At 34.5% G+C, this 43,317-nt stretch carries 40 protein-coding genes and 1 other annotated feature; of the genes, 1 reads left to right on the forward strand and 39 read right to left on the reverse strand.

Annotation, left to right across the window (positions count from 1 at the left end; translation table 11 throughout):
* Positions 1-2: 2 nt before the first annotated feature.
* The 39 genes from tuf (C7954_RS07350) to C7954_RS07545 form a co-directional block, all read right to left on the reverse strand.
* The gene (gene tuf, locus C7954_RS07350) at positions 3-1,196 is read right to left on the reverse strand and encodes an elongation factor Tu (RefSeq protein ID WP_073159855.1); all 1,194 of its coding nucleotides are present in this window, start codon (positions 1,194-1,196) and stop codon (positions 3-5) included.
* A gap of 25 nt (positions 1,197-1,221) precedes the next feature.
* A complete protein-coding gene (gene fusA, locus C7954_RS07355) occupies positions 1,222-3,288 on the reverse strand; it encodes an elongation factor G (protein ID WP_073160642.1) in 2,067 nt (688 codons plus the stop codon).
* Positions 3,289-3,336: 48 nt separating this feature from the next.
* The gene (rpsG, locus tag C7954_RS07360) at positions 3,337-3,804 is read right to left on the reverse strand and encodes a 30S ribosomal protein S7 (RefSeq protein WP_073160644.1); all 468 of its coding nucleotides are present in this window, start codon (positions 3,802-3,804) and stop codon (positions 3,337-3,339) included.
* Positions 3,805-3,818: 14 nt separating this feature from the next.
* Entirely contained in the window at positions 3,819-4,190 is a 372-nt protein-coding gene (gene rpsL / locus C7954_RS07365) for a 30S ribosomal protein S12 (RefSeq protein WP_073160646.1), read from the reverse strand.
* 20 nt (positions 4,191-4,210) lie between these two features.
* Positions 4,211-4,453, reverse strand: coding sequence for a ribosomal L7Ae/L30e/S12e/Gadd45 family protein (locus C7954_RS07370; RefSeq protein ID WP_073160648.1), 243 nt, complete (start codon positions 4,451-4,453; stop codon positions 4,211-4,213).
* A gap of 221 nt (positions 4,454-4,674) precedes the next feature.
* Positions 4,675-8,127 (reverse strand): DNA-directed RNA polymerase subunit beta', encoded by a 3,453-nt coding sequence (rpoC, locus tag C7954_RS07375; RefSeq protein WP_420841477.1) that lies wholly within the window; start codon positions 8,125-8,127, stop codon positions 4,675-4,677.
* Between the two features lie 53 nt (positions 8,128-8,180).
* Positions 8,181-11,435: a DNA-directed RNA polymerase subunit beta gene (rpoB, locus tag C7954_RS07380; protein ID WP_073160652.1), complete on the reverse strand. Its 3,255-nt coding sequence runs from the start codon at positions 11,433-11,435 to the stop codon at positions 8,181-8,183.
* A gap of 353 nt (positions 11,436-11,788) precedes the next feature.
* The gene (gene rplL / locus C7954_RS07385) at positions 11,789-12,157 is read right to left on the reverse strand and encodes a 50S ribosomal protein L7/L12 (RefSeq protein ID WP_073160654.1); all 369 of its coding nucleotides are present in this window, start codon (positions 12,155-12,157) and stop codon (positions 11,789-11,791) included.
* A gap of 23 nt (positions 12,158-12,180) precedes the next feature.
* Positions 12,181-12,696, reverse strand: coding sequence for a 50S ribosomal protein L10 (rplJ, locus tag C7954_RS07390; protein ID WP_073160665.1), 516 nt, complete (start codon positions 12,694-12,696; stop codon positions 12,181-12,183).
* Positions 12,697-12,744: 48 nt separating this feature from the next.
* Positions 12,745-12,876: a sequence feature (ribosomal protein L10 leader region), on the reverse strand.
* A gap of 42 nt (positions 12,877-12,918) precedes the next feature.
* A complete protein-coding gene (gene rplA / locus C7954_RS07395) occupies positions 12,919-13,623 on the reverse strand; it encodes a 50S ribosomal protein L1 (RefSeq protein ID WP_073160656.1) in 705 nt (234 codons plus the stop codon).
* A 104-nt stretch (positions 13,624-13,727) separates the two neighbouring features.
* Complete coding sequence (rplK, locus tag C7954_RS07400) at positions 13,728-14,150, reverse strand: 50S ribosomal protein L11 (RefSeq protein WP_073160658.1); 423 nt, start codon at positions 14,148-14,150, stop codon at positions 13,728-13,730.
* A gap of 47 nt (positions 14,151-14,197) precedes the next feature.
* A complete protein-coding gene (gene nusG, locus C7954_RS07405; protein WP_073160660.1) occupies positions 14,198-14,767 on the reverse strand; it encodes a transcription termination/antitermination protein NusG in 570 nt (189 codons plus the stop codon).
* Positions 14,768-14,803: 36 nt separating this feature from the next.
* Positions 14,804-15,007, reverse strand: a complete 204-nt coding sequence (gene secE / locus C7954_RS07410; protein WP_073160663.1) for a preprotein translocase subunit SecE — start codon at positions 15,005-15,007, stop codon at positions 14,804-14,806.
* 35 nt (positions 15,008-15,042) lie between these two features.
* Positions 15,043-15,192: a 50S ribosomal protein L33 gene (rpmG, locus tag C7954_RS07415; protein ID WP_014553844.1), complete on the reverse strand. Its 150-nt coding sequence runs from the start codon at positions 15,190-15,192 to the stop codon at positions 15,043-15,045.
* Positions 15,193-15,424: 232 nt separating this feature from the next.
* Positions 15,425-16,618 (reverse strand): elongation factor Tu, encoded by a 1,194-nt coding sequence (tuf, locus tag C7954_RS07420; protein ID WP_073159855.1) that lies wholly within the window; start codon positions 16,616-16,618, stop codon positions 15,425-15,427.
* A 151-nt stretch (positions 16,619-16,769) separates the two neighbouring features.
* Positions 16,770-17,429, reverse strand: a complete 660-nt coding sequence (gene sigH / locus C7954_RS07425; RefSeq protein WP_073159858.1) for an RNA polymerase sporulation sigma factor SigH — start codon at positions 17,427-17,429, stop codon at positions 16,770-16,772.
* 69 nt (positions 17,430-17,498) lie between these two features.
* The gene (gene rlmB / locus C7954_RS07430) at positions 17,499-18,227 is read right to left on the reverse strand and encodes a 23S rRNA (guanosine(2251)-2'-O)-methyltransferase RlmB (RefSeq protein WP_089655125.1); all 729 of its coding nucleotides are present in this window, start codon (positions 18,225-18,227) and stop codon (positions 17,499-17,501) included.
* Between the two features lie 253 nt (positions 18,228-18,480).
* Positions 18,481-19,938 (reverse strand): cysteine--tRNA ligase, encoded by a 1,458-nt coding sequence (gene cysS, locus C7954_RS07440; RefSeq protein WP_073159862.1) that lies wholly within the window; start codon positions 19,936-19,938, stop codon positions 18,481-18,483.
* Positions 19,939-20,049: 111 nt separating this feature from the next.
* Positions 20,050-21,525: a glutamate--tRNA ligase gene (gltX, locus tag C7954_RS07445; protein WP_073159864.1), complete on the reverse strand. Its 1,476-nt coding sequence runs from the start codon at positions 21,523-21,525 to the stop codon at positions 20,050-20,052.
* Between the two features lie 34 nt (positions 21,526-21,559).
* Complete coding sequence (locus C7954_RS07450; protein ID WP_089717557.1) at positions 21,560-22,351, reverse strand: HutP family protein; 792 nt, start codon at positions 22,349-22,351, stop codon at positions 21,560-21,562.
* Positions 22,348-22,872 (reverse strand): 2-C-methyl-D-erythritol 2,4-cyclodiphosphate synthase, encoded by a 525-nt coding sequence (gene ispF, locus C7954_RS07455; protein WP_073159868.1) that lies wholly within the window; start codon positions 22,870-22,872, stop codon positions 22,348-22,350. Before ispF ends, C7954_RS07450 begins: the two co-directional genes overlap by 4 nt.
* Complete coding sequence (gene ispD / locus C7954_RS07460) at positions 22,872-23,558, reverse strand: 2-C-methyl-D-erythritol 4-phosphate cytidylyltransferase (RefSeq protein ID WP_089719366.1); 687 nt, start codon at positions 23,556-23,558, stop codon at positions 22,872-22,874. The genes ispF and ispD overlap by 1 nt, the downstream gene beginning before the upstream one ends.
* Before the next feature lie 12 nt (positions 23,559-23,570).
* Positions 23,571-24,653, reverse strand: a complete 1,083-nt coding sequence (locus C7954_RS07465; protein WP_073159872.1) for a PIN/TRAM domain-containing protein — start codon at positions 24,651-24,653, stop codon at positions 23,571-23,573.
* Positions 24,654-24,685: 32 nt separating this feature from the next.
* Positions 24,686-25,186 carry a CarD family transcriptional regulator gene (locus tag C7954_RS07470; protein ID WP_073159874.1) on the reverse strand — a complete coding sequence of 167 codons (501 nt, stop codon included), beginning with the start codon at positions 25,184-25,186 and terminating at the stop codon, positions 24,686-24,688.
* Between the two features lie 117 nt (positions 25,187-25,303).
* Positions 25,304-26,383 carry a DNA integrity scanning diadenylate cyclase DisA gene (gene disA, locus C7954_RS07475; RefSeq protein ID WP_073159876.1) on the reverse strand — a complete coding sequence of 360 codons (1,080 nt, stop codon included), beginning with the start codon at positions 26,381-26,383 and terminating at the stop codon, positions 25,304-25,306.
* 30 nt (positions 26,384-26,413) lie between these two features.
* On the reverse strand, positions 26,414-27,784 hold the full coding sequence (gene radA, locus C7954_RS07480; protein ID WP_134059295.1) for a DNA repair protein RadA: 1,371 nt from the start codon (positions 27,782-27,784) through the stop codon (positions 26,414-26,416).
* A gap of 98 nt (positions 27,785-27,882) precedes the next feature.
* Positions 27,883-30,303 carry an ATP-dependent Clp protease ATP-binding subunit gene (locus C7954_RS07485; RefSeq protein WP_073159880.1) on the reverse strand — a complete coding sequence of 807 codons (2,421 nt, stop codon included), beginning with the start codon at positions 30,301-30,303 and terminating at the stop codon, positions 27,883-27,885.
* Between the two features lie 5 nt (positions 30,304-30,308).
* The gene (locus C7954_RS07490; protein ID WP_234971172.1) at positions 30,309-31,352 is read right to left on the reverse strand and encodes a protein arginine kinase; all 1,044 of its coding nucleotides are present in this window, start codon (positions 31,350-31,352) and stop codon (positions 30,309-30,311) included.
* Entirely contained in the window at positions 31,339-31,872 is a 534-nt protein-coding gene (locus C7954_RS07495) for a UvrB/UvrC motif-containing protein (RefSeq protein WP_089717563.1), read from the reverse strand. Before C7954_RS07495 ends, C7954_RS07490 begins: the two co-directional genes overlap by 14 nt.
* Before the next feature lie 2 nt (positions 31,873-31,874).
* Positions 31,875-32,342: a CtsR family transcriptional regulator gene (locus tag C7954_RS07500; protein ID WP_089717565.1), complete on the reverse strand. Its 468-nt coding sequence runs from the start codon at positions 32,340-32,342 to the stop codon at positions 31,875-31,877.
* Between the two features lie 342 nt (positions 32,343-32,684).
* Positions 32,685-33,128 (reverse strand): NUDIX domain-containing protein, encoded by a 444-nt coding sequence (locus C7954_RS07505; protein ID WP_089655123.1) that lies wholly within the window; start codon positions 33,126-33,128, stop codon positions 32,685-32,687.
* Between the two features lie 37 nt (positions 33,129-33,165).
* Positions 33,166-34,014: a lipoyl synthase gene (gene lipA, locus C7954_RS07510; protein WP_073159889.1), complete on the reverse strand. Its 849-nt coding sequence runs from the start codon at positions 34,012-34,014 to the stop codon at positions 33,166-33,168.
* Positions 34,004-34,663: a lipoyl(octanoyl) transferase LipB gene (gene lipB, locus C7954_RS07515; RefSeq protein WP_073159891.1), complete on the reverse strand. Its 660-nt coding sequence runs from the start codon at positions 34,661-34,663 to the stop codon at positions 34,004-34,006. The genes lipA and lipB overlap by 11 nt, the downstream gene beginning before the upstream one ends.
* Positions 34,664-34,736: 73 nt before the next feature.
* A complete protein-coding gene (gene lpdA, locus C7954_RS07520; RefSeq protein WP_134059298.1) occupies positions 34,737-36,140 on the reverse strand; it encodes a dihydrolipoyl dehydrogenase in 1,404 nt (467 codons plus the stop codon).
* A 149-nt stretch (positions 36,141-36,289) separates the two neighbouring features.
* Positions 36,290-37,444, reverse strand: coding sequence for a dihydrolipoamide acetyltransferase family protein (locus C7954_RS07525; RefSeq protein ID WP_089717571.1), 1,155 nt, complete (start codon positions 37,442-37,444; stop codon positions 36,290-36,292).
* Positions 37,444-38,154, reverse strand: a complete 711-nt coding sequence (locus C7954_RS07530; RefSeq protein WP_089717573.1) for a class I SAM-dependent methyltransferase — start codon at positions 38,152-38,154, stop codon at positions 37,444-37,446. The genes C7954_RS07525 and C7954_RS07530 overlap by 1 nt, the downstream gene beginning before the upstream one ends.
* Complete coding sequence (locus C7954_RS07535) at positions 38,155-39,171, reverse strand: ATP-NAD kinase family protein (protein ID WP_166667695.1); 1,017 nt, start codon at positions 39,169-39,171, stop codon at positions 38,155-38,157. It abuts the gene before it with no gap.
* A 1-nt stretch (position 39,172) separates the two neighbouring features.
* A complete protein-coding gene (locus tag C7954_RS07540; protein ID WP_089717577.1) occupies positions 39,173-40,147 on the reverse strand; it encodes an alpha-ketoacid dehydrogenase subunit beta in 975 nt (324 codons plus the stop codon).
* A complete protein-coding gene (locus C7954_RS07545; protein ID WP_089717579.1) occupies positions 40,147-41,133 on the reverse strand; it encodes a thiamine pyrophosphate-dependent dehydrogenase E1 component subunit alpha in 987 nt (328 codons plus the stop codon). The genes C7954_RS07540 and C7954_RS07545 overlap by 1 nt, the downstream gene beginning before the upstream one ends.
* 468 nt (positions 41,134-41,601) lie before the next feature.
* Here C7954_RS07545 and C7954_RS07550 point away from each other — a divergent pair, with 468 nt between their 5' ends.
* The gene (locus C7954_RS07550; protein WP_134059301.1) at positions 41,602-43,251 is read left to right on the forward strand and encodes a sigma-54-dependent Fis family transcriptional regulator; all 1,650 of its coding nucleotides are present in this window, start codon (positions 41,602-41,604) and stop codon (positions 43,249-43,251) included.
* The last annotated feature ends 66 nt before the right edge of the window (positions 43,252-43,317 follow it).

The following is a 43,317-nucleotide window of genomic DNA, read 5'->3' on the forward strand; positions in this document are numbered from 1 at the left end:
GCCTACTCAATAATTTCAGTTACAACTCCGGCTCCTACTGTGTGACCACCTTCGCGGATTGCAAAACGCAGTCCTTCTTCCATAGCTATTGGAGTAATTAGTTCTCCTGTCATCTCAATGTTATCTCCAGGCATTACCATATCTACTCCTTCTGGTAAACTAATGTCTCCAGTTACGTCTGTTGTACGGAAATAAAACTGGGGTCTGTATCCATCAAAGAATGGTGTGTGTCTTCCACCCTCATCTTTACTTAGTACATATACTTCTGCGTTAAACTTTGTGTGTGGTGTAATACTTCCCGGCTTTGCCAGTACCTGACCTCTTTCGATGTCTTCTCTCTTTACACCTCTTAATAAGGCTCCAATGTTATCTCCTGCTTGCGCTTCATCTAACATCTTACGGAACATCTCTACTCCTGTTACTACTGTTGTTGTTGTATCTTTGATTCCTACTATTTCTACCTCATCTGATGGATGCAGCACTCCTCTATCAATTCTTCCTGTGGCTACTGTTCCACGTCCTGTGATTGAGAATACATCCTCTACAGGCATTAAGAATGGTTTGTCTGTGTCTCTTTCTGGCTCTGGAATATAGCTGTCTACTGCATCCATAAGCTCTATAATCTTCTTACCCCATTCTCCTTCTGGATCTCCGTTTTCAGCTGCCTTTAAAGCAGATCCTACTATTACAGGAATATCGTCTCCTGGAAAATCATATTCGTTTAAGAGTTCTCTTACTTCCATCTCTACAAGCTCGATTAACTCTTCATCGTCTACCATATCTGCTTTGTTTAAGAATACTACGATTGATGGTACACCAACCTGACGAGCTAAAAGGATATGCTCTCTTGTCTGGGGCATTGGTCCATCTGCTGCAGATACTACTAAAATCGCTCCATCCATCTGTGCTGCCCCTGTAATCATGTTCTTTACATAGTCAGCGTGTCCTGGGCAGTCTACGTGAGCATAGTGTCTTGCTTCTGTTTCGTACTCTACGTGAGATGTCGCAATTGTGATTCCTCTTTCTTTTTCTTCTGGAGCATTATCAATTGAATCAAATGCTCTTACTTCTGCTCCACCATAATTTGCTAACACATTTGTGATTGCTGCTGTTAGTGTTGTTTTTCCATGGTCAACATGTCCTATTGTTCCTATGTTAACATGTGGTTTTGTTCTTTCAAATTTTGCTTTTGCCATTTTTTATTCCTCCTTAAAATTTTATCTATTCTCCAATAATTTCTTTAGCAATACTTTTTGGTGCCTGTTCATAGTGTGAGAACTGCATTGTGTATGTTGCTCTACCCTGTGTTTTAGAACGAAGATCAGTAGAGTAACCAAACATCTCAGAAAGAGGTACATGGGCGCTAACTACCTGAGCATTACCTCTAGGTTCCATACCTTCAACTTTTCCGCGGCGTCCATTAAGGTCACCCATTACATCTCCCATATATTCTTCGGGAGTTACAACTTCAACACTCATCACAGGTTCTAAGATTGCAGGTGCAGCTTTTTTAGCTCCTTCTCTGAAACCCATTGAACCAGCTATTTTAAATGCCATTTCAGATGAGTCAACATCATGGTAACTACCATCATTAAGTGTTACCTTAACATCAACAACTGGATAACCAGCAATAATTCCGTTTTCCATAGCTTCTCTGATTCCATCTTCTACAGAAGGAATGTATTCACGCGGGATTGATCCACCAGTAATTTTATCTTCAAATTCAAAACCTTCGCCTGCATCCTGTGGCTCAATGTCCATTACAACATGTCCATACTGTCCACGACCACCAGACTGTCGGATAAATTTACCTTCAACACCAGTAACTTTCTTAGTTATTGTTTCTCTATATGCTACCTTAGGTTTACCAATATTAGCATCAACTTTGAATTCTCTTAAGAGGCGGTCAACAATAACTTCCAGGTGTAATTCTCCCATACCTTCAATAATTGTTTGTCCTGTTTCTTCATCAGTATGAACTCTAAAAGTCGGATCCTCTTCAGCTAATCTTTGTAGAGCTTCACCAAGTTTATCTTGGTCAGCTTTACTCTTAGGCTCAATTGCAACACCAATAACTGGCTCAGGGAATTCCATTGCTTCTAAAATAATTGGGTTTTCCTGATCACAGATTGTATCACCTGTACTGGTATTTTTAAGACCAACTAAAGCACCAAGATCACCAGCAAAGATTTCATCTCTTTCTTCACGACGGTTAGCGTGCATCTGTAAGATACGGCCAACTCTTTCGCGAATATCTGCTGTTGCATTATAGACATAAGAACCTGCTGCCAAAGTTCCAGAATAAGATCTAAAGAAAGCTAACTTCCCAACATAAGGATCAGACATAATTTTAAATGCCAGACCGGCGAAAGGAGCGTCATCATCTGCTTCTCTAACTTCAGTTTCTTCTGTTTCTGGATTAAAACCTTCAATTGGTGGTACATCAATTGGAGAAGGTAAATAATCCAAAACTGCATCCAGTAACATCTGCACACCTTTATTTTTAAAGGCAGATCCACATAATACTGGAATTACATTCACATTAAGTACTGCTTGACGAAGTAAATCTTTAATATCATCAGTACTTACTTCACCTTCTAAATATTTCATCATAAATTCGTCATCTTCTTCAGCCAGAACTTCCATTAAAATTTCTCTGTACTCTTCTGCCTGATCTTTCATATCTTCTGGTATTTCAATTCTATCAAAATCAACACCAAGTTCATCTTCATAAACAATAGCATCCATTTCTACCAAATCAACAACACCATCAAAGCTATCTTCACTTCCAATCGGAAGCTGAATCGGAACTGCATTAGCTCCAAGTCTATCTTTCATCATATCTACAGCTCTGAAAAAATCGGCTCCTGTTCTATCCATTTTGTTAACAAATGCAATTCTAGGAACTCCATATTTATCAGCCTGTCTCCATACAGTTTCAGATTGTGGTTCAACACCACCAACAGAACAGAATAAAGCAATTGCCCCGTCTAAAACTCTTAGGGATCTTTCTACCTCAACTGTAAAGTCCACGTGTCCGGGCGTATCTATAATGTTAATTCGATTTTCACGCCACTGACAGGTAGTAGCAGCAGAAGTGATTGTAATTCCTCTTTCCTGTTCCTGCTCCATCCAATCCATAACAGATGCCCCATCATGAGTTTCACCCATTTTATGAACTCGACCTGTATAGTATAAAATTCTTTCTGTTGTAGTCGTCTTACCTGCATCAATATGTGCCATAATACCAATGTTACGTGTTTTTTCTAGTGGAAATTGTCGGGCCACTATTCTCCCCCCTTATATAAAAATTATATACATCATCACGCAACTAAATTACCATCTATAATGTGCAAAAGCTCTATTGGCTTCAGCCATACGATGGACTTCTTCTTTCTTTCTAACTGCGCCGCCAGTATTGTTATATGCGTCCGTAATTTCTCCAGCAATTCTTTCTCTCATTGTTCTTTCATTACGAGCTCTAGCTGCTGTTACTAACCAGCGTAAGGCTAAAGTTCTTTTTCTATCTTCATCTACTTCTACCGGTACCTGATAGTTTGAACCACCAACACGTCTTGATTTAACTTCAAGAGCTGGTTTTATGTTCTCAATTGCTTCACTTACAACTGTTAAAGCATCTTCCCCAGTTTTTTCGGAGATGATATCAAGAGCACTGTAAAATGCTTTTTCAGCCAGTCCTTTTTTGCCGTCTAACATTAATTTATTAATAATTCTGCTGACAACAACATTATCATATACCGGATCTGGTACTACATCTCTTTTTTCTGCTCTATTTTTGCGCACTAAAATTCCTCCTTTTACTTAGGTTTTTTTACACCATATTTGGAACGTCCCTGTTTTCTGTCCTCTACACCAGCTGTATCGAGTGCTCCTCTAACAATATGATATCTAACACCTGGTAAATCCTTAACTCTTCCACCTCTTACTAACACAACAGAGTGTTCCTGTAAATTATGTCCAATTCCTGGAATATAGGCTGTTACCTCTTTTCCATTAGTTAAACGTACACGAGCTACTTTTCTTAAAGCTGAGTTAGGCTTTTTAGGAGTAGCAGTATATACTCTAGTACAGACACCCCTTTTCTGTGGAGAACCCTCCAAAGCAGGAGCGGAAGTCTTCTTTTTAGTCTTTTCTCGTCCTTTACGAACCAACTGACTAATTGTCGGCATGCAATCCCACCTCCTTCCAGTTATTTCAATAGAACTGCAGAAGCTGCAGAAACATCTATTCCACAAATTCTGCCCAATTCATTTTTGCTTTCTACAATCTCAAAAGGAATATTATTATCATTAACAGCCTTGAGTATTTCTTTTTTTAAAGGCTGATCAATATCTTTAGCTAAAAATATCTTTTTTACTTGATTGTTTGCTATAGCTTTTAAAGTCTGCTTGCTGCCTACAAGTAGTTCAGCACTGCATTTATTGCTTAGCATATTAACTTTACCTCCAAATCAAACTTTGCTGAGCACACTTAAGTATTTTAACAGTTTTAGACTATCATGTCAAGAGAAATTTAAAAAGAGTTTTCCCGACTTGTGTTTTAAAGACTGAACATAATTTAGAAATAACTTTAAGTCCGAAATTATGTCAATCAACAGTGGGAAAACTCTTTAGATTTATATTATATTTATAATGCTATTTAACTAAAAATCGATTATTCAACTTCAGTTAAATCTTCAGTTAAGTCACCAAATTTAGTTCCATCTTCTTTTACAACATCAATATCTCTATAATATTTCATTCCGGTACCTGCAGGAATCAATTGACCAATAATTACATTTTCTTTTAAACCTAATAATGGATCAATTTTTCCATCTAGTGATGCTTCAGTCAGTACTCTAGTAGTTTCCTGGAATGAAGCTGCAGACAAGAATGAATCTGTAGCAAGCGAAGCTTTAGTTATTCCAAGGAGTTCAGGTTTAGCAACAGCTGTTTCGTTATTATTATCAGCTGCTTCTTTATTTGCCTGACGATAATCATATCTATTAACCAAACTTCCTGGGAGTAAATCAGTATCTCCAGGTTTAATGATTTTTAACTTCTTCATCATCTGGCGAACAATTACCTCAATATGCTTATCATTTATTTCAACACCCTGTGAACGGTAAACATTTTGCACTTCTTCTAAAAGATAATTTTGTACAGCTTTTTCTCCCTTAACTTTCAGCAATACGTTTGGATCAAGTGGACCTTCTGTCAGTTTATCACCTGATTTAACATAATCATTATCTTTGACTATCATTTTAGACCCATAAGGAATCTTGTATGTTTTCTTTTTACCGTCTTCATTTTCAACTACAACTCGTTTGGAGTTTTTCTTTTCGACAATTGTTACATAACCTTCTCTTTCAGTCATAATTGCCTGCCCTTTAGGAGTTCTTCCTTCAAAAAGCTCTTCAACTCTAGGAAGACCCTGGGTGATATCATCTCCTGCAACACCACCGGTGTGGAAGGTACGCATTGTCAGCTGGGTACCAGGCTCACCAATAGACTGTGCTGCAACGATACCAATTGATTCTCCAATATCTACCAGCTTTCCTGTTGCCAGGTTGCGTCCATAACATTTACGGCAAACTCCATGTTGTGCTTCACAGGTTAAGTTAGATCTAATTTTAACTTTATCTATACCAGCTGTTTCAATTTTGCTCATTTTTTTTCTGTCAATTAGAGTGTTATTTTCAACAATAACTTCTCCGCTTTCAGGATCAAGAATTTCTTCAGCTGTAAATCTACCAATACATCTTTCAGATAAAGGTTCTACAGCATTTTTACCCTTAGGACCAATAGCTTCAACTTCAATTCCCCTGTCAGTACCACAGTCGTTTTCTCGTACAATAACATCCTGTGATACATCAACCAAACGTCTGGTCAAATAACCAGAGTCGGCAGTTCTCAGAGCAGTATCAGCCAGACCTTTACGAGCACCATGAGTAGATAAGAAATATTCTAATACGTCTAAACCTTCACGGAAACTGGAACGGATTGGAACATCAATAATTCTACCTGATGGGTCTGCCATTAAACCACGCATACCAGCAAGCTGTGAAATCTGAGATGTATTACCACGAGCACCGGAGATAGCCATAATATAAATATTATTGCTTTCATCAAGGTTTTCTAATAGTGCATCAGTTACATCATCTTTTGCCTGATTCCAAATATCTACCACCTTATGATATCTTTCATCTTCAGTTATAGCACCACGGCGGTAATGGTTTTCGATCTGATGAACTTCATCTTCGGCTTTCGAAACAATAGCAGGTTTAGAAGGTGGAATTTCCGCATCACTTACAGCTATGGAAATACCAGATCTTGTAGCAAAGTCATATCCCATCTCTTTGATTTTATCAAGAGTAGCAGCTGTTTTATCATTACCAACTTCTTCATATAAATCAGTAATTAAATCTCCTAAATCACTCTTGCCAAATCTCTTGTTAATAAACTCCAGCTCTTCCGGTAGAGACTCATTAAAGATAACTCGACCAATTGAAGTTTCAATTATTTCTCCATCTAACCTTACTTTAACAGGTGCCTGCAGATGTACTCGATCTGTATCATAGGCTTTAATTGCTTCATCAGCATTAGCAAATATTTTACCAGCACCTTTGCGATCTTCTTTAATAGTAGTTAAATAGAAGATTCCTAAAACCATATCCTGTGTTGGTACAGTAATTGGACCACCATCTGATGGGTTTAAAATATTTGTAGTTGCCAACATTAATAAACGAGATTCAGCCTGTGCTTCTACAGATAAAGGTAAATGTACAGCCATCTGGTCCCCATCAAAGTCAGCGTTATAGGCTGGGCATACTAACGGATGTAATTTAATAGCTTTACCCTCTACCAGCACTGGCTCAAAAGCCTGAATACCAAGCCTATGCAGTGTCGGTGCACGGTTTAGAAGTACTGGATGATCTTTAATAGCTTCTTCTAAAATACCCCAAACTGCCTCATCTACATCTTCAACCATTCTTTTTGCATTTTTAATGTTGTGAGCATGTCCGTCTTCAACCAGACCTCTCATCACAAATGGTTTAAACAACTCTAAAGCCATTTTCTTAGGTAGGCCGCATTGATGCATCTTAAGATCTGGACCAACAACAATAACTGAACGACCTGAGTAATCAACACGCTTACCAAGTAAGTTTTGGCGGAAACGACCCTGTTTACCTTTAAGCATATCACTTAAGGATTTCAGTGGTCTATTACCCGCACCAGTAACCGGCCTACCACGACGTCCATTGTCAATTAATGCATCTACAGATTCCTGCAGCATCCGTTTTTCATTGCGAATAATGATTTCTGGGGCTCCAAGATCAAGCAGTCTTTTTAATCTATTATTACGGTTAATAACTCTTCTATATAAATCATTTAAATCAGAAGTAGCAAAGCGTCCACCATCAAGCTGAACCATTGGTCTTAAATCAGGTGGAATAACTGGAATTGCATTCATAACTAGATTAGCAGGGTTTAAACCTGAATCTAAAAGTCCATCCATAACTTCCAGACGGCGAACAGCTCTTTTGCGGCGCTGCCCACTCGCTTCCTTAACTTCTTTCTTTAGCTCTTCGACCTCATCTTTTACATTAATTCTTCCCAGTAGTTCCTGAACAGCCTCTGCTCCCATGGCAGCTTTAAAGGTATTGCCATACTTGTTTTTGGCTTCCCTGTATTCACTTTCTGCAAGCAGCTGCTTTTCACTTAATGGAGTGTCCCCAGGATCAGTTACTAAATAATGTACAAAATAGATAACTTTTTCTAATGCTCTTGGTGACATGTCCATTATCAAACCCAGTCGACTGGGGATACCTTTGAAATACCAAATGTGTGTGCATGGTGCAGCCAATTCTATGTGCCCCATTCTTTCTCTTCTGACTTTGGATCTAGTTACCTCTACTCCACAGCGGTCACACACAACACCTTTATAACGGACCCGCTTATACTTTCCACAGTGACATTCATAATCCTTGGTCGGACCGAAAATTTTCTCACAGAATAAACCATCTTTTTCAGGTTTTAAAGTTCTGTAGTTAATTGTTTCCGGTTTTTTAACCTCTCCCCGGGACCATTCACGTATCTGCTCTGCAGAAGCAACTCCGATCCTCATTGAATCGAAATTATTCACATTTAACAAGGGTCTCTCCCCTTTCTATATTGTAATTATTCGTCTTTATCATCATTATCACGACTTAATTTTAAGTCTGTATCTAAACCAAGTTTTTGTGCTGTTTCCATCATTTCATCCTCATTCTCAGCAACCTGCAGTTCCTCTTCATCTGAAGTAAAGATTCGAGCATCAAGTCCAAGACTCTGCATCTCTTTGATTAATACTTTAAATGATTCTGGAATGCCGGGATCAGGAACATTTTCTCCCTTAACAATTGCTTCATAAGCTTTAACTCTTCCCACAACATCATCAGATTTAATTGTCAACATCTCCTGTAGGGTGTAAGCAGCACCATATGCTTCAAGTGCCCAAACTTCCATCTCACCAAAACGCTGACCACCAAACTGAGCTTTACCTCCCAGCGGCTGTTGTGTAACAAGAGAATAAGGTCCTGTTGAACGAGCATGTAATTTATCATCAACTAAGTGATGGAGCTTTAGAATATACATAACTCCAACCGTTACTCTTTCTTCAAATCTTTTACCGGTTCTACCATCATATAAAACAGTTTTACCATCTCTCGCTAAACCTGCTTCTTCAAGAATATTTTCCACTTCTTCCTCAGTAGCACCGTTGAAGACTGGGGTTTCAGTATAAATTCCCAGAGCTCTAGCAGCCATACCAAGATGAGTTTCCAGTACCTGTCCAATGTTCATCCGAGAAGGTACACCAAGTGGATTAAGTACAACTTCTACTGGCTCACCATTTGGTAAGAAAGGCATATCTTCTTCAGGTAAAATTCTTGAAATAACACCTTTATTACCGTGACGACCAGCAAGTTTATCTCCTACAGATATTTTTCTCTTAGTTGCAACATAAACTCTTACCAGACGATTAACCCCTGGTTTTAAGTCATCTCCCTGTTCACGAGAAAAAACTTTAACATCTACAACTATACCCTCTTCTCCATGAGGTACTTTTAAAGAAGTGTCTCTAACTTCTCGAGCTTTTTCACCAAAAATAGCTCTTAATAATCTTTCTTCTGCTGATAATTCAGTTTCTCCCTTAGGAGTTACTTTACCGACTAAGATATCTCCTTCTGAAACTTCTGCTCCAACCCGAATAATCCCTCGTTCATCCAGATTTTTGAGTGAACTTTCTCCAACATTAGGTATATCCCGAGTTATTTCTTCAGGACCAAGCTTTGTATCTCTAGCCTCTGCTTCGTGCTCTTCTATATGAATTGTAGTAAATGCATCTTCTTTAACCAGATTCTCACTAATTAAAATAGCATCCTCATAGTTATACCCTTCCCAGGGCATAAATGCAATTAATGAATTTCTTCCAAGTGCCATTTCTCCCTTTTCGGTTGAAGGGCCGTCAGCAATTATATCTCCTGCTTTAATTTGATCACCTTTGGCTACAATTGGCTTTTGATTCATACAGCTGCCCTGATTAGATCTTTTATATTTCATTAATTGATAACTATCAATTAAACCTTCATCATTTTTAACCATTATTTTGTTAGAAGTTACGCTAACAACTTCTCCATCTTTTTCTGCTACAATAACTGCACCTGAATCTTTAGCAGCTTTGTATTCCATACCTGTTGCAACCATTGGAGCATCAGTTATCATCAGTGGAACTGCCTGACGCTGCATATTAGCACCCATTAAAGCCCGGTTTGCATCATCATTTTCTAAGAAAGGTATCATTGCTGCAGAGACACCAACCATTTGCTTGGTAGAAACATCCATGTAATCTAAATCTTCCGGATGCACCTCTAAAATGTCTCCTCTTTTACGAGCGATAACAAATTCTTTAGTAAAGTTTCCATCTTCATCAATTTCTGCATTTGCCTGTGCAATTATATGTTTATCTTCTTCATCAGCAGTTAGATAGTCAATTTCATCAGTAACTCTAGAATCAACTACTCTACGATAAGGAGTCATTAAAAACCCAAATTCATTAGTCTTAGCATAAGTTCCCATTGTACCAATCAGACCAATGTTAGGCCCCTCTGGTGTTTCAATAGGACAGATCCGACCATAGTGAGAATGGTGAACATCACGTACATCAAAACCAGCTCTTTCTCTACTCAGACCACCTGGTCCAAGAGCAGATAATCTTCTTTTATGGGTTAGCTCTGACATCGGATTAGTCTGATCCATAAACTGAGAAAGCTGTGAACTACCAAAAAATTCTTGGATAGAAGCTACAACAGGTCTAGTGTTAATTAAAGCCTGAGGAGTAACTACATCTACATCTTGAATAGTCATTCTTTCTCTCACAACTCTTTCCATTCTGGAAAGTCCAATTCTAAACTGATTCTGAAGTAACTCACCGACGGTTTTTAAACGGCGGTTACCCAAGTGATCAATATCATCAATATATGCTTCCGGATCATTATAAATTAGTTTTATCATATATTTTACAGTTGCTGCAATATCATCTATATGCAGATATTTACGATCTTTATCTACATCTACTTCTAATTTTTTATTTAATTTATAGCGCCCAACAGCTGCCATATCATATCTTTTATGATCAAAAAATAACGAGTCTAAAAGATTGGTAGCGCTTTCTACTGTAGGTGGCTCTCCCGGACGAAGGCGCTTATATAATTCAATTAAAGCTTCTTCTTTAGATTCAGTACTGTCTCTCTCTAAAGTATCATGCAGTACTTCTGAATCACCAAATTCATCTGTAATTTCTGCATCTGTACCAAAACCAAGTGCACGCAACAAAACAGTTGATGGAAGTTTTCTTGTTCTATCAACTCTTACAGAAATTATTCGTTTTTTATCATATTCAAATTCTATCCAAGCTCCGCGATTAGGTATAATACTACCTGTTATCAAACGGCGCCCGTCTTTTGTTCTTTCATCACTAAAATAAACACCAGATGATCTAACCAGCTGATTAACCACTACTCTTTCAGCACCATTAATAATAAATGTTGCTTTATCAGTCATAAGTGGAAAATCACCCATAAATACTTCCTGTTCCTTGACTTCACCAGTTTCTTTGTTGATCAGTCGAACCTTAACCTGCAAAGAAGCTGAATAAGTATCATCTCTATCCCGACACTCTTCTACTGTATATTCGGGATCCTCTAAATAATAATCTACAAATTCGAGTACCAGATTTTCAGAAAAATCTTCAATTGGTGAGATTTCATCAAAAACCTCGCGCAACCCTTCTTCTAAAAACCACTGATAAGAGTTTAATTGTGTATAAATCAGATCTGGCAAGTCCATCGCGTCATCAATTTTACTAAAAGTATATCTTTCCCTTGCCGTTGACATCATTGCACCCCCAGGAAATTCTAATAATTAGCTGAAACTATCCCATAATAATCATTTACTTATTTACCTTATAGACATCTAATAATGATAGCACAGGAAAAATCTCTTGTCAAGAGATTTTAAGATGAAATTCTCCCATTTGCAATCTTTTTTCATTAGTCATTAACTTCATAATTGATATAATCCTTTATATGTATAAATAATAAATTTTTAAATAAAAATTTATATAAATAATGAAGATGATGTATAAATGTATATAAAAGAAAGAATCTCATAATACAGTATGAAAAAATAGCCCCACTGTATAAAAATTACACAGTAGGACTATTATCATAATTGCTAATAAAACTGGATTACTTAAGCTCTACAGTTGCTCCAGCTTCTTCTAACTTTTCTTTCATTTCTTCTGCGTCTTCTTTGCTTAATCCTTCTTTTACATTACCAGGAGCTTCATCAACAACAGCCTTAGCTTCTTTTAGACCTAAACCTGTTAGTTCACGAACTGCTTTAATAACTTTAATTTTCTTGCCGCCAACCTCAGCTAAGAAAACATCAAATTCAGATTTTTCTTCTTCAGCCGCTCCACCAGCTGCTGCTGCTCCAGCTACTGCTACAGGTGCTGCTGCACTTACACCAAACTTATCCTCTAACTCTTCCACCAACTCGGATAATTCTAAAACACTCATTTCTTCAATTGCACTAATAATTTCTTCTTTATTCATTATAATAATCCTCCTTAATTTTTTTAAGCTTTCTCTTCTTTAATTTGATTTAATACTTGTACTAAGCCGCGGATATTACCCTGCAGTACGTTAACCAATCCAGTAAGGGGTGCTTTCATACTTGCAAAAGCCTTTGCCAGCAGTTCTTCTCTGGATGGAATTTCTGCTAGAGATTCCACTTTTTCTTTACTTATAATTTCACCATTTAAAAAACCAGCTTTAATTTCTAAAACTTCATGCTCTTTAGCATACTCAACTAAAATTTTCGCAGGAGATACAGCATCTTCTTCACCAAAAGCGATAGCTGTTGGACCTGAGAAAAATTCTGTCATTTCTTCCATTTCAACATCGTTAGCCGCAATAGTAGCCAGAGTATTTTTTACAACTTTAAATTCTACCCCTGCTTCTCGCAGTTTACTTCTTAATTCGGTTATTTCGGCAACATTCAAACCCAGATAATCTGTAATTACAAGTGATTTCGCAGTGCCAAATTTATCAGTAAGTTCTTTAACAACTGCTTCTTTTTCTGGTCTTGCCACATTTTCACCCCCCTTAAAATATGAGCTTAACATTTCATCTTTATAACTTTATAAATTGAAAAAACCTCCTGTAGACAGCCAGGAGGTATAAATGCAAAAATAATATTTGCAGAAAGTTGCCCTCGGCAGGAAATTTAAGCATCATGCCCCTGCTGTCTTCGGAAAGGTTATTTTCTTGTCTCAATAAATATAACATAAAAATCTTAACAGGTCAAACTTTTTTTATCTACCAATGAAAGACATTGTAGCTGCTGAATCAACTTTCACTCCAGGACCCATTGTTGGTGAGATAGCTAAAGATCTAAAAAATTTACCCTTAGCTGCTGCAGGACGTTCTTTTGCAAGAGTATCCATGATTTTGTGATAGTTATTCAAAAGTTCTTCTTCTGTAAAAGAAGACTTACCAATTGGTAAGTGAACAATACCTGTTTTATCAACGCGATATTCTAATTTACCGGCTTTAAATTCGGCAACTGCTTTTTCTAATTCAAAAGTAACAGTACCCGCTTTAGGATTAGGCATTAATCCCTTTGGCCCTAAAACTCTACCTAAGCGGCCAACTACACTCATCATATCAGGTGTAGCAATAGCTAAATCAAAATCTAACCAGCCACCTTCAATTTTTTCTGCAAGTTCTTCGCCACCTACAAAATCTGCTCCAGCTTCTTCAGCCTCTTTGGCTTTTTCACCTTTTGCAAATACAATTAAAGTTATTTCTTGACCTGTACCTTCCGGTAATACAACAGTTCCTCTAATATTCTGATCAGCATGTTTAGGATCTACTCCCAATCTTGCTGACAATTCAATTGTTTCATCAAAGTTTGCAGTTGCAAGTTCTTTAACTAATCCAAAAGCTTCTTTGGGCTCATATAATTTTTCGCGATCAAATTTTTCTAATGTTTCTGCATAACGTTTACTTTTTGCCATTATTATTCCTCCTTTGTGGTATTAGCGGAATTTTCCTCCCACTGAATTACGTCGTCTATAATTACAAATTGATTTTAATTTTTATTTAGAGTTAAATATTAAATTCACTCTACCAAAATGCCCATACTTCTTGCAGTACCTTCAATCATGCTCATTGCAGCTTCTAAACTACCTGCATTTAAATCCTGCATTTTAGTTTCTGCAATCTTTTGTACAGCATCTTTGCTTACTGTAGCAACCTTATTAACATTTGGTTCTCCAGAAGCAGTGTCAATTCCTGCAGCCTGCTTTAATAACACAGCAGCTGGTGGAGTTTTAGTAATAAAATCAAAAGAACGATCCTGATATACTGTGATTTCTACAGGAATTAAAGTTCCCTGATTTTCTTTAGTTTTTGCGTTAAAAGATTTACAGAATTCCATAATATTAACACCATGCTGTCCAAGTGCTGGACCTACAGGTGGTGCAGGGTTAGCCTGTCCACCAGGAATCTGTAATTTAATAACTGTCATAACCTGTTTAGCCATTTAAAACACCCCTTTCTTCAAAATAGTTATCTATTTAAAAATCTTTACTAATGTTTATCAAATTGATCAAATTCCAATTCAACTGGAGTTTCTCTTCCAAACATAGAGACAAGAATTTTAGCTTTGCCCTGTTCTGGATGAATTTCTTTAATAACCCCATCAAAATCTTCAAATGGTCCATCTTTTACGGTAACTTGATCTCCGACTTCAAAATCAACAGAAACTTTTTTAGCTTTTTCCCCCATACTGCTTAAAATAGCATCAACTTCTGCTTTTTCTACAGGAAGTGGTTTAGTCCCACCGCTAACAAAGCCAATTACACCCGGTGTGTTTTTGACAACATACCAAGATTTATCATTCATATCCATCTGTAGTAAGATATATCCAGGAAAAATTCTTTTTTTAACTACTTCATCTTTTCCTTTTTTCTTCTCTATTTTTTCTTCAGTTGGAACTAAAATTCTAAAAATACTATCTTCCATACCTGTACTGGCTATTCTTTTCTCAAGATTTGCCTTAACTTTTCTTTCATGTCCCGAATATGTGTGAACAACATACCAGGGTATATCTTCTCTCACATTTTCTAGTTCTTCATTAAACTTGCTTTTTTCACTCATATTAAAGGATCCTCTAGAGAATCCTCACCTCCTCAATTACGAAATTAATGGAGTAATTATATTAGCCAGCGTTAGATCTATTAAACCAATAAATGTTATCAAAGCAATTACAGTTACAATTACAACTAATGTATTTGAAGTAATTTCTTCTTTATTTGGCCAGTTAACTTTTTTTAATTCAGATTTTACTGATTTAAAAAATTTAGCTATTTTGCCAAAAAACCCTAGTTTTTTTGCCATCTTAAATCACTTCCTCAGCTAAAGTATTAATGGTTCTACTTTGTTTCACGATGGAGGGTATGCTCCTTGCAAAACTTACAATATTTTTTCAATTCTAGTCTATCACGAGTATTCTTTTTATTTTTTTTGGTAGAATAATTGCGGTTTTTGCACTCTGTACACTCTAATGTAATGATTTCTCTCACCGTAAATCCACCTCCTCAATCAAACAGCTACTGCTTGAAAATCTTATATTTGTAAATTTTATTAATATCTTTTTAAATTCAGAAATATTTTTCTGATTCTTAACCTTAATTAATTTACCATACTTAAAGACTAATGTCAATATTTTTTAGAAAAAAAGCATGTGCAGCTTGGATCTGCACATGCCTATGGAATTAAATTTAAGTTTTAATAACTTATAATATTAAGCAGCATCTACTCAATAATTTCAGTTACAACTCCGGCTCCTACTGTGTGACCACCTTCGCGGATTGCAAAACGCAGTCCTTCTTCCATAGCTATTGGAGTAATTAGTTCTCCTGTCATCTCAATGTTATCTCCAGGCATTACCATATCTACTCCTTCTGGTAAACTAATGTCTCCAGTTACGTCTGTTGTACGGAAATAAAACTGGGGTCTGTATCCATCAAAGAATGGTGTGTGTCTTCCACCCTCATCTTTACTTAGTACATATACTTCTGCGTTAAACTTTGTGTGTGGTGTAATACTTCCCGGCTTTGCCAGTACCTGACCTCTTTCGATGTCTTCTCTCTTTACACCTCTTAATAAGGCTCCAATGTTATCTCCTGCTTGCGCTTCATCTAACATCTTACGGAACATCTCTACTCCTGTTACTACTGTTGTTGTTGTATCTTTGATTCCTACTATTTCTACCTCATCTGATGGATGCAGCACTCCTCTATCAATTCTTCCTGTGGCTACTGTTCCACGTCCTGTGATTGAGAATACATCCTCTACAGGCATTAAGAATGGTTTGTCTGTGTCTCTTTCTGGCTCTGGAATATAGCTGTCTACTGCATCCATAAGCTCTATAATCTTCTTACCCCATTCTCCTTCTGGATCTCCGTTTTCAGCTGCCTTTAAAGCAGATCCTACTATTACAGGAATATCGTCTCCTGGAAAATCATATTCGTTTAAGAGTTCTCTTACTTCCATCTCTACAAGCTCGATTAACTCTTCATCGTCTACCATATCTGCTTTGTTTAAGAATACTACGATTGATGGTACACCAACCTGACGAGCTAAAAGGATATGCTCTCTTGTCTGGGGCATTGGTCCATCTGCTGCAGATACTACTAAAATCGCTCCATCCATCTGTGCTGCCCCTGTAATCATGTTCTTTACATAGTCAGCGTGTCCTGGGCAGTCTACGTGAGCATAGTGTCTTGCTTCTGTTTCGTACTCTACGTGAGATGTCGCAATTGTGATTCCTCTTTCTTTTTCTTCTGGAGCATTATCAATTGAATCAAATGCTCTTACTTCTGCTCCACCATAATTTGCTAACACATTTGTGATTGCTGCTGTTAGTGTTGTTTTTCCATGGTCAACATGTCCTATTGTTCCTATGTTAACATGTGGTTTTGTTCTTTCAAATTTTGCTTTTGCCATTTTCTTTTCTTCCCCCTTAAAAATTTAACTTATTTTATGTAGCCATCAGGATAAAATATCCACAAAAAAGGCCTGGCGGCTGCAGGCCGAAATACTGCCCGTAGTGACAGTTATATTTATTTAAATCAAAAGCATTTAGAAAAATTTAAATTTATATATTATGTTTTTCCAAAAACACTTCTAATTTTCTTTTTACTCTTTGTAATGCATTATCAACAGATTTAACATGTTTATTCAATGCTTCAGCAATCTTTTGATAAGATTTACCATCTAAATATTCCTGCAGCACATCAAATTCTAAATCACTCAACATAGAAGAAATTTCAGATTCAATTAAATCATATGTTTCGTTGCTGATAAATAACGCTTCTGGATTTGATAATTTTCCACCTTTCAAAATATCTAAAAGTGTTCGATCAGATTCTTCATCATAGATCGGCTTATTTAAAGAAATATATGTATTTAAAGGCTGGTGTTTCTGGCGGGTAGCTGCTTTAATTGCAGTAATGATTTGTCGAGTAATACATAATTCAGCAAAAGCCCTAAAAGAAGCCAATCTCTCAATCTTATAATCCCGTACTGCTTTATAAAGACCAATCATACCTTCCTGAACAATATCTTCGCGATCAGCTCCGACTAAAAAATAGGAGCGTGATTTAGCAAGCACAAAGTTTTTATAACGTTTAATCAGAGTTTCTTGAGCTTCCATATCACCCTGATGTACTAGTTCAACTAGTTCATCATCGGACATCTGTTTATACTCTTCAAAACTGATGTCACCAAAATCAAGTTCACGAGCATTCATCTTCAACCAGAATCCCCTCCCTTATCCATTACATTACTATTATACTTGCTAAAAAAACTTTCGTCAAGAATTATCTTATCCGCGCTGACGGAAAATTTCGTAAATAATAACTGCTGCAGCTACAGAAGCATTTAAGGATCCTAACTCACCCTTCATTGGAATTTTAATAAGGAAGTCGCAATTTTCTCTAACTAGTCTTCTAAGACCGCTGCCTTCACTACCTATTACAAGCCCAAGTGATCCACTTAAGTCAGCTTCAAAATGGGTTTTTTCTGCTGCTGCATCAGCCCCGGCAATCCAAAAATTAGCTTCTTTTAAATCTTTGACTGCATAATTAATATTAGAAACTTTAACTAAGGGAATATGTTCAGCAGCACCAGCTGCAGTTTTTAAAACAACGGGAGTAATACCAACTGCTCTTCTGTCCTGATAAATAACAGCATCAGCACCAGCTGCATAAGCAGTTCTAATTATTGCTCCAAAATTATGTGGATCTTTAATTTCATCTAAAATAATAACTAAAGAATCCTCATTTTTATTATTTTTAATTTCTATAATATCAGCTAAACTATATTCCTTTAGAGGATCAGCTTCTGCTATAACACCTTGATGTGCATGAGATTTAGCACTTTCATCTAGTTTTTGGGAGGAAATTCTACTAACCGGAACATTTTTCTCAGCAGCCAATTCTAAAATATTATCGATAACATCCGCTGAAATTTTTTCCTGAATAAAAATTCGATGTATTCTTCTAGTACCTCTCAAAGCTTCATAAACTGGATTTCTTCCTTCAATCTTTGGCATTTAATTATCATTCCTTTTTTTATTGAATCAATTTCGTCCACAGGACATTTCCCCTTCTGGACAGCGGCCTTTTGCTTCACAGAAAGCTCCAGTTTTTTAGAATGAAACTGAATCTTTTTTTACATAACGCTGTGAGCGCTAACTGTAGAAACACCAACCCAATGACGTACAAGTTGATAATTGGCAGCACGGCTGCATATTATATGAAAATAAAAATATGTATGTTCTAAAGTTGTATAATTTTGCTTTAAGCCTAACTTCCACCCTTGTTTTCCTCTATGTTATTGATCTCCCACTCGGTACCATGTGGAGTATCAATTACATCTATGCCTATTTCCTGTAGTCGATCTCTAATTAAGTCTGCTTCTTCCCAATTCTTATTTTCTCTAGCTTTTTCTCGAAGATCTAACAATAAACTAATTAACGGATCAGCCAGAGTATTTTTAACTTCAGAAGCTGCTTCTAATTCAAATTTCAAGCCTAAAATTTCTGCTAATTCCAAGAAAATTTCTTCTGTTTCTTCCAGAATAGCAAAATTCTTTTCGTTTAAAGTAAAATCTTTTTGATTAATATAGCTGTTAATCACGCCGACTAAATCATGCAAAACACCTATTGCTTCAGCTGTATTAAAGTCGTCACTTAAAGCATCAACAAAACTGTTTTTCTTTAAAATTACCTCTTCAAAAAATTCATTGTTTTCTTCAGCTGCAGCAGCTATATCAAAATTTAATACTTTATCTAACTGATGCCTGGTGTTTTTAATTCTTTCAAGTGAAATTTTAGCTTCTTCTAGTTTTTCATAAGAAAAATCGATAGGACTTCTATAGTGTCTGCTTAATAAGAAATATCTAACTTCCTGTCCAGAAAATTCTTTCAGCACCTCACGACTTGTAAAAAAATTGCCCTGAGATTTTGACATTTTTTCACCACTCAAGTTTACAGTACCATTATGCAGCCAGTAATTAACAAACTTTTTACCGCTATATGCTTCTGACTGAGCTATTTCATTTTCATGATGAGGGAAAATTAAATCTACTCCTCCTCCATGAATATCAAAAGTTGCACCGAGACGTTTCATTGACATGGCAGAACATTCTATATGCCACCCAGGCCACCCTTCGCCCCAAGGGCTATCCCAACCTTCTCCAGCTTCAACCTTTTTCCAAAGACCAAAATCTAAGGGATTTCTTTTCTCCTCGTTAACAGCTATTCTTGCACCAGCCTGCATTTCATCCAGACTACGGCCTGAAAGTTTTCCGTAATCTTCAAAACTTTCTACACTGAAATAAACATTTCCATTAACTTCATAAGCATAATCTTTTTCAATCAAAGTTGTAACCATTTCAATGATTTCATCAACATTCTCACTTACTCGAAGATACTTATCCGCTGGTTTAATGTTAAATTCTCTAATATCTTCTAAAAATGCATTTGCATATTTGTCAGCTAATTCCTCTGGAGTTAGTTCCTCTTCGACCGCTCTTTTCACAATCTTTTCGTTGATATCTGTAAAATTAGAAATATAATCAACTTCATAGCCTAAGTATTCAAGGAAACGTCTAATCACATCATAATTAATCGCACTTCTGATGTGCCCGATGTGAGAATAGTTTTGAACTGTTAACCCACAAACATACATCTTCACCTTTCCTGCTTCTATTGTTTCAAATTTTTCTTTTTCCCCTGTTAAAGTATTATATACTTTTAGCATCTTTTCACTCCTTTCTTGAATAGGTAATTTATTTCAAATTAAAAAAATAATTGATTTATATTTTCAAAAAGAGCCTTCTCCCTCAGAGAAGACTCTTGCATTTTATCTGTTTTAATAATTAGCGGCCAGTTCTAGAGCTGAATCCAACCTTTTGGCAATTTCTTCTGCCCCAAAAATCGAAATTACACTTGTCATTTCTGGACCAGAACCTTTCCCTGTTATTGCTAATCTAGTTGGATGATAAATTGTTCGACCACCTACATCAAGTTCATTTTTTAATTCTTTAAAAATTTGTCCAACTGCTTCTGCAGTAAGTTCATCTTGGGCAAAAATTTTCTCTTTTAGAGTTTCAAATACTAATTTGACATCTGCACCTTTAAATTCCTCAGCCGCTGCAGCTGGGTCATCAAATTTAATTTCTGTTAAGAACAGTTCTGCTTCGCCTGGAATCTGAGATAGATAATCAACACCTGTTCTAGCTTCATCAATTACTTTAGTTAACCATTCTTTATTATTTTTTACATAGTCATCATCGACTAAACCAGAATCCAATAAAAATGGCATCGATAGTTCTACTATTCTATTTAGTTCTGCAGCTCTAATATATTTCCCATTCATCCAATTTAGTTTTTCACGGTCAAAAACGGCTCCACTTTTATTAACATCTTCTATAGCAAAACGATCTATGATTTCTGACTGAGATAATATTTCTTCTTCATCTCCGGTTGACCAACCTAAAAGAGCCATGAAATTAAATAATGCTTCTGGCAAATAACCCTGTTCTCTAAATTCACCAATATAAACAGAATCCTTACCTCGCTTTTTAAGTTTTGCTTTATTTTCATCTAAAATCAATGGGAGATGCGCAAATTTCGGTAAATCAAAGCCTAAAGCTTCATAAATCAAAATTTGCTTTGGTGTGTTCGATAAATGATCTTCTCCTCTAATTACGTGTGAGATTTTCATTAATGCATCATCAATTACAACCGCAAAATTATAAGTTGGCATTCCATCAGATTTAAAGATTATAAAATCATCTAGTACAGAAGAGCTAAAGCTGACATTGCCTCTAATTAAATCTTCAACAATAATTTCTTTTTCTGCTTTCGGCAGTCTAAAACGAAGGACTGGCTCTCTTCCTTCCGCCTCATAAGCTGCTCTTTCTTCTTCACTTAAATTACGGCAGGAACCATCATAACGAGGCATTTCATCATTATCAATAGCCTTTTTTCTCATTTCATCAAGTTCTTCTTTGGTACAATAACATTTATATGCATGACCTAATTCTAATAATTTATCCGCATATTCTTGATAAAGATCAATTCTTTCAGTCTGACGGTAAGGTCCATAATCTCCACCAATACCTACACCTTCATCAGCATCAAGACCCAACCACTCCATTTCTTGAATGATAATATTTTCAAACTCTTTAGTTGATCTTGCTTGATCTGTATCTTCAATTCTTAATACTAACTCCCCATCTTTTTGCTTTGCAACCAACCAGTTAAATAAGGCTGTCCGCATATTCCCTATATGAATTTTTCCAGTTGGACTTGGGGGGAAACGTAATCTTATATTATTACTCATAACCTTATAATTCCTCCTAATGATATTAAATTTCTTATATTACACTAGTACCCACAGTTAATTGTTCTGGTCCATCTACCAAAGCATGTCCAAATTTACCAAATATAGCTACAGAAATATGTCCATCACCCCGAACAACTGCTATCTTAAAGCCTCCACCTAGACCCGGATTTACTAAATCCAGCTGACTATAAGCATCTTTAACTGCATTCGATACAGCCATTTTTTCACGAGAATTTTCATTGATAACACCTCTGGCAATAGCAGCAACTGTGGTGCTCTCACGTAATTTAATTGGAAGCTTTTCAGCACTTGCACCAGTTTGAGTAATTGCACCACGATAGCCATAACCTTCAATTTTTTTTAACCAATACTCTTCATAATCTCTACTTCTTGTCATGGAAAGATAGATAGCTGAACTTTCTGGTGTTATAGTCTTTTTTTCCATTTCCATTTCTTCTTCTTCATCTTTTAAATAACCATAAACTATGTCTTCTGAAGTAACTACTCCAACCAAATCATCTTTATAATTATAAACAGGCAGACCTCCAATATGATTTTCAGATAATTTCTTTGCAGCCTGCTGCACAGTGCTATTTTCATTGATAATTATTAAATCAGCTGACATAAATTCACTTACCGGAGCTTCTAGATTTCTTTCTGAAATAATATCTCCATCTGTCAGCATTCCGATTAATTTCTCGTTCTCTACAATTAACAACCTTCCAATTTTATTGATTGAAAGCATTTTTTCAGCTTCAAAAATTGTTGCATTAGGACCAATAGTTATTGGATCAGGTGTCATAATATCTTTTACTAGCATCATCGAATACTCCCTTCCATTTTCAATGTCTCAAAAAACTGCCATAACCTACTCTCCAAAACACTCACAACAGCATAAGCTGCCATCCCTTCTCCACGGCCAGTAAAACCCATTTTTTCATTTGTTGTTGCTTTAAAATTAATACTATTTTTTTCAATTTTTAAATTATCTGCAATTGAATTAACAATTTGATTACGATAAGGTTTTAATTTTGGCTTTTCAGCCACAATTACTAAATCACAGTTATTAATAATATACTTTTTTTCCTTTACTTCTTTTCTAACTTCATCTAACAATTTCAAACTGCTGATGTCCTTATATTGAGGTTCATCATCAGGAAAATGAGTCCCGATATCACCACTTCCTATAGCTCCTAGAAGAGCATCAATTAATGCGTGTAGTAAAACATCTGCATCTGAATGACCTTTTAGACCTAAATCAGATTCAATTTCTACCCCACCTAAAAAAAGTGGTCTACTTTTCGTAAAACGATGACTATCATAAGCAAAACCTACTTTAAACATTATATTCTCTCCTTCAAAATCATTTCTGCTGGTTTTAGATCTTCAGGAGTAGTTATTTTAAAATTATTATAGTCACCACTAACAATATAAACCCTTTCTCCTAATTTTTCAACTAACGAAGCATCATCTAAAGCTTTATCTTTTTTATACACTTGATGTGCCCTTTTAATCAAATCTAATTTAAATGCTTGTGGAGTCTGAATAGCTCTTAAAGAATCACGATCAAGAGTTTCTTTTGAAAAAGAATCTTTAACTATTTTTATTGTGTCCTTAACTCTAACTCCACAGCTTGCTGCATCATGCTCTCTAGCGGCTTGATAACAACTTTCAATTAGGTCATTACTCACCAGCGGTCTAGCACCATCATGTATTATAACATACTTAACTTCTTCACTAAAGTTTTTTAAACCATTATAAACTGATTCTTGACGGCTATTGCCTCCAGCAATTAGATTAAATCTATTTTCAGAACAGGAAAATAATGGTTTTAGTTTATCTTCAAAATATTTGAATTCACTAGGAGATAAAACAATATTAATTTCAAAATCATTTCTCCAATCTAAAAAACTTTTAATAGTATAATACAAAATTGGTTTCCCAAGCAAATTCAAAAATTGTTTATTTATATTTTTCTCCATTCTACTACCCCTGCCTGCAGCAGGTATTAAAACACCTATTTCAGACATTAAAATCATCCTTTAATTACTTTTAGGTCTAGCAAATATCATTCGCCCAGCAGCAGTCTGCAAGATACTTGTTACAAGGACAGAAATATCATCTCCTAAATATTTAATTCCTTCCTCGATAACAATCATAGTCCCATCATCAAGGTAAGCAACACCCTGCCCATTTTCCTTACCCTCTTTAATTACTTTAACATCCATTTCTTCACCTGGAAGTACAACCGGTTTAACAGCATTGGCAAGTTCATTAATATTTAAAACATTAACACCCTGCAGTTCAGCAACTTTATTCAAATTGTAATCATTAGTTAAAACTTTAGCTGAACTCAACTGGGCCAGCTTTACAAGTTTACTATCAACTTCTGAAATTTCCTCAAAATCATGATCAATTATTTCTACCTGTATTTCAGAATCATTTTGCATTTGTCTTAAAATATCGAGGCCTCGACGACCGCGATTTCTTTTTAAATCATCCGCTGAATCTGCAATATGCTGTAATTCTTCTAAAACAAATTCAGGAATAATAAAATTACCTTCTATAAATCCGGTTTTGCAGATATCAAAAATACGCCCGTCGATAATAACACTGGTATCTAAAATCTTATCACTACCAGTTTTATCTTGAGGACATTCCTCTGTATTTTTTTTTCTAGAAAATAAAAAAGACTCTATATCCTTTGCTTTGTGAACAGCAAGAGCAAATCCCATATAAATAAAAGTGATATTAACAAAAATTTGTAGGGGCATTCCAATTCGAGGTATTTTAGGAATAGAAAATATGAAATTTATAATAGCACCAGTTATTAAACCAATTATCAGACCAGTTATTGCTATCACGATTTTTTTCCAACTAAGTTCTTTAAACTTTAATTCAAACCCCATAATAAATTCCAAAAGTTTATTTAAAGCATAAAAAATAAGGAAATAACCTAATAATGCTCCTAATAATATAGCATAAAACTGGGTAGTCAAAAAGAATTTCCCAACATTTTGCCAGCTAAATGAATAATCACTTGCTAAGCCAAAAATATCAATTATATTATAGGCGATAACACCGCCAAAAACTCCAAAAATTAAACGCATTATTTTCTTCAGCATTATTCTCACCCCCTTCCAAAGAACATCTTAAATTAGGATTCGCGATCCTCTTCATCAAGTGTAAACAAGTCATCCATTTTTTTTGAAATGCTTTCTTCATCCATATCTTTTGCCAGTACCAACTCACTAATTAAAATTTGTCTGGCATTACTCAACATCTTTTTTTCACCTGTTGAAAGACCCTTTTCTCTATCTCTAATACTTAAATTTCTTACAACCTCTGCTACTTCAAAAATATCCCCAGTTTTTAGTTTTTCCTGATTAGCTCTAAAACGGCGATTCCAATTTTGTGACATTTTACTTTTTTCGCCATTTAATAATTCAAAAACTTCATCTGCTTTTTCTTCAGAAATAACATCACGAATTCCAATTTTATCAATTTTATCAACAGGAATCATAACTTTCATTTCCCCAATGGGAAGTTTCATAATATAGTATTCTTTTTTTTCATCTAAAATAGTCTTAGTCTCAATACCAACAATGGTTCCTGCACCATGATTAGGATAAACGACTTTATCACCAATTTTATACATCTTATCCACTCCTCTTTTATGAAAGCAATAAAAATCCACCTTATAATTATACCATTTTAAAAAGCTGCAGTCAATTTGCAGACTTTTCAGATTAAGCTTATCTTATAACGAAGTGTATTAAATATGTCTATCAAGTAAAACCTGATCTCGAAGACGCCTCAATCCATCCTTAATAGCCTGAGCTCTTACTTCTCCAATACCATCAACATCATCCAATTCATCAACTGAAGCTCTTATAATGGCCTGAAGATTTTCAAAATGTTCAACTAAATTTTCAATAACAGGCATCGGAAGTCTTGGTATTTTCCGCATAATTCGATAACCACGTGGTGAAACTGTTTCATCTAAAGCATTTAGACTACCGCTATAACCAAGAGCCTTGCTGATAGTATTTAAAGTTAATATCTCATCAGAAGACCAGTCAGTTAAATCCTCTAATACTTTTTCAGGATCAGAAATATCTTCTTCTAGTTCATCTGAAATATAATCTTCAATAAGTAAAATTCCTTCTTCTTTAACATTATTCACAAGTTCTTCCAACTGCATTTTAATCAATCTACCTTCAGACCCTAATTCCGAAATATATTTTTCTATTTCTCGTTGGATTTTTAAAACCATTTCAGTCCTTTGAATCACAGTAACAACATCTGATAATGTTACTAAATCTTCAAACTCTAAAGCACTTAAATTTGTAAGAGCTTGATCAAAAACTGATCTATATTTTTCAAGTGTTTGAATTGCTTGATTAGCTTTAACTAAAACCACTCTTATGTCTTCTAAAATATGTTTAGACTCACCCTTATAAATAGTAATGATAGACCTTCGTTGAGAAATAGCAATTACTAGTTCTCCGGTTTGTCGGGCCACTCTTTCTGCAGTTTTATGTCTTGTTCCAGTTTCAGTAGATTCAACTGTAGGATCAGGAATTAATTGGGCGTTTGCAAATAAAATATTTTCAGCATCCTGATCTAAAACAATTGCTCCATCCATTTTTGCAAGTTCATATAACCGTGCAGGTGAAAGAGAAGTTTCAATTTGAAAACCATCATTAACTAAATCCAAAACTTCTTCTTTATCGCTAACAACAATTAAACCTCCGGTTTGGGCTCTTAAAATATTTTCAAGTCCGTCTCTAAATACTGTGCCCGGAGCTAAAACTTTTAGAATATCCATAAGTTTTTCATCAATTTCTTCCACTGCTTCACCTCTTTCCTCATAATTTACTAATTAGTTTAAAATGATTTTTACAAATTCAGCTATATTCTTAACTGCATCAATCTTTATCTCTGGATCAAAGGCAATATTTTTAGCATTTGAAGCTGGTATAACAATTTTTTTAAATGATAATTTTTTCAATTCATTAATCCGCTTATCTATTTGACCAACTGCTCTGACTTCTCCACCCAGCCCAACTTCACCAATTACCGCTAAGTCATTATCTAATGAAATATCCTTATAGCTTGAGATAACTGCTGCTATAATAGCTAAATCAAGTCCAGGTTCCTCTACACTAATTCCACCGGTAATGTTTAAATTAACATCAAACTCTTTAAAATTTGCTCCTAAACGCTTTTCTAAAACAGCTAAAAGAAGTGAGAGTCTCTTATAATCAACACCCTTAGCCAGCCTCTGTGGTGAAGGAAAGGCAGCATCTGTTACCAATGATTGCACTTCTACTAAAAGAACACGACTTCCTTCTAAAGCTGGAGTTATTACTGAACCTGACACGTCGCCTGATCTTTCATTAATAAAAAAACTAGACGGATTTGCTACTTCTTCTATACCTTTTTCTTTCATTTCAAAAACACCAATTTCATTAGTTGAACCAAAACGGTTTTTCTTAGCCCGCAGCATTCTATACATATGGTAATTATCGCCTTCAAACTGCAGTACTGTATCGACTAAATGTTCCAAAACTCTTGGGCCAGCTAGCTCTCCCTCTTTGGTTACATGGCCAATTAAAACAACTGGTATTCCTGTTGTTTTAGCCAGTTTCACCAAGCGATTAGTTACTTCCTTGATTTGAGTTAAATTACCTGGAGCAGCATCTAACTCAGGAATGTGAACAGTCTGAATTGAATCTACAACAATTAGTGAATAACCTTGATTTTTAGAAATATGATTTTCTAAAACCATATAATCTCTTTCGTCTAAAATATTAAGATTTTCTTCCATGCAATCTAATCTTTCAGCTCTCATTTTGATTTGGGAAGCTGATTCTTCACCTGAAAGATACAGAGTTTTCCCATATTTTTTACTAAAAAGAGAAGCCACCTGAAGTATCAATGTTGATTTACCGATACCAGGGGCTCCACCAAGTAAGATTAGAGATCCAGAAACAATACCCCCACCGAGCACTCGGTCAAGTTCAGTTATATTTGTTTGAAGACGCTGACGCTTAACCGAAGAAATTTTAGTAATCGGCTGAGGTTCTTTACCTTCTCTATCTAAATCATATTTGTTTTTATTATTTGTTGATTTATCTTCAATAATTTCTTCAAAACTATCCCAGGAACCACAGTTAGAACATTTTCCCATCCAATTAACAGATTTATAACCGCATTCCTGACATAGATAATACTTTTTTGCTTTTGCCATTATCAATAGCTCCTACTTGTAAAATTTACTTATATTTATTTCTAATTATATCATTTTTTACAGCATTTTACAAGAGAGGCTAATTTACTAATATTACCTTAGCTAACTATAAAATCAAATTCATTGTCTTTAACATCTACTGTTATTTTTTTCTTTTCTTCAAATTCATGATCCAATATTTTTATTGATAATGGATTTTCAATTTGACGTTGAATTGTTCTTCGAAGCGGTCGAGCTCCAAACTCAGAATCATAACCATCTTCAGCTAATTTGGTTTTTGCAGATTCAGACATTTCCAATTCAATATCTTTTTCGTTTAATCTTTCTCTTAAATCATCAAGCATTAAATCTACAATTTTCTTGATATGCTCTTTATTTAAAGAGTGGAATACAATAATTTCGTCAAGTCGATTTAAAAATTCAGGTCTAAATGTTTTACGAAGCTGAGACATAACATTATCCTTCATCTTATCATAGTTTGCTTTCTCATCATTATCTGTTTTAAATCCAAGCTGAGATTGTTTTTCAATAAAGTCAGCTCCTACATTAGAAGTCATAATCACAATAGTATTTTTGAAATCAACTTTACGACCATGAGTATCAGTTAGTACACCATCTTCTAAAATTTGGAGCAGTACATTAAATACATCAGGATGTGCTTTTTCAATTTCATCAAATAAAATTACAGAATATGGTCTTCTGCGAACTGGCTCAGTTAACTGCCCACCTTCATCATGGCCCACATAGCCTGGAGGAGACCCTACTAATCTAGAAACTGAGTGTTTTTCCATATACTCTGACATATCAACTCTAATCATTGCATCTTCATCATTAAACATTGTTTCAGCAAGAGTTTTAGCTAGTTCTGTTTTACCAACACCAGTAGGTCCTAAGAAAATAAAAGAACCTATTGGACGTTTAGGATCTTTAAGTCCAGCTCTAGCTCTTCTAACAGCTTCAGCAACTGCGTTAATTGCTTCATCCTGGCCAATTACACGTTTATGAAGTTCTTCTTCCAAACGAAGCAGTCTCTCAGTTTCTGCTTCTTCCAATTTAGTCACTGGAATTCCAGTCCAGCTGGAAACAATTTCTGCTATATCTTCAGTAGTAACAACCGCTTCAGCTTTTCCCTTTTCGTCTTCCCAATTATTTTTCAATTCTTCCAATTCTTTTTTAAGTGATTTTTCTCGATCTCTCATTCTAGCTGCTTTTTCAAATTCCTGATTTTTAACAGCTGCTTCTTTTTCTTTTTCAGCTTCTTCTAATTTTTGACTTAACTCTTTAAATTCAGGCGGCCTTGTACTATTGCTCAATCTAACTTTAGATGCTGCCTCATCAATTAAATCAATTGCTTTATCAGGTAAAAATCGATCTGAAATATATCTATGGGATAATACAACAGCATCTTCAATTGCCTGATCAGTAATTTTAACCTTATGATGTGCTTCATAAGGATCTCGTAAGCCCTTTAGAATATCAATAGCTTCTTCTGTTGAATTTTCTTCTACAAGAACTGATTGAAAGCGTCTCTCCAAAGCTGCATCTTTTTCTATATATTTTCGATATTCATCTAATGTAGTAGCTCCAATTGCCTGCAGTTCTCCTCTTGCAAGAGCGGGCTTTAAAATATTAGCTGCATCTATTGCACCTTCAGCAGCACCAGCTCCAACCAGAGTATGCATTTCATCTATAAATAATATGATATCTCCACTTTCAATAATTTCATTTATTACAGCTTTTAAACGCTGTTCAAATTCTCCCCTATATTTTGAACCAGCTACTAAAGAACTTAAATCAAGTGAAACAACTCTTTTGTTTAATAATAATTCAGGTACATTCTCACTTATTATCATTTGTGCTAATCCTTCAATAATTGCTGTTTTACCAACACCTGGTTCCCCTATTAAAACTGGATTATTTTTAGTTCTGCGGCTTAAAACCTGAATCACCCTATTAATTTCTTTGTCACGTCCAATAACAGGGTCTAACTTATTTTCGCGTGCCATTTCAGTTAAATCACGACTATATTCATCTAAATTTTTAGTTTTTCTACTTGAAGATTTAGATTTTTTCTTAATAGAACTTTTCCCTCCAAGCAAATCAATAACTTCTTCTTTAATATTGCTAATATCGCTATTTAAGTCCATCAAAATTCTAACTGCAACACCTTCTCCTTCTCTAATCAATCCCAGCAGAAGATGTTCTGTTCCTATATAATTATGACCCATTTTTCTAGCTTCATCCATAGCTAAATTTAATACCTTTTTACTTCTTGGTGTTAATCCAATAGAACCTTTTACTTCGTTTTGACCTTCACCAATCATATCTATGATTTTACTTTCAATTACTTCTTTACTAATACCATTATCAATCAATGAACGAGCAGCTATTCCCTGACCTTCAGCAATCAAACCATAGAGTATATGCTCTGTTCCAACATAGCTGTGTTTGAGTTTCAAAGCTTCTTGTTCAGCAATGCTTAATACCTTCCTAGCTCTTTCAGTAAATTTTGCAAACATTATTTTCACTCCCTATTTAATTCATTTCTAATAATTTTAGCTCTTTTTATATTTAAATCTTTTGATTCTAGTTCCTTTTCAGAATTGTATAAAAGATGTGCTTTTTTTATTCTAAACAGCAGTTTAGAAAAGAGATTATGATCAAGTTTTTCCTCAATTAAATTTGTATCCTGACCAAATTTAATTATTGATAAATATTTCAATGCCTCAGATTCATCCAAAGAATAAGCATATTTTAAAACTCCTAATGATCTTAGAACATTATCTTTTAAATTTAAGAAATTATTTCTAAGCAAATATTTTCTGCTTTTTCGCTCTTCAGTTATTATTTGTTTTATAACGCTTTCTAATTTCTCCATAATTTCTACTTCAGTAAATCCCAAGGTTATTTGATTTGAAATCTGAAAAAGCTCAGCTACACTATTGCTTCCCTCACCAGAAACTCCTCTTACTGTTAGACCAAGTTTTCCTACAGCTCCTAAAATATTATCAATTCTCCCACTCAAAACTAATGCAGGTAAATGGCACATTACTGAAGCTCTTAATGCAGTTCCTACATTTGTTGGACAGCTGGTTAAATAACCCCATTTTTTTGAAAAAGCATATTCTAATTTTTCTTCCAACTGATCATCAAGATGATTTATTTCATCCCAGATATTATTAAATTCAAAACCAGGTTTCAAAATTTGAATCCTCAAATGATCCTCTTCATTAATCATTATTGAGATGTTATTCTTATTATTTAAAAACAATGCCTTAGCTTCAGGATTTTGAACATGATTATTACTAATAAGATATTCTTCATGTAAAACGTTTCTTTCTACAACACTTAAATTATTCATTAAATAAAAATCATAACTTTGATCAGTTAAAAAACATAGTTTATCTTTTAAGTTATTAATCAACTTATTTTTTTCTTGAAAATTGCTTCTGTTAGGAAATTTATATTCTTTTAAATTTCTGGCTAATCGAATTCTAGAACTTAGAACAACATCTTTTTCTTTTCCATTTTTTATTTGCCAGTCATTGATAACATTATTTTTCATCATTATCTGCCTCCATGTCTTCTTTAACAGCATGGATTTTATCTCTAATTTCGGCAGCATGTTCAAAGTTTTCCTGCTCAACAGCTTTTTGCATTTCTTCTTTGAGTTTTGTAATTTCAGATTCTATTTCTGATTTTTGCAAAAAAGATTCAGGCTGTTTTCCAGTGTGTTGAATATTACCATGAATTCTTTTTAAAAGAGGACTTAGCTTATCTGCAAAAGTTTGATAGCATTTTTGACAGCCAAAAAAACCTTTCTCAGTAAACTCCCGGTAGCTCAAACCACAATTTTTACAGACTAGATTCTTTGATTGACTATTATTGAGTGTTGGAGAGTTTTTATCAGAAAAATTTTGATTTAAAATTCCTGATAACAAACTTTGAAAACTTAAGTTATCATCGGGATTGAATTTACTGCTTTTTCGTGCACACTCTTCACACAAATGAATTTCCTCTTTCTCCCCATTTATAATTCTAGTTAAATGGACTGATGCTTCTTTTTTTCCACATCTTTCACAGATCATTTCTAGTCCTCCTTAACTTTAAAAATAACTTCTAACATATTTTTTAATATTCTTGCTCTTAAATAGTCACGCTCCGGCAGAGAAATATTTAAAACATTTCGATGAACTGCTCTTTCCATTAAATAAGATTCTCTTTCAGAAATCAGTTCATTATCATATAATCTTTTAATAATCCCATGTGCTTCCCTTTGAGTCACAGTATGATCTAATTTATTAATTACTTTTTGAATAACTTCTTTATCAGAATCAAGACTCACCCTAATTATTCTGATGAAGCCACCTCCACCTCGCTGGCTTTCGACAACATAACCTTTTTCTACAGTAAACCTTGTATCTAAAACATAATTTATTTGGGAAGGAGCACAATCAAAATTTTCAGCTAATTGATTTCTTTTAATCTTTACCTTGCCTTGGTATTTAGAAATCTGTCTCCTTAAATACCTTTCTATTTGATCAGACAAACTGGACATACTCTCCCCTCCTAACTTTGACTTATTTTGACCTTTAACATTATAATACTAATATTTACACAAAATTGCAAGTAAATTATGACACAAAAAAACATTCACCTAAAGTGAATGCATTAAATAATTATATTCTCAACTTTCAGCGTTAAAGATCATTAATGATCTTTTGATATAACACTGTGTGTCTAATTTGTTGATTAATTGTGGTTTCTTTAATATCTTTGTCCATAGTATATGCTCCTTATTTTTTGGGGGTTGGACAAAGATTATCCTAATCCTAATTATAATTATAAGTATTTTTCTATTTTAAGCAAGTATTTTTGCTAAAAATAGAACTTGATTTTTTTAAATATTTTTATAAAATATTTCAGTTTTATATTTCAATTCATTTTTGTCTCTAAGTTCTTCCAGTAAATTTTTTACAAAATCCTCAAGATCATAATCATCTAGTTCTTTTAAAGAAATCCATTCATAAACATCAGCTTCATCATTTAACTTAACCTCATAGAAATCCGTTTTACAGATATAATCAATAAAAATAAAATGCTTTTGCCTGCCAAAACTTTTATCATAAATACTTTCTTTAAGACTTAATAACTCAATATCATATATTTCAAGGCCTGTTTCTTCTTTAACCTCTCTAACTAATGCCTCTTCCATTTTCTCTCCTGATTCAATATGTCCACCTGGAATTATGTATTTAGAATTCCACTTTGTAGAACGACAAATTAAAACTTTGTTTTCAGGATTAAAAATTACTGCTCCAACAACTGTCTCGGGATATTTCATAATTCCATCTCCATTCTTTGAAAATGCACTTTACAGCTTATGCTAAACTTTCTGCAGCATGATATGAACTTCTTGCAAAAGGCTCAGATACTACAGATTTAAAGCCCAAAGACTCTCCTATAGTTTTATATTCTGCAAATAATTCAGGAGTAATAAATTCTTTGACTTCAAGATGAAGTTTGGATGGACTAAGATACTGTCCAATAGTAAGTATGTCAACATCTTTTTTTCTTAAATCTTTCATTACCTCAATTACTTCTTCCTTTTTCTCACCCAAACCTACCATTATACCCGATTTTGTATAAAGCTCAGCCTTAAGAAATTTCATTTTATCGAGCACAAATAATGACTGCTTATAATCTGCTTCTGGTCGGACACTACCGTAAAGACGGGGAACTGTTTCTATATTATGATTAAATACTTCAAAATCAGCTGCTGCCAATTTTTTTAAAATCTCTATTTCACCCTGAAAATCAGGTGTTAATAGTTCAATTTTTATTTCTGCTGATATCATATTTATTTCTTTAACAACCTCTATAAATTGATTTACCCCTCCTTCTTTAAGATCATCTCTAGTTACTGATGTAATTACTACATATCTTAAATTGAGTTTTTTTACAGCTTCAGCAACATTAATTGGTTCCTGAGGATCTACCTTTTCCGGTCTGCTTGAATTAACTGCACAAAAACGACAATTTCTAGTACAGTTTTTACCCAAGATCATAAATGTTGCAGTATTATTGACAAAGCATTCTCCCTGATTCGGACACTTTGCACTCTGGCAGACTGTATTTAAATTTAAATCTTTTAAAACTTCTTCAACCTGCATCCATTTATCCTGGGCTGGAAGTCTCCTCTTAAGCCATTCAGGAAATTTACTTTTCATGATTTAACACCTCGATTTCAAAAACTTCAGCAAAATACTTAATTATTTTTTCTGCCACTTCTTCTTTTTCTATTTCATATCCCAGCAGTTTTTTTAAAGAAGTTACTCCTTTATCTTTAATACCACAGGGAATTATATAAGAAAAATGCTCTAAATTAGGATTAATATTAAAGGCAAAACCATGATAAGTTATCCAGCGCCTTACTCCCACTCCAATAGCGGTAATCTTTTCGTTTCCAACCCAGACTCCTGTTAAACCACTGATCCTTTGAGCTTCAATATTATAGTCTTTTAGAAATCTGATAAAAACTTCCTCATAAGATCTGAGAAGCCAGTGCAAATCCTGCTTATGTTCTTTAAGGTTTAAAATTGGATAGCCGACAATCTGTCCGGGGCCGTGATAGGTAATATCTCCACCTCTATTGCTTTCAATGACTTCAATCCCTTTTTGGCTGAGATAATCACTACTTACAACCAGATTATCTCTTGAGCCGCTGGTGCCAATTGTTAAAACAGGTGGATGTTCGACTAAAAGCAGGGTATCATTTATTGCATTTTTTAATCTTTTATCACGCAATTCTAACTGCAGCTGATAAGCTTTTTTATAATCTATACTATCATATCTAATAATATCCAGTTTGGCCGCCATAGTTTACCCTCTTTTCAGATACATATTATTTAAAATCAATTTTGATCACTTTGAAATTTTATAGACTTTTTTATCAGCTGCTGAAATGAATAGCAGAGCTGGTTAAATCTAATGCAGCTTCATGTATTGTTTCAGCTGTTGTCGGGTGGGCGTGAATAGTTTCTGCAAGCTGATCAGCAGTTAAACCAAGATTTACTGCCAGAGTTAATTCGGCAATTAAATCACTGGCTGCAAGACCTATTACTGCTGCTCCAATAATTTTATTACTTCCTTTTTCAGCAATAATCTTAACCTTACCGTTTCTTTCACCCATGGCCAGTACTTTACCATTAGCAGCAAAAGGAAAACTCCCCACTTTATAATCTATACCCTGTTCTTTAGCCTCATCTTCACTTAAACCTACTGTCCCAATTTCAGGAGAGCTAAAGATTGCGCCGGGAACTGCATGATAGCTCATTTTCTTATCTTTTCCCATAATATTTTCTACAGCTATTACTCCCTGATGTGAAGCAACATGGGCCAAGAGAACTTTATCTGTTACATCTCCTACAGCATAAATTCCATCAACATTAGTCTGCATTTTTTTATTTACTTTAACCGCCTTACGCCTCTCAGTAATTTCAACTCCAGCATTTTCTAAATTTAAACCTTGATGATAAGGTTTTCTTCCTACAGCCATTAATATTTTTTCAGCTTTAACAGATTTCTCCTTATCTTTATTTAAATATATTACTTCATAACCATCAGAAGAATTTTTTATTTCTTTAACTTCAGAAGAAGTTTTAACATTAATTTTTCGGCGCTTAGCTGAACGTAATAATTCCTTAGCAATCTCAGAATCAACTCCACTAACCAGCTGCTCTAAATATTCAACTACAGTTACCTCTACTCCAAAGCTGCTGAAGATAAAAGCAAATTCCATACCGATAATTCCACCACCTATAATTACCATTGATTCAGGTAGTTCTTTTAAATCTAAAACTTCTCTGCTGTCTAGAATACCATCCAAATCTGCCCCAGGAATTGGTAATTCAGCAGCTTTAGATCCTGTTGCTATGATGATATTTTCTGCTTCTATTTCTTCTGTTTTATCTTCATTTTCAATTTTAAGTTTTTTGGAATCAATAAATGAAGCCCTACCCTCTAATTTTACTACATTATTTTGTTTAAGTAAATAATCTATTCCACCAACAAGCCTCTTTACTATTTGATCTTTTCTTTTAACTACAGCAGGAAAATTAACTTCTGCATTTTCTACTTCAAGACCAAAACTTTTAGCATTTTTTATGTCTGAAAAAAGCTCAGCTGAGCGTACAAAAGCTTTAGTAGGTATACATCCCCAATTTAAACAGGTTCCTCCCAGCATTTCTTTTTCTATCAATACCGTTTTTTTGCCATAATATCCAGCTCTTAAAGCTGCAACATAACCTCCTGGTCCACTACCAATTATTGCAATTTGATATTTATTCTCACCCATTTTTTCAACTCCTATAATATTATTTTCCTAAAAAACTATAATATATAATTCCAGTTCTTTTAAAAATAATGCCTCACTTATTAATCTAGAGGTGAGGCACTTTTTTTGGATTAACTGCAGGTTTAATATATCATTAAACTCATACTAATTCAAAAACATAAATATGGGTTTTCTATATAATCTGCCAGTATCTGCACAAATTTAGCTGCTGTTGCTCCATCAATTGCTCTGTGATCAACTCCAAGAGTGAGGTTCACAACTTTTTTACTATTAACCTTATTATCTGAATTCAGATATAATTTTTCTTTTATTGTTCCAACTGCTAAAATTGCAGACTGGGGAGGATTTAGAATAGCAGTAAATTCATCAATCCCAAACATGCCCAGATTTGTAATTGTAAATGTTCCACCCTGCATTTCATCAGGACTTAACTTGTTTTCCTTTGTTCTTGAGATTAAATCTTTACTTTTTACTGCCAGTTCCTCTAAGCTTAAAGTATCTGCCTGTTCTACTACAGGTACTAATAAACCATCTTCAACAGCCACAGCCAGACCTAGATTAATATTTTCAGCCACTTCAAATTCTCCTGAATTTTTTTCTATAGAATTAATTTTTTTATAGCTTTTAATAGCTCTTGCTGTAATAAATGATATAATATCATTTAAAGACACATTATTATCTCTAGCTTTAAATGTTTCTTTAAGATTAATTAATGCATCTGCATTTGCTTCTTTTTTTAAATAAATATGAGGTGCTTTCCAGCTTTCTGTTAATCTTTCTCCAATTATTTTGCGCATTGATGAACTTCCTTTTTTCTCAGCTGGAGCAGTTTCTCCTTTTTCAAGATATTCTTCTATATCAGAAACACTAATAGTATCTTTGCCTGCAAATGCTGCAACATCATTTAAGTCTATATCATTATCAGCAGCAAATTTTCTAGTTTTTGGTGCAGCCATTACTTTTCCAGAAGAAGGTTTTTTCTTTTTTGCTGGAGCTTTTGGCTTAGTTTCTTCTTTTTCTTCTTTTTCTTCTTCAGCTGCTGCTTTTATTTCAGCATCACCTTCTTCATAACCGACTAATTTAGCTACTGGAGTTTTAACCTTTACTGTTTCTCCTTCATTAACTAAAATCTCCAGTATTTCACCAGATGTAGTAGCTTCTACATCATTAGTTAGTTTTTCTGTTTCAACAGAATAAATTATATCACCCTGCTCAAATGAATCACCTTCACCTATATACCATTCAATGATTGTTCCCTTTTCCATTGTTAATCCTAATTTTGGCATTAGTAGTACGTTTGCCATTAATTCTCCTCCTCTTTTTCAACACTTCCAACAATCAGTGCTCCTCTTTTTGGAAAACGCTTTTTAAATTCATGTTCTAAATCTTTAAACCAGTCGAAATCTTTTTTTTCTCTAAAATATGGAGGAACAAAAAGTGTTGATTCTATTTTATATTTTCCAAAATCACTTAATAAATCTTCTATCTCTTCCCAGCTGTAAAATTTACCCTGAGAAAAAATTGAATCTTTTTCAAGAGCTTCTGCAATTCTTTTATATGCCCATGTACTTTTACTGTTTAAAACACCGATTACCATTTTCCCACCGGGAGTAAGTATTCTCCACATTTCATTAAGTACTTTATCAACTTCTTCACCAGGTTCAAAAAATTCTAACATAGAATTTGAATAAACTATATCAAAATAATTATCATCAAAAGGCAATCCATCCAGTACATCACCTTGAATAAAATCAATATCCAATTCCTTTTCAGCAGCTATTTTCTTTCCGGCTTCAAGCATACCTTCTGTGATATCAAATCCTACAGTTTCTTCTGTATTAACAGAAAATTTTCTTAGAAAGAATCCTGTTCCACAGCCTACTTCAATTATCTTTTTCCCACTGGTATCACCAATATGGTCTGATAAACAACTATACTCATTTTCGCCCACATAGCTGCCTCGAGCAGTTTGGTACCAGTCAGCATATTTTTCGGATAATTTATCTAAATCCAATTACAACACCTCCAGCATTTTTTTGCTGTCAGCAAGTTTTAGTGCCTGCTTGTAATCTAAAAAACGGGCATCAGCATGGCTTAACTGCATTGTTACCTTCTCATCTTTTTTGATTATCAGTTCTCTTTCTCCATCTAAAGCAATTATTCTTTTTTTAACTGGTAATTCTACTATCTCTTCCTGTTCTACCTTTCTCCAATCTTCTACCCCAATCTCTCTAATTACACCCGGTGCAATTGCAGCTCTAACTTTCTGATTCGGTTCTCCGACTTTTAAGAATACCCCACCATCTTCATTTACTTTTACCTCTGTTAAGCGCCCGGGTATTGATACCATACCGATATCATAAGATGTACTTCTTGTAACAAATATCTCTTCAAGTAAATCTGTATGCCAGAGGGCTCTACTTCCTATATATGATTCATTGACAACAACAGCATCTATTAAAGCTAAGTCCTCAATTTTTCCATCTTTGATAACATATATACATTTAATAGGTTCTGTAACCTTTTCTTTTTCTTCATTACTAAATTTAGTAAATAATCCTGCTGCAAGACCTAACATCGTGCTCTCGGCCATGATCGGAAAAACATTATTTGTTCCTGTTGAAAGAGATAAAATTGGTGTATTTGTTAGAGCTTTTACTACCACTCTATTTGTTCCATCTCCTCCTAAAACAATAATAATATCTACATTTTTTTCTTCCATTAAAACAGCTGCATTAAAAGAGTCTTCTGCAGTACCTGTAACTGTCATTCCTAAAATCTCCACATCCAATTTAAAGTTTTCTTTTTCTTCACCCCAGAGTCCATTTACTGCTTCATTACCTATTCCAAATGAATCGGGCATGATATAGACTCTGTCCAGATTAAGAGTATTTAAAGCCAGCAGTATACGCCTAACAATATTAACTTTTTCTGCATTATCAAAAACAGAACCATGTGCTACCAACCTCCGGATATCTCTTCCGGAGGCTGGATTAGCAATGATTCCAACTGATTTGATATCTTCAGCCAAATTAAAACATCTCTCTAACAGCATCAGCAATTTTTTTAGGATTAGGTAGATATGCCTGTTCTAGTACACTGCTGAAAGGTACTGGTGCATCTGGAGCACAGACCCTTTTGATTGGCTGTTCTAAATAAAATAATCCTCCTTCTGCAACTTCTGCTGCTATTTCTGAAGCAAATGAACCTCTTTTAGTTTCTTCAGAAGCAATCAGAAGTTTACCAGTTTTCTCTACAGATTTCATAATCATATCAATATCTAAAGGAACTAAGGTTCTTGGATCAATTACTTCTACATCTATTCCTTCTTCAGCTAACTGTTCGGCTGCTTCAAGAGCATGACTTACCTCAATACCAGTAGCTACAATTGTTACGTCACTACCTTCTCTTTTAATTTCACCTTTGCCAAGTGGAACTATATAGTCATCTTCTTCTGGAACATCCCCTACGTGATTATAAAGAATTTTATGCTCAAAGAACATAACTGGATCTTCATCACGTATTGCAGCTTTCAAAAGTCCTTTCGCATCAGCTGGATTAGATGGATAAACAACTTTTAGACCAGGTACATGTGTAACCCAGGCTTCTGTTCTTTCCGAGTGCTGTGCTGCAGCACCAATACCGGCTCCATCAGGAATTCTAAGTACCATAGGTACATGGGCCTGTCCACCAGTCATATAACACATTTTTGCTGCCTGGTTAAAAATTTCATCCATTGCTACACCTAAGAAACCAGCAAACATTATTTCTGCAACTGGACGGCTTCCTGTCATTGCCGCACCAACAGCACTACCAACAATTGCAGTTTCAGTGATAGGTGTATCTCTTACTCTATCTTCTCCAAATTTTTCTACTAAATCACCAGTAACACCAAAACAACCTCCAAATACACCAACATCTTCTCCCATAACAAATACTGAGCTATCTCTATTCATTTCTTCTTCCATTGCTAATCTTAAAGCTTCAGCATAACTTAATTTTTTCATTATTCAGCACCCCCATAATAAACATCTGTTGTGACTTCTGAAACATCTGGTTCAGGGCTGTCCTGTACAAACTGGAGTGCTTCATCAATCTGCCCTTTAACCTTATCTCTTAATTCCTTATAACCTTCATCATCGAGTATTTCTTGATCTTTAAGAACTTTAACAAATCTATCTATTGGATCTTTTTTCTTCCACTGTTCTAATTCTTCATCTGGTCTATATACAGTTGGGTCTCCTTCAAAGTGACCTCTCCATCTATATGTTTTACATTCTACAAGACTGGGGCCTCCATTAGCTCTAGCTTTTTTAACTGCTTCAATGACCGCTTCTCTAACTGCCATTACATCATTACCATCAACTGTAACACCAGAAATACCATAAGCAACAGCACGATCGGATACATCTTTTATGTTTTGACCTTTTCTACCATCTGCTCGATACTGCGGCATTGAAATACCATACATATTATTTTCACAAACAAAAACAACAGGAAGATTCCAGACTGAAGCTAAATTTATTGCTTCATGGAAAGTACCTCTATTTGAAGCTCCATCACCAAAGAAACAGATTGTAACTGATTCTTTTCCAAGAATCTGGGCTGAAATGCCTGAACCTGCAGCTATTGGAAGACCAGCACCAACAATACCATTAGCACCTAAAATACCAAGACTCACATCAGCAATGTGCATTGAGCCACCTTTACCTTTGTTATAGCCAGTAGCTTTACCAAAGATTTCTGCCATAGTTTTCTTGATGTCTCCACCTCTAGCTAATAAGTGACCGTGTCCACGGTGAGTACTTGTTATATAGTCTTCTTCTTTTAAAGCACTACATGCTCCAACACCAACAGCTTCTTCACCGAGATATAAGTGTACAAAACCTGGAATTTCACCTTCTGCAAAATGCTTCTGTACAGTTGTCTCAAATTCACGAATAACTAACATTTTTTCTAATAATCCAACTAATTCTTCATTACTTTCCTTCAATTGTATCCCTCCTTATAGAATTTTTAAAAACTGAAGTGGAAAAACTCACCCCTCTCTGTGTTTTAATTAAAAAAAATTTAAGCTTTCATAATATTTAAAATGCATTTATAATACCAAAAGAACAAAAAATATAAAAAATAATTAAAATAATTTTTAAATGCCAGTATATCAGTAATCATAAAAAAATTGTTGCAAAATAATAATAGTAATTTTTACCATTATTTTTGTGAGATATTTATTTTTTGTTTTATTATGACACATTTAAATTCTTACCACTACTCTAATATTATGCTATAACAGTGTTCAAAGAATAAATGTATCATTTTAGAACAGTTATATAACTGTTCTAAAATGATACATTTATAAATATTATATGATATTTTTATAGAAAATTTCAGTTTATTGTGTTAAAATAATAATATATAGAAAATTGCGAAAAATAATTTAATTATTTATGAGGTGAGATAATTGCTAATTGAAAATAAAGCTGTTAAAAATGAATGGGAGAAGTTTGTCAAAGATAATGATATAGATAAAAACAATGTTAGAGACATGATTATTAAGTCCTGGCAGAGATGTAAAGAATATAATGTTGATCCCTACATGGGTAAAGGAGATCTTGTTCCTGATAATAAATTGGATAGAATAAAAAAACAGAATAAACAGCTTATTGAAACAGCTGAACCTTTTATGAAAGAGCTTGCTGAATTAGTAAAAGATTCACATATTGTTGTAGTTTTGACTAATGCAAAAGGCTTGATTTTAGAGACTCTCGGTGATGAAAAGATAATGAATAATGCTAATCAACTAAAATTTATTCCAGGTTCTTACTGGTCTGAAGAAAAAGTAGGGACAAATGCCATTGGCTCAGCAATAGAAATAGATAAACCTCTGCAGGTTAATGGCTGTGAACATTACTGCAAACAACATCATACCTGGACCTGTTCTGCTGCACCTATTCATAACCCTGAGGGAGAATTGATCGGTATATTAGATATGTCTGGCCCTTTTAAAAGAGCCCACCCTCATACTTTAGGCATGGTTGTAGCTGCTGCAAAATCTGTTGAAAATCAGATTTCATTGATTGAAAAAAACAAAGAACTTCGCATCGCAAATAAATTTTCTTCAGCTGTATTTAATTCTATGTCAGAAGGTATAATTTCTATAGATAAATTCGGAAAGGTTATTTGGATTAATAAAGCAGCATCAAAAATGTTTGAAATTGATAGAGAATCTGCCAAAGAAAAGGATATTAAGGATGTAATTGGTGAACAACCAACAGTAGAAAAAATGCTCTCTAATCATCAGCCTTTTAATGATGAAGATATTTCAGTTTATAGGAATAAAGAAAGACTATATTTAAATGCTTCGGCGAGAATTCTTTTAAATAAGACTGGTATTGCAGATGGTTATATTATCATTCTAAGAAAAATGAAAGCGGTAAAAAAAATGGTAAACAGAATGGCAGGTTCTGAAGCAAGATTTTGTTTTGGAGATATTATTGGAGAAAATAGATATTTAAAAAAAGTGAAAGACCTTGGTAGAAGAATAAGCAAAAGTGATGCTACAGTTTTAATTGAAGGAGAAAGTGGAACAGGAAAAGAAATGATGGCTCAGGCAATTCATAATGAAAGTTTGCGCAGAGAAAGAGTCTTTTTAAGTATAAATTGTGCCGCAATTCCTCAAAATTTATTAGAAAGTGAATTATTTGGTTATGAGGGAGGTAGTTTTACTGGAGCAAGAAAAAAGGGAAGACCAGGTAAATTCGAGCTTGCTTCTGGAGGCACACTGCTTTTAGATGAAATTGGAGAAATGCCATTAAATATGCAGGCAAGTCTCTTAAGAGTACTGCAGGAAAAAGAAATTAATAGAATAGGTGGTTTAGAACCGATACCTATTGATGTAAGAATATTGGCTTCAACTAATAAAGATTTAGAAGAAGAAGTTAGGAAAGGTAATTTTAGAAAAGATCTTTTCTTCAGATTAAACACTGTGAAAATAAAAATGCCTGTTTTAAGTAAAAGGCTTGATGATATTGAAAAATTAGTTGAACATTTCATATTTATTTTAAATCAGAAGAGCAATCAAAAGGTAACGTCAAGTATTTTGTGTAAATAAATTAATATCTTTCTTCAAATAGTTGAATTAGTTTTTCTCGAGCAGCTAAAAATCCTTTTAATCTTC

It is taken from the genome of Halanaerobium congolense (assembly GCF_004366375.1).
Lineage (GTDB): Bacteria > Bacillota > Halanaerobiia > Halanaerobiales > Halanaerobiaceae > Halanaerobium > Halanaerobium congolense.

What these genes read in the sequence shown, in the direction of transcription:
- tuf (WP_073159855.1), bottom strand. Translation starts at nt 1,196, where the DNA reads ATGGCAAAAGCAAAATTTGAAAGAACAAAACCACATGTTAACATAGGA.
- rpsL (WP_073160646.1), bottom strand. Translation starts at nt 4,190, where the DNA reads ATGCCGACAATTAGTCAGTTGGTTCGTAAAGGACGAGAAAAGACTAAA.
- C7954_RS07370 (WP_073160648.1), bottom strand. Translation starts at nt 4,453, where the DNA reads ATGCTAAGCAATAAATGCAGTGCTGAACTACTTGTAGGCAGCAAGCAG.
- rpoC (WP_420841477.1), bottom strand. Translation starts at nt 8,127, where the DNA reads ATGAGGATCGGAGTTGCTTCTGCAGAGCAGATACGTGAATGGTCCCGG.
- rpoB (WP_073160652.1), bottom strand. Translation starts at nt 11,435, where the DNA reads ATGTCAACGGCAAGGGAAAGATATACTTTTAGTAAAATTGATGACGCG.
- rplL (WP_073160654.1), bottom strand. Translation starts at nt 12,157, where the DNA reads ATGAATAAAGAAGAAATTATTAGTGCAATTGAAGAAATGAGTGTTTTA.
- rplA (WP_073160656.1), bottom strand. Translation starts at nt 13,623, where the DNA reads ATGGCAAAAAGTAAACGTTATGCAGAAACATTAGAAAAATTTGATCGC.
- rplK (WP_073160658.1), bottom strand. Translation starts at nt 14,150, where the DNA reads ATGGCTAAACAGGTTATGACAGTTATTAAATTACAGATTCCTGGTGGA.
- nusG (WP_073160660.1), bottom strand. Translation starts at nt 14,767, where the DNA reads ATGAGTGAAAAAAGCAAGTTTAATGAAGAACTAGAAAATGTGAGAGAA.
- secE (WP_073160663.1), bottom strand. Translation starts at nt 15,007, where the DNA reads ATGGCAAAAAAACTAGGGTTTTTTGGCAAAATAGCTAAATTTTTTAAA.
- tuf (WP_073159855.1), bottom strand. Translation starts at nt 16,618, where the DNA reads ATGGCAAAAGCAAAATTTGAAAGAACAAAACCACATGTTAACATAGGA.
- rlmB (WP_089655125.1), bottom strand. Translation starts at nt 18,227, where the DNA reads ATGCCAAAGATTGAAGGAAGAAATCCAGTTTATGAAGCTTTGAGAGGT.
- cysS (WP_073159862.1), bottom strand. Translation starts at nt 19,938, where the DNA reads ATGCTAAAAGTATATAATACTTTAACAGGGGAAAAAGAAAAATTTGAA.
- gltX (WP_073159864.1), bottom strand. Translation starts at nt 21,525, where the DNA reads ATGAGTAATAATATAAGATTACGTTTCCCCCCAAGTCCAACTGGAAAA.
- C7954_RS07450 (WP_089717557.1), bottom strand. Translation starts at nt 22,351, where the DNA reads ATGATGCTAGTAAAAGATATTATGACACCTGATCCAATAACTATTGGT.
- ispF (WP_073159868.1), bottom strand. Translation starts at nt 22,872, where the DNA reads ATGTTTAAAGTAGGTTTTGCTTATGATAGTCATCGTTTTACGAAAAGT.
- ispD (WP_089719366.1), bottom strand. Translation starts at nt 23,558, where the DNA reads ATGTCTGAAATAGGTGTTTTAATACCTGCTGCAGGCAGGGGTAGTAGA.
- C7954_RS07465 (WP_073159872.1), bottom strand. Translation starts at nt 24,653, where the DNA reads ATGCTGAAGAAAATAATGCGTTTAATTTTTGGAGTTTTTGGCGGTGTT.
- C7954_RS07470 (WP_073159874.1), bottom strand. Translation starts at nt 25,186, where the DNA reads ATGTATAAAATTGGTGATAAAGTCGTTTATCCTAATCATGGTGCAGGA.
- radA (WP_134059295.1), bottom strand. Translation starts at nt 27,784, where the DNA reads ATGGCAAAAGCAAAAAAGTATTATCTATGTCAGGAATGCGGTTATAAA.
- C7954_RS07485 (WP_073159880.1), bottom strand. Translation starts at nt 30,303, where the DNA reads ATGTTTGCAAAATTTACTGAAAGAGCTAGGAAGGTATTAAGCATTGCT.
- C7954_RS07490 (WP_234971172.1), bottom strand. Translation starts at nt 31,352, where the DNA reads ATGATGAAAAATAATGTTATCAATGACTGGCAAATAAAAAATGGAAAA.
- C7954_RS07495 (WP_089717563.1), bottom strand. Translation starts at nt 31,872, where the DNA reads ATGATCTGTGAAAGATGTGGAAAAAAAGAAGCATCAGTCCATTTAACT.
- C7954_RS07500 (WP_089717565.1), bottom strand. Translation starts at nt 32,342, where the DNA reads ATGTCCAGTTTGTCTGATCAAATAGAAAGGTATTTAAGGAGACAGATT.
- C7954_RS07505 (WP_089655123.1), bottom strand. Translation starts at nt 33,128, where the DNA reads ATGAAATATCCCGAGACAGTTGTTGGAGCAGTAATTTTTAATCCTGAA.
- lipA (WP_073159889.1), bottom strand. Translation starts at nt 34,014, where the DNA reads ATGAAAAGTAAATTTCCTGAATGGCTTAAGAGGAGACTTCCAGCCCAG.
- lipB (WP_073159891.1), bottom strand. Translation starts at nt 34,663, where the DNA reads ATGGCGGCCAAACTGGATATTATTAGATATGATAGTATAGATTATAAA.
- lpdA (WP_134059298.1), bottom strand. Translation starts at nt 36,140, where the DNA reads ATGGGTGAGAATAAATATCAAATTGCAATAATTGGTAGTGGACCAGGA.
- C7954_RS07525 (WP_089717571.1), bottom strand. Translation starts at nt 37,444, where the DNA reads ATGGCAAACGTACTACTAATGCCAAAATTAGGATTAACAATGGAAAAG.
- C7954_RS07540 (WP_089717577.1), bottom strand. Translation starts at nt 40,147, where the DNA reads ATGAAAAAATTAAGTTATGCTGAAGCTTTAAGATTAGCAATGGAAGAA.